Annotated in this window: 47 protein-coding genes (2 of these 47 running past the window's edge); 25 read left to right on the forward strand and 22 right to left on the reverse strand. The window is 42.0% G+C overall.

Going from position 1 to position 57,671, the window contains the following annotated elements; all coding sequences use genetic code 11:
• Positions 1 to 1,565, reverse strand: partial view of a winged helix-turn-helix domain-containing protein gene (locus PASHI_RS17050; RefSeq protein ID WP_062566456.1) — the 5' portion only. It extends 565 nt beyond the left edge of the window; 1,565 of the gene's 2,130 nt are visible here — the first part of the coding sequence; the start codon lies at positions 1,563 to 1,565; its stop codon lies beyond the left edge, outside the window.
• 329 nt (positions 1,566 to 1,894) lie between these two features.
• On the opposite strand from PASHI_RS17050, the gene PASHI_RS17055 reads away from it, so the two are divergent.
• Positions 1,895 to 4,915, forward strand: coding sequence for a TonB-dependent receptor domain-containing protein (locus PASHI_RS17055; RefSeq protein ID WP_062566457.1), 3,021 nt, complete (start codon positions 1,895 to 1,897; stop codon positions 4,913 to 4,915).
• A gap of 60 nt (positions 4,916 to 4,975) precedes the next feature.
• Here PASHI_RS17055 and zapE read toward each other — a convergent pair whose 3' ends face one another.
• Complete coding sequence (gene zapE / locus PASHI_RS17060; protein ID WP_062566458.1) at positions 4,976 to 6,088, reverse strand: cell division protein ZapE; 1,113 nt, start codon at positions 6,086 to 6,088, stop codon at positions 4,976 to 4,978.
• Between the two features lie 58 nt (positions 6,089 to 6,146).
• On the opposite strand from zapE, the gene rsuA reads away from it, so the two are divergent.
• Both rsuA and PASHI_RS17070 read left to right on the forward strand, forming a co-directional pair.
• Positions 6,147 to 6,845, forward strand: coding sequence for a 16S rRNA pseudouridine(516) synthase RsuA (rsuA, locus tag PASHI_RS17065; RefSeq protein ID WP_062566459.1), 699 nt, complete (start codon positions 6,147 to 6,149; stop codon positions 6,843 to 6,845).
• A 154-nt stretch (positions 6,846 to 6,999) separates the two neighbouring features.
• Positions 7,000 to 8,574, forward strand: a complete 1,575-nt coding sequence (locus tag PASHI_RS17070) for a methyl-accepting chemotaxis protein (RefSeq protein WP_062566597.1) — start codon at positions 7,000 to 7,002, stop codon at positions 8,572 to 8,574.
• 61 nt (positions 8,575 to 8,635) lie between these two features.
• Here the strand turns inward: PASHI_RS17070 and PASHI_RS17075 are convergent, their stop codons facing one another.
• Together PASHI_RS17075 and PASHI_RS17080 are read right to left on the reverse strand one after the other, a co-directional pair.
• On the reverse strand, positions 8,636 to 9,418 hold the full coding sequence (locus tag PASHI_RS17075) for a YggN family protein (protein ID WP_054551020.1): 783 nt from the start codon (positions 9,416 to 9,418) through the stop codon (positions 8,636 to 8,638).
• Between the two features lie 105 nt (positions 9,419 to 9,523).
• On the reverse strand, positions 9,524 to 11,953 hold the full coding sequence (locus PASHI_RS17080) for a zinc-dependent metalloprotease (protein ID WP_062566460.1): 2,430 nt from the start codon (positions 11,951 to 11,953) through the stop codon (positions 9,524 to 9,526).
• A 160-nt stretch (positions 11,954 to 12,113) separates the two neighbouring features.
• Between PASHI_RS17080 and PASHI_RS17085 the strand changes: the two genes are divergently transcribed.
• Positions 12,114 to 13,082, forward strand: coding sequence for a class 1 fructose-bisphosphatase (locus PASHI_RS17085; RefSeq protein WP_062566461.1), 969 nt, complete (start codon positions 12,114 to 12,116; stop codon positions 13,080 to 13,082).
• A 40-nt stretch (positions 13,083 to 13,122) separates the two neighbouring features.
• On the opposite strand, the gene PASHI_RS17090 is transcribed toward PASHI_RS17085, so the two are convergent.
• Positions 13,123 to 13,446 carry a hypothetical protein gene (locus PASHI_RS17090; RefSeq protein ID WP_062566462.1) on the reverse strand — a complete coding sequence of 108 codons (324 nt, stop codon included), beginning with the start codon at positions 13,444 to 13,446 and terminating at the stop codon, positions 13,123 to 13,125.
• Positions 13,447 to 13,489: 43 nt separating this feature from the next.
• Between PASHI_RS17090 and PASHI_RS17095 the strand changes: the two genes are divergently transcribed.
• The 3 genes from PASHI_RS17095 to PASHI_RS17105 all read left to right on the forward strand — a co-directional run bounded on the left by PASHI_RS17095 (position 13,490) and on the right by PASHI_RS17105 (position 18,081).
• The gene (locus tag PASHI_RS17095) at positions 13,490 to 13,846 is read left to right on the forward strand and encodes a DUF5522 domain-containing protein (protein ID WP_062566463.1); all 357 of its coding nucleotides are present in this window, start codon (positions 13,490 to 13,492) and stop codon (positions 13,844 to 13,846) included.
• Between the two features lie 180 nt (positions 13,847 to 14,026).
• Positions 14,027 to 16,459 (forward strand): TonB-dependent receptor, encoded by a 2,433-nt coding sequence (locus PASHI_RS17100; RefSeq protein ID WP_062566464.1) that lies wholly within the window; start codon positions 14,027 to 14,029, stop codon positions 16,457 to 16,459.
• Between the two features lie 83 nt (positions 16,460 to 16,542).
• Positions 16,543 to 18,081: a tetratricopeptide repeat-containing sulfotransferase family protein gene (locus PASHI_RS17105; protein ID WP_062566598.1), complete on the forward strand. Its 1,539-nt coding sequence runs from the start codon at positions 16,543 to 16,545 to the stop codon at positions 18,079 to 18,081.
• On the opposite strand, the gene PASHI_RS17110 is transcribed toward PASHI_RS17105, so the two are convergent.
• The 7 genes from PASHI_RS17110 to PASHI_RS17140 form a co-directional block, all read right to left on the reverse strand.
• Positions 18,056 to 18,895: a sulfurtransferase gene (locus tag PASHI_RS17110; RefSeq protein WP_062566465.1), complete on the reverse strand. Its 840-nt coding sequence runs from the start codon at positions 18,893 to 18,895 to the stop codon at positions 18,056 to 18,058. The genes PASHI_RS17105 and PASHI_RS17110 overlap by 26 nt on opposite strands.
• Positions 18,895 to 19,770, reverse strand: coding sequence for a capsular polysaccharide export protein, LipB/KpsS family (locus tag PASHI_RS17115; protein WP_240701459.1), 876 nt, complete (start codon positions 19,768 to 19,770; stop codon positions 18,895 to 18,897). Before PASHI_RS17115 ends, PASHI_RS17110 begins: the two co-directional genes overlap by 1 nt.
• A 377-nt stretch (positions 19,771 to 20,147) precedes the next feature.
• A complete protein-coding gene (locus PASHI_RS17120) occupies positions 20,148 to 20,567 on the reverse strand; it encodes a group I truncated hemoglobin (protein WP_062566467.1) in 420 nt (139 codons plus the stop codon).
• On the reverse strand, positions 20,567 to 21,400 hold the full coding sequence (locus tag PASHI_RS17125; RefSeq protein ID WP_058585872.1) for a DUF3034 family protein: 834 nt from the start codon (positions 21,398 to 21,400) through the stop codon (positions 20,567 to 20,569). The genes PASHI_RS17120 and PASHI_RS17125 overlap by 1 nt, the downstream gene beginning before the upstream one ends.
• Complete coding sequence (locus PASHI_RS17130) at positions 21,387 to 23,702, reverse strand: bifunctional diguanylate cyclase/phosphodiesterase (RefSeq protein ID WP_062566468.1); 2,316 nt, start codon at positions 23,700 to 23,702, stop codon at positions 21,387 to 21,389. The genes PASHI_RS17125 and PASHI_RS17130 overlap by 14 nt, the downstream gene beginning before the upstream one ends.
• Positions 23,692 to 24,342 carry a methylamine utilization protein gene (locus PASHI_RS17135; protein WP_062566469.1) on the reverse strand — a complete coding sequence of 217 codons (651 nt, stop codon included), beginning with the start codon at positions 24,340 to 24,342 and terminating at the stop codon, positions 23,692 to 23,694. Before PASHI_RS17135 ends, PASHI_RS17130 begins: the two co-directional genes overlap by 11 nt.
• A 167-nt stretch (positions 24,343 to 24,509) precedes the next feature.
• On the reverse strand, positions 24,510 to 25,616 hold the full coding sequence (locus PASHI_RS17140; protein ID WP_062566470.1) for a phosphoribosylaminoimidazolesuccinocarboxamide synthase: 1,107 nt from the start codon (positions 25,614 to 25,616) through the stop codon (positions 24,510 to 24,512).
• Positions 25,617 to 25,833: 217 nt separating this feature from the next.
• Between PASHI_RS17140 and PASHI_RS17145 the strand changes: the two genes are divergently transcribed.
• Genes PASHI_RS17145 through PASHI_RS17160 form a run of 4 tightly spaced genes read left to right on the forward strand, consistent with a single transcriptional unit; the run spans position 25,834 to position 29,410 of the window.
• Complete coding sequence (locus PASHI_RS17145; protein WP_244269411.1) at positions 25,834 to 26,907, forward strand: CDP-glycerol glycerophosphotransferase family protein; 1,074 nt, start codon at positions 25,834 to 25,836, stop codon at positions 26,905 to 26,907.
• A gap of 16 nt (positions 26,908 to 26,923) precedes the next feature.
• Positions 26,924 to 27,622 carry an ABC transporter ATP-binding protein gene (locus tag PASHI_RS17150; protein ID WP_054561016.1) on the forward strand — a complete coding sequence of 233 codons (699 nt, stop codon included), beginning with the start codon at positions 26,924 to 26,926 and terminating at the stop codon, positions 27,620 to 27,622.
• Positions 27,609 to 28,913 carry an ABC transporter permease gene (locus PASHI_RS17155; RefSeq protein WP_062566471.1) on the forward strand — a complete coding sequence of 435 codons (1,305 nt, stop codon included), beginning with the start codon at positions 27,609 to 27,611 and terminating at the stop codon, positions 28,911 to 28,913. The genes PASHI_RS17150 and PASHI_RS17155 overlap by 14 nt, the downstream gene beginning before the upstream one ends.
• Positions 28,914 to 28,921: 8 nt before the next feature.
• A complete protein-coding gene (locus tag PASHI_RS17160) occupies positions 28,922 to 29,410 on the forward strand; it encodes a DUF3299 domain-containing protein (RefSeq protein ID WP_054552700.1) in 489 nt (162 codons plus the stop codon).
• A 35-nt stretch (positions 29,411 to 29,445) separates the two neighbouring features.
• Here PASHI_RS17160 and PASHI_RS17165 read toward each other — a convergent pair whose 3' ends face one another.
• The 5 genes from PASHI_RS17165 to PASHI_RS17185 form a co-directional block, all read right to left on the reverse strand.
• The gene (locus PASHI_RS17165) at positions 29,446 to 30,843 is read right to left on the reverse strand and encodes an efflux transporter outer membrane subunit (RefSeq protein ID WP_062566472.1); all 1,398 of its coding nucleotides are present in this window, start codon (positions 30,841 to 30,843) and stop codon (positions 29,446 to 29,448) included.
• On the reverse strand, positions 30,836 to 33,970 hold the full coding sequence (locus PASHI_RS17170) for an efflux RND transporter permease subunit (protein ID WP_062566473.1): 3,135 nt from the start codon (positions 33,968 to 33,970) through the stop codon (positions 30,836 to 30,838). The genes PASHI_RS17165 and PASHI_RS17170 overlap by 8 nt, the downstream gene beginning before the upstream one ends.
• Before the next feature lie 2 nt (positions 33,971 to 33,972).
• Positions 33,973 to 35,199, reverse strand: coding sequence for an efflux RND transporter periplasmic adaptor subunit (locus PASHI_RS17175; protein ID WP_062566474.1), 1,227 nt, complete (start codon positions 35,197 to 35,199; stop codon positions 33,973 to 33,975).
• 74 nt (positions 35,200 to 35,273) lie between these two features.
• A complete protein-coding gene (gene mutM / locus PASHI_RS17180; protein ID WP_054552701.1) occupies positions 35,274 to 36,083 on the reverse strand; it encodes a bifunctional DNA-formamidopyrimidine glycosylase/DNA-(apurinic or apyrimidinic site) lyase in 810 nt (269 codons plus the stop codon).
• An 11-nt stretch (positions 36,084 to 36,094) separates the two neighbouring features.
• The gene (locus PASHI_RS17185) at positions 36,095 to 36,586 is read right to left on the reverse strand and encodes a hypothetical protein (RefSeq protein WP_054552702.1); all 492 of its coding nucleotides are present in this window, start codon (positions 36,584 to 36,586) and stop codon (positions 36,095 to 36,097) included.
• Between the two features lie 151 nt (positions 36,587 to 36,737).
• Here PASHI_RS17185 and PASHI_RS17190 point away from each other — a divergent pair, with 151 nt between their 5' ends.
• Positions 36,738 to 37,664, forward strand: a complete 927-nt coding sequence (locus PASHI_RS17190; protein WP_062566475.1) for a manganese-dependent inorganic pyrophosphatase — start codon at positions 36,738 to 36,740, stop codon at positions 37,662 to 37,664.
• A gap of 69 nt (positions 37,665 to 37,733) precedes the next feature.
• On the opposite strand, the gene rlmB is transcribed toward PASHI_RS17190, so the two are convergent.
• On the reverse strand, positions 37,734 to 38,480 hold the full coding sequence (gene rlmB / locus PASHI_RS17195) for a 23S rRNA (guanosine(2251)-2'-O)-methyltransferase RlmB (protein WP_054561023.1): 747 nt from the start codon (positions 38,478 to 38,480) through the stop codon (positions 37,734 to 37,736).
• Positions 38,477 to 40,960, reverse strand: a complete 2,484-nt coding sequence (gene rnr, locus PASHI_RS17200; RefSeq protein WP_062566476.1) for a ribonuclease R — start codon at positions 40,958 to 40,960, stop codon at positions 38,477 to 38,479. Before rnr ends, rlmB begins: the two co-directional genes overlap by 4 nt.
• A gap of 181 nt (positions 40,961 to 41,141) precedes the next feature.
• Between rnr and PASHI_RS17205 the strand changes: the two genes are divergently transcribed.
• The 7 genes from PASHI_RS17205 (at position 41,142) to queG (ending at position 48,502) form a co-directional block, all read left to right on the forward strand.
• A complete protein-coding gene (locus PASHI_RS17205) occupies positions 41,142 to 41,990 on the forward strand; it encodes a DUF350 domain-containing protein (protein WP_062566477.1) in 849 nt (282 codons plus the stop codon).
• 20 nt (positions 41,991 to 42,010) lie between these two features.
• A complete protein-coding gene (locus tag PASHI_RS17210) occupies positions 42,011 to 42,829 on the forward strand; it encodes a hypothetical protein (protein WP_062566478.1) in 819 nt (272 codons plus the stop codon).
• Positions 42,819 to 44,345 (forward strand): polyamine aminopropyltransferase, encoded by a 1,527-nt coding sequence (locus tag PASHI_RS17215; RefSeq protein WP_082710970.1) that lies wholly within the window; start codon positions 42,819 to 42,821, stop codon positions 44,343 to 44,345. The genes PASHI_RS17210 and PASHI_RS17215 overlap by 11 nt, the downstream gene beginning before the upstream one ends.
• Before the next feature lie 87 nt (positions 44,346 to 44,432).
• The gene (locus PASHI_RS17220; protein WP_058585886.1) at positions 44,433 to 45,299 is read left to right on the forward strand and encodes a DMT family transporter; all 867 of its coding nucleotides are present in this window, start codon (positions 44,433 to 44,435) and stop codon (positions 45,297 to 45,299) included.
• Positions 45,296 to 45,994: a glycerophosphodiester phosphodiesterase gene (locus tag PASHI_RS17225; protein WP_054561032.1), complete on the forward strand. Its 699-nt coding sequence runs from the start codon at positions 45,296 to 45,298 to the stop codon at positions 45,992 to 45,994. Before PASHI_RS17220 ends, PASHI_RS17225 begins: the two co-directional genes overlap by 4 nt.
• 85 nt (positions 45,995 to 46,079) lie before the next feature.
• Positions 46,080 to 47,297, forward strand: coding sequence for a methyl-accepting chemotaxis protein (locus tag PASHI_RS17230; RefSeq protein ID WP_062566480.1), 1,218 nt, complete (start codon positions 46,080 to 46,082; stop codon positions 47,295 to 47,297).
• A 71-nt stretch (positions 47,298 to 47,368) separates the two neighbouring features.
• Positions 47,369 to 48,502, forward strand: a complete 1,134-nt coding sequence (gene queG / locus PASHI_RS17235) for a tRNA epoxyqueuosine(34) reductase QueG (RefSeq protein ID WP_062566600.1) — start codon at positions 47,369 to 47,371, stop codon at positions 48,500 to 48,502.
• Positions 48,503 to 48,522: 20 nt separating this feature from the next.
• Here queG and PASHI_RS17240 read toward each other — a convergent pair whose 3' ends face one another.
• From PASHI_RS17240 to PASHI_RS17250, 3 genes are all read right to left on the reverse strand, one after another.
• On the reverse strand, positions 48,523 to 49,650 hold the full coding sequence (locus tag PASHI_RS17240; RefSeq protein WP_062566481.1) for a response regulator: 1,128 nt from the start codon (positions 49,648 to 49,650) through the stop codon (positions 48,523 to 48,525).
• Between the two features lie 19 nt (positions 49,651 to 49,669).
• Positions 49,670 to 51,619 carry a hybrid sensor histidine kinase/response regulator gene (locus tag PASHI_RS17245; protein WP_062566601.1) on the reverse strand — a complete coding sequence of 650 codons (1,950 nt, stop codon included), beginning with the start codon at positions 51,617 to 51,619 and terminating at the stop codon, positions 49,670 to 49,672.
• A 143-nt stretch (positions 51,620 to 51,762) separates the two neighbouring features.
• Positions 51,763 to 52,254, reverse strand: coding sequence for a GNAT family N-acetyltransferase (locus tag PASHI_RS17250; RefSeq protein WP_062566482.1), 492 nt, complete (start codon positions 52,252 to 52,254; stop codon positions 51,763 to 51,765).
• A 75-nt stretch (positions 52,255 to 52,329) separates the two neighbouring features.
• On the opposite strand from PASHI_RS17250, the gene PASHI_RS17255 reads away from it, so the two are divergent.
• From PASHI_RS17255 to PASHI_RS17280, 6 genes are all read left to right on the forward strand, one after another.
• Entirely contained in the window at positions 52,330 to 52,905 is a 576-nt protein-coding gene (locus PASHI_RS17255; protein WP_062566483.1) for a glutathione peroxidase, read from the forward strand.
• 72 nt (positions 52,906 to 52,977) lie between these two features.
• A complete protein-coding gene (locus PASHI_RS17260; protein ID WP_054552716.1) occupies positions 52,978 to 53,259 on the forward strand; it encodes a peptidylprolyl isomerase in 282 nt (93 codons plus the stop codon).
• Between the two features lie 60 nt (positions 53,260 to 53,319).
• Positions 53,320 to 53,898 (forward strand): glutathione S-transferase family protein, encoded by a 579-nt coding sequence (locus PASHI_RS17265; RefSeq protein WP_062566484.1) that lies wholly within the window; start codon positions 53,320 to 53,322, stop codon positions 53,896 to 53,898.
• A gap of 17 nt (positions 53,899 to 53,915) precedes the next feature.
• Positions 53,916 to 54,266, forward strand: a complete 351-nt coding sequence (locus tag PASHI_RS17270) for a DUF2750 domain-containing protein (protein WP_054552718.1) — start codon at positions 53,916 to 53,918, stop codon at positions 54,264 to 54,266.
• A gap of 217 nt (positions 54,267 to 54,483) precedes the next feature.
• On the forward strand, positions 54,484 to 55,161 hold the full coding sequence (locus PASHI_RS17275; RefSeq protein ID WP_062566485.1) for a site-specific integrase: 678 nt from the start codon (positions 54,484 to 54,486) through the stop codon (positions 55,159 to 55,161).
• Between the two features lie 112 nt (positions 55,162 to 55,273).
• Positions 55,274 to 57,671 carry the 5' portion of a M1 family metallopeptidase gene (locus PASHI_RS17280; protein WP_062566486.1) on the forward strand. Its footprint extends 173 nt past the window's final position, so the window shows 2,398 of its 2,571 coding nt (coding positions 1–2,398); its start codon is at positions 55,274 to 55,276; its stop codon lies off the right edge, out of view.

The following is a 57,671-nucleotide window of genomic DNA, read 5'->3' on the forward strand; positions in this document are numbered from 1 at the left end:
CGGGTACTGCCATTGTCATACAATGAAAACAAAATATAGCGTCCATCGGCTGACCAGGTTGGATCACGAACTTCCCCCGTGTTATGTGCAAAGTCAGTAAGCTGCTTTCGCGAGCTGCTATCAGGGTTAACAATCCAAAGCTGTGAACTGCCAGATTCATTGGACACATACAGTAGTTTATTTTGCTGCTGATTATATTCAGGGAATAGCGAGCTAAAATTGGTCGACAACATAGAAAACGGCGAGTTGGCCACTTGTTCGTCTATTTTCAGACGCGTGATCACCTTATCTAAATCCCACTGATGGTAATAAACACTACCATCACTACTGTAATTAGGTGAACTCATGCCCGCAATTTGCGTGTTGATTAGGGTTTGATTCTTAATGTCAAAGAAGTAGCCATAACGTTTACCGCCCTCAACTGCACTAAACGCCAATTGCTCTTTAGACGGATGCCAATCTACACCATGAATATCAACAAAATCATGAGTTAGCCGTTGGCTTTGCCCTGTTTTTACATCTATTAAAAACAGCGCTTTTTGGTTGTTTTTAACATTACGCGTAACCACAACTCGCTGTGCATCTGGCGAAAACGACACTGACTCATACACAGTTTCGCAGTCATCATTACAAGGAATAACTGTTTCTTTTGTTTGTTTTGCCTGTAAACCGAGCAGTTTGATACGAGTGACATAATCACCTGTCTTGCTTGTATGATCAACAATGTAGGCCAAGGTTTTACCATCACTACTGATATCAAGATCAGGCGCATAGTTATTACTGCACTCCCCTAGCACGACACTGGTGGCATTTACCAAAGAGAGTTTTACAATTTCACAAACATCTGACGCCATACGGTAATAATATAATGTGTTTGCATCTGGGCTAAACACAGAGCGCCCTTCTGTAAAAGGTGAGTCCGTTAATTGCTTTGCTGGGTGCTCTGGAAAATGTAAATCACGTAAATATAGGTTATTTGGTTTACCAAGCTGTCGCCATGAATACACCAAATAGTGCTGATCATCAGAAATTGAAGGATAAATCTCACGACCAGGGCTTGCCGTCACGCTTTCGATACTATTAAGCGGTAGCACAAAGCTTGAGTTAGTTTGCTTTACAGGCGAAGAGAACAACCAATACATCACAACCAAGCTAATGACACACAAAGCCACAAACAGCTGGCGTATTTGTGCAGTAGTGATACTAAAACCCACTGGGTTTTCTTTATCGGCTGTATCTATTGGCTCGGGCTTTAATAAAACGCGATAACCCGTTTTACGCAGTGTCTCTATGTAAGTTTGTTCTGGATCGAGTTCCTTAAATGCTTTTCGTAAATGCCAAATTGCATTTGTTAAGGCTTTTTCACCCACGTAAAAATTGCCCTCCCAAACACTATTGATGAGCTCTTCACGGGTGATGGGTTCGGGGTAACGCGCAACTAAGCAAGCTAACAACTCAATAAACTTAGGCTGCAAAAGCTGTTCACTACCATTGCAGATCAGTTTATTTTCGAGTGGGTTAACAATACATGAGCCCAGCTGATAAACGCGATTAGATGTTTCCATTTACTCTAAATAAAACCCCATTTTAGAAGTACAGCAGTATAAAGCCCTATCAATTTATCGTAAAAGCAGCCCTTTCACCAGCTTTAACGTTGCAAAACAGTTAACAATGAACATTTCTTAACTCGCTGATTTTAAATAAATAGATATTCAATAGATATAAAATAGAGACATAAACGAGCCACCTAAGATTGTAGTTAGGTTCACATTTCTATAAAAATTTTTACGTCAATACCGACCAACCAGAGTGTTGCTCACTGTAAATTTTAACTGCCCTTAAAAGAGCATCACTCTGGTTCTAAAAACTAAAAATAAAACAACTAGGAACGCCTGTGAGAAATCTACTAACCAAACCTTGTGCTATTGCACTTGCTGTTGCCAGTGGTTTTAGCCAACATGCATTTGCCAATGAGGCTGAGATTGCCCGCCCTGCCAACACCACTCCAGCAGCTAATGAACAAACTGAAGAGCCGGAAAAAATCGTTGTTACGGGTTCTCGTATTAAACGCGATAGCTTTTCAATTCCAACACCGCTGGTCACAATGGACCGCGAAGCCATTGCCGATACAGGTTTAACCAACTTATCAGACATTTTGGTTGATAACATGCCAGCTCTTAGCGAGAGCATAGGTAATACCACCAGCCAATCAAGTGTTTCAGCGACCGGTTTATCGACAGTACAGCTTCGAGATTTAGGCGCTAACCGTACCCTAACATTGATTGATGGTCGTCGTGTTGTTTCAAACAGCTACAGTGGCAACTATGTCAGTTTAAATACCATTCCGAGCGGTATGGTTGAGCGCGTTGAAATAATCAGTGGTGGTGCATCTGCAACCTATGGTGCCGATGCTGTAGCAGGTGTGGTGAATATTATCACCCAATCCAAAAAAGAAGGCTTTGATTTTAAAGCGAACACAGGTGAAACCACCGATGGCGGCGGTAAAGAATTTACCCTTGATTTAAACTACGGTACCTCGTTTGCTGAAGATCGCGGTTACGCCTATTTCAGTGCCAACTGGGACCGTGATTTCGGTATGACTTTTTACGATCGTAAACGCGCACAAATCGAAGATTCTTACCGCTACGACGATGAGCAAATGTGTAATCAGATGCTCACAAAAGACGGTTATCAATGTATGCGTGACATCACACAAGCTGATTGGGTTAGCAAAAGTGATGGTATTCCTGGCGGTGTGTTCTTAGAAAACAGCCGTAACGACACGCAATTTTGGTATGACGGCCAAACTCTACGTGATGACTGGAAAGGCAACGAAGAAATTTACGGTGTGAATTCTAGGCAATACGTGATGCTTGATGTACCAAGCGATAACGTATCTGCTGCAGTTAAAATTGATTACGATTTAACTGACGATGTAATGTTCTACGCGCAAGTTCAATACAGTGAAAGTGGTTCTTTTAACAATAAGTCGCCTGAAGATGAATACGAAGGTGCGTATGTACCGCGTTATGACCCGACCACTGGCGAGCCCCTTGCAGATGTAGCACCGGGTTATATCCCTATCGACAACCCATATGTTCCGCAAGAAATCCTCGATGCCAACCCATACAAAGATCGTATTTATTGGGATCGCCGCTTCAGTGAAGTGGGGAATATTAGCACTGATAATACCCGTAAAACGATTCGTAGTTGGGCAGGTCTCCAAGGCACATTATTTAACGACGAGTGGGACTGGGATGTATCTGCAAGTTATGGTCGTTTTACCCAACACCAAATTCGTAGCAATGAATTAAATACTGTAAAACTTAATCAAGCTTTGCAAGCAGAAGAATTAGCGGATGGCACCATTCAATGTATTGATGAAGCAGCTCGCGCTGAAGGCTGTGTGCCAATTAACTTATTTGGTGAGGGCTCTATCACCGAAGAAATGGCTGCTTGGATCCGTACCAACCCAATTATTGATACCGAAATAGAACAATACGGTGTAGTTGGCTACGTTGCGGGTGATTTATTTGAATTACCAGCAGGCTCAGTATCCGCAGTATTTGGTGGTGAATACCGTAAAGACAGCCAAGACCTATCAACCAGCGACGACATGAAGGCAGGCGGTATTACCTTCAACTATGTACCAAATTTTTATGGTGAAGTTGAGGTCTATGAAGCCTTTGCAGAGCTTGCGATCCCACTTTTAAAAGATGCTCCTTTAGCAAAAAATTTAAGCGCAGAAACTTCATTACGTTTAGCTAACTACAGCATGGAAAACGTCAACACTGTTGCCAGCTACAAGCTAGGTGTATTTTGGGAACCAATCGAAGGCTATGCATTTAGAGCAAACTACGCTCGCGCTCAACGTGCTCCCACAATCACTGAGCTTATGTCACCACCGCGTGGCGATTACGACAGCTATGATGATATTTGTGACGGTTTAACAGCAACATCAACTAAAGCAGGTCACGATAACTGCCGCAAAGAACCTACGTTAGCTGCGCAACTTGCTGCTGATCCTAACTTTGAATTTAGCGATGAGAACAACAGTTACTCTCCAGGGGCAGGTAACGAAAATCTAAAAGAAGAAACCGCTGATACTTATACCTTTGGTGTGACAGTGGCTCCTGCCTTTTTAGAAAACTTTAATCTTGCTGTTGATTACTACGATATTGCTATTGTTGATGCGATTTCGCAGATCAGCAATGAAAACATCATGCGTGAATGTTACGACTCAGAAGCAGCATGGGGTGAAGACAACGTATTTTGTAATGATATTACCCGTAATAGCGAAGGTAACATTATCAAAATTCTTCAGCGTCAATATAACCTCGATGAGCTAACTGCACGTGGTTATGATGTGGTTGCACAGTACAAATTAGACTTAGATAACCTAGGTCAGTTATCGTTTAAACTAGATTACAACCATGTAATCGAAAACTCGCAAACTTATGAAGGCCTTGATGGCAGCTTAGTAACCAGTCACTACGCAGGTTACGGCAGCAGCAAAGATAAAGCCTCAATGTCACTTACATGGCGTAACGATAACTTGCGTATTCGCTGGCGTACAAATTACTTAGGCTCGTTTAAAGCAAGCCAGAGTCTTGAAGAAGATTATCAAGAGTATGTTGCCGAAAATGATGCCCGCTGTGAGGCTGGTGAAGATACTTGTATCAGTAATCCAGAAAAACTTGCCTACCAAGATTATGGTTCGTTCTTAAAGCACAGCCTTTCAGCGTCTTACACCATGTCACTTGGTGAACAGAGCCAATTGCGCGTATTCGGTGGTGTGAATAACGTGTTTGATAATAAAGGTGACTTTTATCCATATGGCCGTGGTAATTACTACAGCGCATACGGCGGTGGTGCTGGTCGCTACGTGTATGTAGGTGCTCAATATAGCTTTTAACCGTTTCATATGAAGATCCCCAGCTAGGCTGACATCAAAGGCGCATTTTTATTGCGCCTTTTATCTTTTCCAGCTTTGCATCCCAACTAACCGAGACTCGGTACGCGCATATTCAAATGCCAGTTTTTGGCCTTGATATAAATCGCTAATACCCACATCGGCCGAAATCACCAGTAATCGGCTGCGATCATAAAACTCATCAACTAAAGCAATAAAGCGCCGCGCTTCATCATCTAAAAAATGTTCTTGTAAATCCTGCTTTTCTCGCTGATAACTATCTTCAATGCCATGCACAATTTGTTTACCTGTTGCTCCGCGCCCCATCACCGGCACATTGAGTAAATAAACGCGCTGAAAACGCTCTGCCAAATAAATATAATCCGCGGTGCTTCTAGGTCCTGAGCAAAGCGTCATAAAATCAAACATAATGGCGTCTTGAGCTTGCATTACACAGCTAAGCTCGCGGTGGCAAACCGCTATCGTTGTTTGCCTTTGTATAGCTTGCTCGTGCTTTAAAAAGCGCTCTGTTAGCGCCTTTTTGTTACCAATAAAATAATGTGCGGTTTGTTTGCCAAAGCGAAAGCGATGATCGGTATCGCCTTCAACACTTAAAACATGGCAATGCTCATTTAATAAATCGATAGTGGGTAAAAATCGTGCTCGCTGTAAACCATTACGATATAACTGCTCCGGTTGGCAGTTTGACGTTGCCACTAACACTACTTGCTGCTCAAACAAGGCTTTAAATAAGCCACCTAAGATCATGGCATCACCAATATCAGATACAAAAAACTCATCAAAACAAATCAAGCGAATGTGCTCTGCCCACTCTTTAGCAATCACCGTCAGCGGATTTTTCTGCCCTTGCAGCTGAGTTAAGCGCTCATGCACTTGCTTCATAAAATGATGAAAGTGCAAACGCTGTTTAGCTTCAGTGTTAACAAGCTTGAAAAACACGTCCATTAACATAGATTTACCACGCCCTACTGGGCCATATAAATAAACCCCTTTTATTGGCTTAGCGCCTTGCCACCAATGGCTTGGTGCAGCTAATTCTGTGGCTAGATTATCGAGAGCATTAATCGCTGTGCGCTGGGCACGGTCTTCTTGCAAATCACCTTTGGCTATTTGCGCTTGGTAATGCTGTAATATTTGTCCTTGCTGTACTGTCATAGGTAACTAGTATCCGCTATACTCGCCGCCATTGTAGCCGACTAAAAATGTGATCCCAATGAAATTTCCATGCCGTTTAGATAAATTTATTAGCCATATTGCCGAGTTACCTCGCAGCAAAACCAAAGCAGGTATCAAACGTAAATACGCCACTGTGAATGGCGAGGTGATCACCTCATTTGATTATTCAATCAGCCAAGATGATGACGTGCGCTGGCAAGGCGAGCCACTGGTATTTTTAGGTAAGCGCTACTTCATGCTCCATAAGCCTGCTGGCTATGTATGTGCCAATAAAGATGACCTTCACCCGACTGTATTCGATTTACTTGATGAACCAAATATGAGCGACTTTCATGTTGCAGGCCGTTTAGATATCGATACTACAGGGTTAGTAATCATCACCAATGATGGCGACTGGTCACACAAAATTACTGCACCAAAGCATAACAAATTCAAAACGTATTTAGTTGAAACTCAAGAACCTATTGATGAAGAAGCCATTGCAGCGTTAGAGCAAGGGGTGCAATTGCACAACGAAAAAGAGCTAACTCGCCCTGCGGTTGTTGAAAAACTTGCAAGCTACAGCTTACGCCTTTCAATTTGCGAAGGTAAATACCACCAAGTTAAGCGAATGCTTGCGGCTGTAGGTAATAAAGTTGTTGAATTACATCGTGAAAAAATAGCTGACATCACCCTCGACGAAAGCCTTGCAAGCGGTGAATATCGTGCCCTTACAGAAGCCGAACTGAAGCTCTAAATAGGTACTTGAGCAAAAGTCATGATAACGCTGTCATTTTTCCTTAATAAAACCAGACAAACGTGGTAAAAGTTAACAGGGGAAATAATAAAGGAGGCTGACTGTGTTATCAGGATTAGCTTTAAAAACAAAAATCACCTTATTTGCTATCGCTATGTTTATTGCGTTATCTGCGATAGCGTTACTTGGCTTACAATCTTTACGCCATGCCAGCGAAAGCGACAACATCGCGCGTATCAACCAGCTCATGAAGAGCACCACCAATATTGTTGAGCAATTTGAGTTGATGGTTAAAAGCAATCAACTCGAAGAAGCACAAGCAAAGAAGCTTGCTATTCAGGTACTTCGAGAAAATAAATACCACGACTCAGAATATGTGTATGTCGTCGACAACAACTTAGATTTTGTCGCCACTCCGCACGACCCAGAGCTACACGGCACCAGCTTTAACGATTTTAAAGATGCCAGCGGCAACAGTATCGGCCGTATGGTCGAAAATCTCGTGGGTAACACGACCAATAAAATCATCACCTATCACTGGGATTCAGTGCGAGATGGTGAAACCGTTGATTTAACCTCTGTAGTACAAAAAACACCGCTGTTTGGCTGGTATGTTGGTACAGGCATTAGCGCCAAAGAAGTTGATGAACGTTATTGGAATACTGCAAAGTGGTTGCTGGGCTTATCTATGCTTATTGCCATTGCACTGACCTTTGCTATTGCTCGCTTTGGCTCATCGCTCACTAATGCCTTAGGCGGCGAAATTGATGAAGTAATCGGTATTGTAAAAAACGTCTCTCGCGGCAACTTAAACTCATATATTCGCCAAGATGCTCCACCTGAGAGCATTATTGCTGCCATGCATTACATGCAGCAAGGTTTACGTGGCGTTGTTGGCGGCATTAAAGGCGTTACAGATAGCTTAAAAAATCAAAGTGTTGATAACGAGTCTCGCTCTGTTGAGCTCGATAAACTCACTCGTAGCCTAAACGAAGAAACTCAAATGGTAGCTTCAGCAATTACCGAGTTAACAGCCTCAGCGCAAACCGTTGTTGAACATGCTGAACAAGCCGCTTACTCAGTGCAAGAAGCTGAGCAACAAGGTCAAAGCGCCAGCCACTTAACCAGCGAGGCTGCTGATACCATCGCGCTTTTAGAGCAGCAAATTGACAGCGCTGGTAATAATATTCAAGTGCTAGATGATGAGGTAAATAACATCGCAAATGTGCTCAGTGTTATTCAAGGTATTGCCGAACAAACTAACTTACTTGCGCTTAACGCAGCGATAGAAGCTGCCCGTGCAGGTGAGCAAGGACGAGGCTTTGCTGTTGTTGCTGATGAAGTTCGCGGGCTTGCTCAGCGCACACAAACCAGTACTGAAGAAATCCGCAATATGATTGGCAAACTACAAGCTGCAACCCAAGATGCCAAATCATCTGTTTCGCTTAGTATTAGTACCAGTGAACAAACCGTTGAAAAGTCGACTAAAGCCAATGAAGAGCTAAAACGCGTTGCCAGTTCACTCAGCGCCATCGCGCAAATGAGCCATCAGATAGCCATTGCTGCAAAAGAGCAGCTTGATGCCGGTGAAGACACTGCCAAACGTATCGTAACTATCTCAGACACGGCTTCACAAACGGCTGATGTATCAAATCAGGCCCATACAGCAACCGATTTGATCAAAGGTCTTACTAGCAATTTAGAAACTGAAACCGCTAAATTCAGTTAATTTAAATCAACTAAAACGAAAAAGCCCAGCAACTGCTGGGCTTTTTCGTTTTAAATTCGCATTAAGACTTTATTTGTACCAAATCAAAATCGGCCATACCAGGCACCATTTGTTGTAATCGTGATTCGGTGACATCTAATGAGTTCAAACACTCACAATACTCAGAGGCTTTCATCTCTAATTGCTCTGCTTTCTTTTGTAGTGATTTATCAATTTCTTTTGAGATGATATCCATACGCTGCCCCATATCATTGATACGGTCTTCGATGTTACCTTCGCGCGATTTAAAAGCATCGCCTAACGAGACTAAAATAGCGCCAAGTGAGCCATGCACTGCAGAGTGAATTTTTTGGCTGATTTCTTTGGTAAAAAAGTCATCTATTTTCGACAGCGACTGCGGAGCAATAAAGAAGAAGTCATCACCACGCTTAAATTTATCCATCAGCGCACGCTCAACATATTGCAGCTGAGTTTTTAGTACTTCGGGCTCTTTGTCTGACATGCCCTCAACAACTTGCTCGATGGCACTTAAGCCAAGGTTTACACCATCGGTCGCCAAGTCAACAAGTTCAGGGACTGTTTGCCTGATACCGCGGCTGAACTGCTCTACAACTTTGCTTTCATCTGGGCTTAAATCAACCCAATAACCTCTTATAAACAATTGGTTATCGTTATTGATCTGTACGCGAGTTTGACCTTTATCAACAATACGAATGACATCATCAGTGATTATTAAGCCATGGCTTAGCTCTACATCGCATTGTTTTTTTTCTAGGGTTGCGTAGCTGGAAAAGCTAGAGAATGTAATGGCCGCTGCTAACAACGAGCGAGAAAAGAACGCCATATACACCTCAAAAAGACAAAAAAGGAAGGCCGCTAGATTAGCAAATATCCAATTTTATGCAAGTAAAACGCCTAGCTATGCTAGGCGTCTTAAAAGAAAGGTGGATTAAATTGGTGAACCCGGTGGCATTGGCAACACTTTAAAGTTTGCAGGCCATTCACCGCTTTCTAAAAACAAGCTGATTTGCTCGCTTAAGTATTGCTTAAATGCACTGTTACCAACGGATGCACTGCCTAGCATTGATTCTTGTTGGTAACTCTTTGCAAGTTTAGCTAAGTAGTAACGAAGCTGTGCTTGTACTTCGGGTGCCACCTCATTGCTTGCCACTAAGTCAGCAAACTGTTTCGCCGTTAAAAGCTGCACACGTTGGCTAATTTTACCTGCCATCCCTGAAGCAATTTTTTGCTCAAAAACTTGCTGATAAGTTTGTGCTAATAGCGCATCTAAACCATAAAATGCATCGCTTCGTGCTTGCTGCTGCGCCAAACGGTTAATGCGTTGGCTATTGAAAAGTAGGCTCAAGCTATGTGCTGCAGCAACCTCAGGCAGCGCCATAGCATCAAGCGTTAGTCCTGTGCGACCAACAATACTTTCGCGTGATTTAGATTCTCCATATGCTTTTGGTGGAATAAGCGCTAATATTGACTCAGGTAAAACAAGGTTTTCGGCTTTTAGCGTTGCAAGTAAGGCATCCACTGCTGCTTGTTGCGTTTGCTTTGCCACAACCTGTGCCCCTTTTGGTTGTGAGCCATCACGTACTTCGTACTCATAATTCACACCAGCAATTAGTTTAACCGCAGCTTCTACTTGATAGCGATGGAACAAATAAAGTGGCACCAGTATTTCTTCTAGTTGTGATAAAGCAGTGCCTGTTTTGATGTTTTCGATACCAAAGCTCGTCAGCGCTTGTTTGCGAACATCAAGTACACGCATTAGCTCATCACTTGGTGAACTGCCGTTATCCCATAAATGCCCTGTTGGGTGAGCACCACCTTGAGCGCGGGCATCACTGTCTGAAATAAATTCCAGCCCTTTGCTTTTGTTTTCAGCTAAAATTGCGGCCAATTGCTGTGCTTCATTTTGATTGGTGAAGTCGCTATAACCGTATTTGACCACTTGGGTATCCCACACGCCCATGCCAGTAGCATAGCCTCGACTTACATCTAATTTACCTTGCTCATTAAAGCTCAGTAGTGGGTGTGGATAATCCATCACAGAGGCTCTGTCTGCCACTGACGCTGCAAAGTTATGCGAAATACCTAAAGTATGCCCGACTTCATGGGCACTTAATTGACGAATACGATCAAGTGCCATGGCTTGTAAACGCTTAGCCACTTCATTGCCTTCAAAATAGGGAGCTGCTAATGCTTCCGCAATTAGGATGTCTTGACGAACACGCAGTGAACCCAGTGTCACATGACCTTTGATGATTTCACCTGTTCGAGGGTCAATCACTGAGCTGCCATACGACCAACCACGGGTTGCACGGTGCACCCATTGAATTACGTTGTAGCGGATATCCATAGGGTCTGCATCATCAGGGAGCACTTTAACAATAAATGCGTTCTTATAACCTGCTGCATTAAAGGCATCATTCCACCATTTAGCACCATCAAGTAACGCTGTTTTAACTGGCTCTGGGACACCCGGATCTAAGTAATAAACAATCGGCTCAACGGGCTCGCTGATTGGCAGGCTCGGATCTTTTTTCGCTAAACGATGACGCGGGATGTAACGCACATACATAGACTCACCCAGCGCTGCCGCATAATCTTTGTGCTCAATGCTCCAAAAACCTGCTTGGGGGTGGAATTTGCGAGGGGTGTAGTTATCGTCCGGTAACTCAATTAATGAGTGATGCATATGCACTGTCAGTGCATAAGGGTCTGCACTCACTTGGCGTACATACTTACCTGGGTTATTACCTTGAAAAGTAAGCACGGCTTCTAATTCAGTATTTTTTTCAAACGCTTTTGAGCGTGCTAAATATACCGCACTGCGGTTGCTATCTAAGTTAAAACTTCCCTGCCCGGTTGCTGATAAACGACGGCTTACACCATGAACATCGCTTAATAAATAAGGGGTGTAATCCACAAGTACCGCAGTGTCTGACTGAGCTACAACACTAAAGCCCGCTAAAATACTTGATGCGAACGCCTCTTTAATACTTTGTTGTTCCGCAAGGTTATTAGTATTAGCACGGTAATAAGTATTAATAGCTCTTAACATCACTTTATCGCCAAAACGCTCAAATTGAACTAAGTGAGTATCGCCTAACTGACCGCGATCTAAGCCAATATCATTTGAACCAACACCGTAAGGTAAGCTTTGTTGTAATAAAAATTGTTGCTCGAGTTTATCCACCTCAAGATACAATTTGCCGTTTTCTGTGTCGTAGTAAAATGAAAAATAGCCTGAAAAATGAGTCATTTTTTCAGTAAAATCATTTATAGACTTAATTGCTGCGTGTGCTTGAGTTATCATAGTAAGTAGCACAGCTAAGAGCAGATATCGTAGTAATGGTATTTTTTGCATAATCTTATCTTTGTTATTCGCGTTTTAAATACTGTATAGGTATTAAGCAGTATAAAGTACCGCCAAGAAAAATCAGCTATTTAAGACGAAATTCAGCGCTTGCTAAGACATTCTCTCTCACACTAAAAATGTCTGGCTACAACGTTATCAGGAAAATAGAATGCGTAGACTCCCACCGGTATTGTTAGAAGATGGTTGCCCTCGTGAACTGATCTCATTGATCAGAACGGTACTTGCGGCATGTAAAGAAATTTCATTTCGTGTTGGTCAAGGCGCCCTATCTGGCGTATTAGGCTCAACCCTAGACGAAAACATTCAGGGTGAAACACAGAAAAAACTCGACGTTCTAACTAACCAACTTTTAAAAGATATTTTATTAGAATCGGGCTACGTAAAAGCCATTGCCTCTGAAGAAGAAGATTTCACCGTTGCGGGTAATCCAGATGCCAACTACATTGTTGCATTCGACCCACTTGATGGCTCATCAAATACTGATATCAACTCACTCGTTGGTACGATTTTCTCAATTATGGCGGCGCCTGAAGGGGCTGTTCCGGCTGATCCTAGTATTTTTATGCAACCGGGTAAAAACCAAGTTGCAGCGGGTTATGTATTATATGGCCCATCAACCGTGCTGGCGTTAACAACCGGCAAAGGCACACGCTTTTTCACCTTAGATAAAACGCACGGTACCTTCTTATTAACGCAAGATTTTGCAACCGTACCTGAAGAGACTAGCGAATTTGCAATCAATGCTTCAAACCAACGCCATTGGCAACCAGCAATGCAAAATTACATCAATGACTTAATTGCTGGTGATACTGGACCGCGTGGTCGTAACTTTAACATGCGCTGGATTGCTGCAATGGTAGGTGATGTGCACCGTGTATTATGCCGTGGTGGTATTTTTACTTACCCAACCGACACGAAAGATCCAAATAAACCTAACAAATTACGTTTATTATACGAAGCAAACCCAATGGCAATGTTAATCGAACAAGCTGGCGGTATTGCCTCAACAGGCACTGAGCGCATCATGGACATTCAACCTGATGCTATTCACCAACGTGTGGCGGTGATCTTAGGTTCGAAGAACGAAGTGGAAACCTGCTTAAGCTACCATAAATAGCAAGCAGTAAATGCCTTAGGCTGAAAGGTATAAAATTCTTTCAGCCTAAAGTCACTGCTAATAACTTCTTTAGCGTACTTGTACTCAACTCACCCATTTGCTCGTTATTACTTAGCGCATAAATAGCCCCTTCAACGGCACTTTCGTCGATGTCTTGCCTAGACTCTACTACGTTTGCCCAAAGTTCTAATTCATCGATATCTATTTCGCCGTCTATAACACGCTGTAAAACCTGGCAGAAAACATCTTGCGTCAGAGTATAGATACCACCTTGCGTGTCTGGAGTACTGGTAATTACTGAGATTGCCTCAAATCGGTTATCACCAAAGCGGGCAAACTCATCTAATGCGTCTAATTTATCCATTTGCTATGCTTACCTTTTCAATCTCAAAGCATCTTTTTATTTAATGACAACCCTTACTTGCTCACAATGCAAAGCAACGCTTAACTGCCAAGCCGACAATATTAATGCCTGTTGGTGTAATGAGCTGCCCAACATTTTACCACTCGATGAGGCTGCAACAGAATGTTTATGCCGAGACTGTACTATAAAAAAGATCAATTCATTTTTATCTAAACTTTACCAACAACCTCTTGAACAGCAGCTTGCCTTTGCTAAGCCTTATTTTACTCAAGGTAATTTAATAGAAAATCTCGATTACACCATGCAAAACAACTACATGGTATTTAGCCGCTGGTTCTTTTTAAAACGCGGCCATTGCTGTAGTAATGGCTGTACTCATTGCCCTTATTCCGACAGCTAATCCCTTACAGAGTATTTATTCAATTATTTTGCATTTAATTGCAAATAACGCATGGACGATAAGAATAAAAATACATTATAATTGGATATAAATTCACTAAATCATCAATTTTTAAGCTTAAATCACTAGTAATGTCTATTTTTTAAGCATAAATTTACTGTAACTAAGTCGGAATCAATCATGAACACTTTTAAGCCTGCTCTACTTGCAAGTGCAATTTCTGCAGTTTTAATCAATAGCAATATGGCGTTTGCTGCAGAAGATGCTATCGAAGTTGATAAATCAATTGAAACTATTCAAATTACTGCAACACGACGTGCAGGCTCTGTGCAAGATGCACCGCTTAATATCACAGCGCTCAATGGCGATGTAATTAGCGACCAAAACATTGGCGATCTAGAAGATGTCGCACGCTGGGTACCTGGCTTAACAATTTCTGATCAAGGTGGTCGTGAAGGTTCTCCGATTATCGTTCGTGGTTTGAATACAAATACCTCTGACCGTATTTCTGATAGTGGCACAGTGGCAACCTATGTTGGTGAAATTCCACTGAGCATCGACTTACGTTTAACTGATGTTGACCGTGTTGAAGTGCTAATTGGCCCACAAGGTACACTGTATGGTGCAGGTACTTTAGGTGGTGCAATTCGTTACTTACTAAAGCAACCTGAGCTTGATATCACCGAAGGTAAGATTACAGGCGATGTATTTAGCATTAACGAAAGTGACGGCACTGGCGGTGAGTTTGGTGCTGTATTCAATACCCCGCTAATTGAAGAAAAACTAGCGCTTCGTGCTAGCTTAAATTATTACGATAACCCTGGTTACATTGACTACACTCACGTGGTTCAAGAACCGGGTGTATCAAACCCAAACCCTGACTTTTCAGACAGCAGCGATGTAAATGCCAACTTAAAAAGCGTAAGCGATGTTAACGATGAGCAAATCACCACAGCACGTTTATCACTGCGTTGGCTTGCAACCGAAGATGTTGATGCAACGCTAAACTACTTTTATCAAAAGCAAGAAAATGGCGGTAACTCGACATCGCAATACGGCTCACTTGCTGATAGTAGTGCACTACAAGGTGTCCCAGGAAAGTACGAAAACGTAGCTCGTGTACTTGAGCCTGGTGAAGAAGAAAACGATTTATTAAGTTTAGAAGTAAAAGCAGATCTTGGTTTTGCTGAGCTGGTATCTGCATCTGGTTGGTCTAGCTATGAGCAGTCTGGTCAGCGCGATCAAACTGATCTACTTTACGATATTTGGTCAGGTTATGCCGACTTCCCTTCTTTTGTTGGCTACACGCACGATACCTCAGATCGCGATACATTTACGCAAGAACTTCGTTTAGTTTCAAATAGTAATAGTGCTTTTAGCTGGATTGTAGGCGGCTTCTACAACAAAGTAGAAAGTTACTCTGATGATCGTGAGTACACGCCGGGTCTGACTGAGTACTGGGGTGGTGGTATTCCAAATGTTGAACAAGACCTTGAGTACATTCTAATTTCAGATAGCGAAACCACTGAAAAAGCACTTTTTGGTGAAATCGGCTACAGCATCACAGATCAGTTTGATGTAACTTTAGGTGCTCGTTTTTACGAATACGATGTATCAACAACATCAGGCTCTGCAACGCCGCTTTATTCTGGTGATTTTGATTCACTAGATAACCTTGTTATGGAAAATGTGAGCGCTAGTGATAACGGTAACTTATTTAAGTTTAATGCTAACTATACATTCGATAATGGTGTACTTGCTTACTTTACTGTGAGTGAAGGTTTCCGTATTGGTGGTGGTAACGGTATTGCTCCTTGCCCTGATGTATTACCTGAGCAACAAATAGTTTGTGCCCTGCCAAACGAAGAAGATTACAAACCAGATACAACAGTCAACTACGAGCTAGGCTTTAAGTCATCATGGTTACGTAACCGCCTACACTTCAATGCTGCACTATTTAATGTTGATTGGAAAGATGCGCAAGTAGGTAGTAGCACTGTAAATGGCCAAGAGCTAATTACCTCAAATGCAGGCTCTGCTAATTCGAAAGGTGTTGAACTTTCTACTCGCGCAATGATTGGTGATAATTGGGCTGCATATGCGACATACGCGTATGCAAAGGCTGAATTGACCGAAGATGCACCTTACTTATTTGGTGTGTTAGGCGATGACTTAGCACAGTACCAAAGCTACTATGATGGTGCTAAAGGCGACCGTTTACCGGGCGCTCCTGAGCATCAATTCTCGTTTGGTCTTCGTTACGAGCAAGATGTCTTAGGTGATAAGTTATTAAGTGTAAACTACGGTATCACAGCGCAAAGCAATGTGATCACCAAAGTAGGCCTAAAAGCAGACGGCGAAGTATTACCTGGTTATGCACTAAGTAACTTATCTGCCAAAATTACTGGTGATATGTGGTCTGCAACGCTTTACGTAGACAATTTATTCGATAAATATGCATTCACTTCTGTACGTCGTGATAAGTCTTGGGCAGGTATGTCACAATATACTGAGCTAAACAAAGAACTACCTGAGCTACAGCGTGTTTATGGTCACTACACCACAGCGCCTCGTACTATCGGTATGAAGTTTAGCTACAACTTTGAGCTGTAATTAAACATACCCATAAAAGCCTTGCCACCTTTAGGCAGGGCTTTTTAATACCTGAAAATAATTAATTGGTATACTATGCGCTTATGCTAAATGATACCCAACAAGCGCTTCGCGCTCATATCCAACAGTTGTTAAACAACAAACAACTAACCGATGCACATCACTTACTTGTGCAGCGCCTAAAACAAAATCCTGAAGACCATGTTTGTTACTTTTTACTCAGCGAAGTCAACACCGCAGCTGGCGATATCACCAAAGCGATTAAGCTCCTTGAAAAAGCCCTAAGCCTAGCCCCTTTTGCAGTTTATCATTTAGCACTTGCCAGGTTATACGTACTGTTAGGCAAAGTAAGTAATGCAGCTGTACATTATCAAAGCGCATTACAAACAGCTGACTTTAGTGGCGCAGACTTTGATACATTAGCCAACATTGCGACCCGTTTAGGGCATTATGACGACGCTCTTAGCTTCCAACAAGCAGCCTACCAGCGCAATAAAGATAACCCACAAATTAGCTATAATTTGGCAGTGTGTTATAAAATTCACGGACTGTTCGATGAAGCTAAAAGCTTGCTTCAGCAACTAACCACAAAGCAACCTAGCTTTTATCAAGCCCACTATTCGCAGGCTGAACTCAATACTGTTATAGATGCAGAGCAACATATCCAAAAACTACAAGCCTTGGCGGATAAAGAAAAAAGCATTGTTGAACAGCAAGTGTATTTTCATAGTCTTGCTCTTAATTATGAGCACCTAAATGACTACAAAAATGCATTTAAATACTTTGCACAAAGTAAGCAAGCGATAGCCAGTAAACTTAACTATCAAGCAAGCCAACACCACCACTTTTGTCAAAAGCTCATTACGCAAAGCAAACAACAAGCACCTGCAAGTAGTGACTCTGAGTTCTTACCCGTTTTTGTTGTTGGCATGCCCCGCTCTGGCACAACCTTAGTTGAAAAAATCCTTAATCAAAGTACACAACTGCAAGGGGTTGGGGAGTTAAATGATATTGCACAACTCATACAATTCGCCACGCAATCAGCGCGTGTAATAGACAGCGAAATGCTCGATAAGGCATATGAATCTGAGGCAATAAAAACAGCACTGGCTAGCTATCAACAAAGAGCTGAGCTACTAAGTGGCGGCCTAAGAAGTTGTGACAAACAGCCATTTAACTTTTACTATATTGATTTTATTTTAGCGGCTTTTCCTAATGCTAAAATCGTTTGTATGCAGCGGGGCTGGCAAGATTGCAGCATTGCCAATTTTAGACAGATGTATAGCCCGCAAAGTGTGTTTCATCACTACAGTTTTACACTTGAAGATATTGCCTCGTTCTATCAAGATTACTCGGCATTAGTCAGTCATTTTGCCAACAAGTATCCTGAAAATGTTTTTTTGCAAAGCTATGAGCAATTGGTGGCAGAGCCTACTCAACAAACTCAGAAGCTCTATGCGTTTTGTGATTTAAGCTGGCAGGAAAACTGCCTGACTTTTTATAAAAGTAATGCAGCATCAGCCACGGCGAGTAAAAAGCAAATCCGCCAGCCACTGAATAAAAACAGTATCGGCAGCTGGCAAAATTACGCTGAGTTTATTGGTGCGGACCTGTTTCAATAGGTAGGTCGTGACGAGCGCCCCACTCACTCCATGAGCCATCGTAAACACGTAAGTTAGCGTAACCGCATTCATCGGCACACAATGCAATTGCACAAGCGGTTACACCTGAACCACAACTAAACTGCAACTGGGTGTGATGCGGCGCTATGTGTTGTTCAAATAATGCCTGCAATTCGCTAAGGGGTTTAAGCTCACCGTTATTTAGCACTGTTGCTAGAGATAAACTGCGACTATTTGGAATATGGCCACTGCGCATACCTTCGCGCGGCTCAGCGTGTTCACCGGTAAAGCGCTCATAAGGGCGAGCGTCGAGTGTTAGTGTGCTTTGTTCGTCAAGTGAGTTAAGTACTTGCTCAGCATTGATAAAGTAATCAGCGCGCGGGCTGGCAACAAAGTTGCCTTGACCAGTAGCGGCTGAATAGCTTGCTTGTGTAGCAAAACCAAGTGCCAGCCACTTAGCTAAACCGCCACTTAAAACTTTTACGTTATCAAAGCCCATGGCTTTAAACATCCACCACGCACGCGCTGAACTGAATAAGCCTTGGTCTTCATAAATCACAACTAGAGAGTCTTGGTTAACACCAGCAAGCTGCATATGTTCTGTGAACTGCTCGCTACTGCACATCATGCTTGGTACAGGGTTACTGTTATCTGCCAGCGTCTTTTTGAAATCAAAACGCTGTGCATTAGGAAGCATAGCCTTAGGCGCATACTCACCCGGTAAACCAGGACGTACCATTCCTGCATCGAAGATAACCAAGTTATCCTGGCTTAAATGCTCGTTTAACCATTCTGGCGAGACAATGTTCTTCATTAGCTTTCCTTTTGCGATAACTGTGCAAATGTATCTTGTTGAGTTAAGCGCTTTTCGACCGCTTCAACATGCTCAGTTGTACATTCTTTCCAAACACCAGGCAAGCAATACACATGCTTTAAGTAGGTAAAAAACTTATCTCTCAGAATACTGTTAGACTGCCAGCCATTTTGTAGTTTTTCTAAGCACTTAATCAAAGTCGCTTGATCACTCGCGTGTAGTACAAGCTCATCAATGTTGTAACAAGCAAGCCCTAAGGTAATCACTTTTTTATCAAGTAATAAAGATTCTAAGCCAACGGTCGAGTTAATAGTGATCACGGCTTCAGCGCCATTGATAAGCTCTCGAGTACAATTTCCGTTAGCAAAAACGGCAACATCATTTCTATCGTACAAGTGCTCATAGTGCTTATGCCATGAAGGATGTTCTTTAAAAACGACTTTAAGTTCTGGATCATTTAACTGTTTTACAGCTGAAACAACAGCATAGTAATACTCTTCCATTGACTTAAGCCATGGAGAGTAGCAAGCTATTTGAGTATCGTGTGGAACTTGAAATGGCACAAATAAGTATTTTTTGGGTAACTCGATTGCGTCAAACTTACAGCGCTTTTTATGATTCGCTCTTGGAATTAAATCAGGCGCAGAAAATGGCAACTTCCCCTGCGGATCAAAGTTTAAATAGAATTGACTATCTCGCGGTACAGAAGCCGCAAAATTAATACCTTTTGGATCTAAGCTTGTTGTTCCGGGCAGTAACCCATTTTCATAGTAATAGGTGGTCACTCCTAAAGCCTTAGCAGCCATACAAACAGTAACATTCGGTAATTTATTACCATTCCAAATGACTAAAGCTTGTGGCGATTCTGACTTCAATAAATCATAATACTTAGCGAACCGACACCGCTCCACAAGCAGCATCAAAGCAGAGTAACTTTTAATTATTAGCGGGTTATTCCATAAACTATTACGCGCTTGTTTCCGTAATAGTTGCTCCGCAATTATTTTACTAAAATCATACTTAGTCGTATTTTTGATGTATTTCAGAGCACCAAATCTTGGTACCCCCATCGTGTGCACTTTGCAATTTAAGGGTAACTTCTCAATTAGTTCTTTGTAATAGCGGGCGTGTACATTATTGCGAGAGATAAATAGAAAAGACATGCTTTAAGCCATACATTAAATAATTCTGTTGAAGTTTAAGGACTACAGTCAAAGAATGCAATAAAGTAAAAATTTAATATAAACAATAGCTAAATATCAATTACCTCAGGGCGAAGTGGTGCTAAGCGACTAAGGATTTTATTTTGTACCGTTTGCGGGATCTGTTGTTCGTCCATAGCATTAATCAAAAGCTCTACCACACGGTTAAAGTCTTTTTCAGGGATATTCATTCCTGTGTGGATATCAACCATATTGTCGCCTTTGTATTCACAAGGACCGTTGGTGACGCTACACAAATGAGTAATAAAACCTTGTCGAAAATGGGCGACATTCGTTTGTTTAAAATAAGCTAAAATTTGTTCGTCACGGCCTATTTGATTAATAAAACTATCAACCAGTTTTTCAACTCCTTGTTCGCCATTAATTTGCTGATACAAGGTGCTATTGTTGCTACTTGCACAACCAACTAACATAACGGCAAATACAAATGTAAAAAGTGTTTTCATCATTACCAATACCCTGTTACAGAAAGATACCAACCTGTTTGATCCTTAGCCCCAGCAATACTTCCTAAGTCTAACCAAGCAGCAGTCACGCTAACATACTTATTAGGAAACCAAGCAACAAACACATCCTGCCAATCTTGCTCCCCTAAGCCTAGGTTATTGGACTTTTCACGATACTCAACACCAACGGCTATTTGGTGGGTTAAAAACACAGCTGTCGATGCTTCAAATAACAATTCTTTATCGCTATCAGGGCCGCCAAAGCCTAACAAGCCAAGCTGATTAGCATCGCTATAACGAAAGGTGGTGTTCCAAAACCAGTTATACCCAGCAAGCGCGCCCAAATGTAATTTACTAGCAGCAAGGTATACATCGGTACCGCTGGTATCTTTGGCGCCGAGTAAGTTTGCGATACTGCCGTCATCAAGTGATTTATGTTGTACACCCAAGCTCAACTGCGGCCATTTACTGTAAACGATATCGCCGTATAAGCGTACTTTTGCCCCTGTAATTGATTGCTCAATATCGGTATTTAATGCGGGAACTTCGAAGCGTTGCTCTGCGTAACTAAATTCAACGCGATCATAAATATTTAGCTGCGCGCCACAAACATCTAAGCGGTAATCACTCACATCAGCGCGGCTGCAAAAACCATTTATTGCTATTTCATCATCACTTGCATAGCCTGCAAGCTGCGCCCAAGGGACAATACCACCACCCGCACTACCTTCAACTTGTGAGACACCAGGCGTTGCTAGTAATTTACCCGATGCAGCTAATCCTGAACTTGCAAAACCGAGGCAAGCCAGACAAAACAACCAATTAAGACGCTTCATTGTACACCTCTAACCACTGCAAAAACTGCTCTGATTTTAGTGGCCTACTTAAATAATACCCTTGTGCATAATCGCATTTATTTTGCACTAAAATATCCAGTGAATTTTTGTTCTCAACCCCTTCAGCAACAACCGAAAAGCCCAGCTGATGACCTAGAGTCACCGTCGATTGCACTATGTATTGATCTTGACGTGACTGATCTAATTGCAAAATAAAACACTTATCAAGTTTTAGCTCATCAATCGGTAATGACTTTAAACGCCCAAGCGATGTTTGCCCTACACCATAGTCATCCAACGAGATTTTAACCCCCAAGGTTTTGAGGTTTTCTAGCGCCTTAATACCTTGCTCTTCGTTCTCAATCATATCGCGTTCTGTAAGCTCAATTGTGATCAAGCGCCCATTAACAGCATGTTTTTCTAACTGTTTAGCAAGGTGCGAGTAAAAGCTTGGGTATGCAATATCTTGCGCAGAGACATTAATTGCAGCCTGCATAGTAATACCTTGCTGTTGCCATGCTGCAACTTGCGACACTACGGTTTTAACAACCCAAGAAGTTAACTCAACAATCACCCCCGATTGCTCTGCTAAATCAATAAACAGTTCTGGTGAAACCCACTGACCGTCTTTGCGCTGCCAGCGGATTAACGACTCAACTTTATCAATGCTATTAGTTTTAATATTTAGTTTTGGCTGATAGGTCATGAACAGCTGACCGTCATCATCAACAAGGGCTTGCTTAAGTTCATCAATTATTGCAAGGCGCTCAAGATGCTCTTCGTCTTCACCTTCTTGATAATAATGAATAGTTTTATGCTCGCAAGATGCGGTATCAACAGCAATTAACGAACGACGCATTAAGTCCTCAGGGCTGACATTTTGCGAAAGGCAATGCACCACCCCAACACTAAAGCGTAACGTAATATTTAAGCCTTGAATTAAGTAGCCAGCCTGTAACTGAGCAACTAACTTCATTACCGCATCTTTAAACTGTTTCGTTTCATCTGCTGGCAATAAAGTTAAAAACTCATCACCGCCAATCCGAGCATTAACACCATTATGATGAGCTGAGTATTCACCAATACGCTCAGCAACCGCTTTTAAACAATCATCACCAATACGCGGACCTAATTTATCATTGATATGACGAAGGCCGCGGATATCTATAGCAACCAGTGTGTACTCAGCTCCTTCGGCAAACAAGTTTTCCATATTTTCCAACATAGCAGAACGGGTATAAAAACCGGTTAATGAGTCATGGCTAGCTTGAAAACTTATTTGCTGTTCACGCTCTTTGATGTCGTTACCCATGTTGTTAAAGGCATCAATTAAAGTGGTGATCTCGCTACTTTGCTTTTTACCTACAAATTCAGCTTTATAATTGCCACGGGCAAATTGCTGTGCAAGTAAAGTAAGCTTTGAAAGCGGTGTTGTGAGATTTTTAGCTAAGATACCACTGGTCAATACGCCTATCACAACAGTAATAGCAGCAAGCACAATAATGGTGAAAAACAGCTGTTCAAACTCACGATAACTCTGGGTTAAATCAGCACTTAATAGCACAGAAACTAGGTGTCCGGGCAAAGATGGAAGTTCAACCAGGCGGTTTCTATAGACCGGCTTTTCACCAAATATGCGCTGCGTTGTCTCGTTATTAAAATGCGCTAATACAGAGGTGCTTTGTGGTTGCTTGGTCAGCGATGTTTCTACAACACCATCATCTTCACCAATAAAACTCACATCCATTGTGGTGAGGTTTTTAAGCTCTGCAGCAACAAGGTCGTTAATCTCGAATCCCACTAAACTGTAGGCAACAGTTCGAGGTGCGCGCACCGGCAGTAAAATAACTTGGTAAAGGGTTTGATCAAGTACAATGAAATTTGATTGCTCAGCATCAATGAGTAATTCATTCATCAATGCAGAAAACTCATCTGGCCTATGATTAAATTCAGTATTTGCTGAAACCAATTGCCCTGATAAATCCACAAGCAACATCAAATCAGCATTTATTCGACGACTGTGGTTATTCAATACACTACTAATGGTATCGGCGTCTTGAGTTGCGACCGCTTGTTTAAAGCCAAAATCTGCGGTGAGGACCTTTGCAGCCGTTAATAGCAGGCTCTCTTTAGCGCTTAAATATTGCTTAAAAACATTTTCAGCAACATTAATATCTTCACGTAGCTTTTGATCGTTAAAGCGATTTGTCGACCACCAAGAGCTCGCTAAACTTACTAAACTAGTTAATAAAACCAGGCTTACGCATAAGGCTATGATCCGCCCTCTTAAACTATGAATCATTATCTGCCTTAAACATCTCACCAAACGTATTACGCGGTGCAGGTTCATTCGTATTAATTGTAATATCAGCGACTTGCTCAGTTACAGTGACTGATAATTTTTTATTGATTTCACTTGCTTGGTTTGGGTGCCAAATCGTTATGCTAGTTGGAACAGTAATACCTTTTAATTGTACTTTGCCATCCTCTGCTGTTTTTAGTGTATTAGCGCTATTTGCGACATAGATATAACCCACCATAGAGTCGTGAATATTACAGCCTAAGACTACAACTCCGCTGTTATCAAACAACTCTGGTTTTTCTGGACGGTCAGCGTAAAGCTTAATATTAAATGGTTTAGCACTTGAAAAAGAATAAACATGATGGCGGATATTATCGCTATTAGGAAAATCAACAGACTGCCCTTGTTGTATCACCAATACATTAGGTGAAAATTGTTTATCAACCTGGTCCATTATCGCTATGGGTAATTGCGTGCTCGGTGAGTTCGCATTATTTTCTAATTCGATGACAGCATCAGCCAAAGGCTTACCAAATTGATCACGAACGGTAAATGAAATATCAGCAGCGAATGCAGTTGCTGCGCTGCACAGAACTACAAAAGAACATACCGTGCGAGCACAGTGCGCAAAAAACGTCATAATTGAACCTTGCTTAGCCTAGTTTGCTAATAAGTATAGATTAATCTTAGCTTAAGTTAATGAGAGAGGGTATGAAAAGCAAGAAAAAAGCCAAGCAGTTTTACTAGAAAACCAACTTGGCTTTAATAATATTGACTTAGAGCATATCTAAGTTAAAAAAATAGCAATTAATTGTGCTTAATTAAGCCGTATTCTTTATCTAAAATAGCGATTACTTCACTACGTGGGTCGCTTGGAATAGTAATTTCTTGACCAATGATTTTACTCGCAATGCCAACGTAAGTATCAGACACTTCAAGCATCACTGATTCTGGCAAGGTATAGTCTTTAGCAAGCTGCTCACGCTCGTCCATGCGGTCTTTATTTAATAACACATCGCTGTCTGGCACGTTATTAATTAATAGCTGGCGGAAACCCTCTTTTGAGTTTTCAATGATTTTACCGTCACGGTAAGCTGGGCCATCCCAGATACGTGACGAATCAGGCGTACCCACTTCATCAATGTAGATAAGCTTATCTGAACCATCAATGTCTTCAACATAACCAAATTCAAATTTAGTATCGACAAAGATTTGGTCTAGCTGTGCAAGTTCATCACTGATCAGCTTAAAACCTTCAACAAGTAGTTGCTCATATTTAGCGACATCGTCTTCAGATTTGAAGTTGAAAACAGCTAAGTTATTGGTGATGTTTTCACGGGTAATGTTCACATCATCTACTTCAGGAATATCAGCAACACCTGTGATAATGCCTTTCGTTGATGGCGTAATTAACACTTCATCTAGCTTTTGGTTCGCAGCAAGTCCCTCTGGTAAATCAATACCACAGAAATTACGCGTGCCTTTCGCATAATCACGCCACATACTGCCAGTAATATATTGGCGAGCAATGGCTTCAACTTTCACAGTGCTTGCTTTACGCACAATCCATACATAAGGGTGTGGAATATCAACAATATGGTTACCAGCAAGGCCTGCTTTATCAAATAACTTAAACCAATGAGATGCCACAGAGTTTAGCGCGATGCCTTTACCAGGCACACCATTTAAACCGTTTTCACCTTGCCAAATACAATCAAACGCAGAAATACGGTCAGAAATAACCATAATAGCTAGCTCAGTTCCTTTTGGAACTTGATAACCTTTTTCATTAATTAAACGAGCGCTGTCTTCATCAGTTAACCAATAAACTGAACGCACTTTACCACTGTGTACCGCACCTTTAGTACGGATCGGTAAATCATCGTTTACGTCTAAAACTTTATAGCTAGTCATGCTATCTCCGATAGTATTTGGCATGCTCTTGTGAGCACATGTATGGGATTGGGGTTATGGCCGCCTATAATAATCTAGACGCTTTGAAAGCTCAATCATTGCACTATCATCAGCAGCCTGCGGATGTAATAAAAACCATAAAAATTTAAACTTTCAGTAATTTTGCTGTCATAAACATTATTTCGCTATACTAGTGCCCTCGAAATAGGAGGTTTTCTTGGATTACTTAGCAGCTACCGCAGAAAAAAAATATTTAATGTTTATTTCGCAGAACTATTCGTACGCGATCTTACGCCCATTGCAACGGGAGATTTTAGCTCGTGGTGGTGAAGTTAAATGGTTTTTCTATGGTGATGAAGTTAATCAGAACTTCCTTCGTTCAGATGAATCGTGTTTAGAAACTATAGATGATGTAATCCAGTGGCAGCCAGACATTTCATACATTCCCGGGAATGTAATTCCAAACTTTATCCCAGGAAAAAAAGTAGCTGTTTTTCACGGCTTTAATTCTGGAAAACTAAATCGAAAAGGATACGAAGATCATTTTAACATCCGAGGCTGCTTTGACCTGTATTGTACCCAAGGCCCTAATACAACTTCTAAGTTTGAGAAACTAGCTAAAAAGCATGGTTTCTTTTTAACTAAAGAAACAGGTTGGCCTACTCTAGATCCATTATTTTCAAAAATAGAAAACAATCCATACGTAGATGAAGGCGATAAAAGGCAAACTCTTTTAATTTGTTCGACTTTTTCAAAACGCCTGTCTCTTGCACCTAAATTATACGAACAAATAAAAGCGTACAGTGAGCAAGGTAAATGGCGAATTTTGGTGCAATTTCACCCGAAAATGCCAAGTGAGCTTGTTGAACGATACAAGGCTCTACAAAACGACAATCTAACTTTTGTCGAGACAGATAATGTACTACCACTCTTACAAGCTGCTGATGTCATGCTGTGTGATACCTCATCTATTTTGCTTATGTTTATCTTACAAAGAAAACCCGTCGTGACGTTCTGCAACCAAGCACCTGGCGAACACCTTATTGATGTCACAGATGTCAATAAACTAACTGAAGCGATTGATTATGCCTTCACACGACCTGCTGAATTAATGGCGAAAATTGAGCACTTCTGCCAGCAACTGCATCCATATCAAGACGGCTTATCGAGTCAACGTGTACTTGCTGCTAGCAATGAATTACTATTGAGCAACCCTGCACTTAAGCCGAAACCACGTAATTTTATTCGTAATTTTAAAATGCGTAGAAAATTAAATTACTGGCGATGGTAACAATTCATAGGTCGTTATGATCACGCTTGAAAATGTGCTTTTTAAATGGCACGCAAAACAACCCGAGCCGACGATCAATATTACTAAGCTAGATATTGATCAAGGCGAACATGTTTTTCTTCACGGTCCGAGTGGTTGTGGTAAATCAACGTTATTATCATTGCTTGCTGGCGTCACAGTACCAACACAGGGCAATATCGAGCTGCTTGGTAAAGCGATTAACCAACTTAGTAATAGTAAACGGGACCGTTTTCGTGCCGACCATATTGGCTATATTTTTCAAAACTTTAATTTACTACCTTATTTATCGCCTATTGAAAATGTGACTTTGGGTTGCCAATTTTCAAAGCAAAGGCAAAAAAACGCATTAAAAAATAGTGCAACAATAGCCGCTGAAGCAAGCCGCTTACTGAGCGCTTTAGGGCTAAATGATAACTTGCAGCATCAAGCAGTTGCACAGCTGAGTATTGGCCAGCAACAAAGAGTTGCCGCAGCGCGAGCCTTTATTGGCAGCCCTGAAATTATTATTGCAGATGAACCTACCTCAGCACTCGACACACAAAATCGCCAAGCATTCGTAAAATTGTTATTTGAGCAGGCAAGCGCAGCAAATAGCACGCTAATTTTTGTTAGCCATGATGAAACATTACAAACGCTATTTACCCGCAGTATCAGCCTTGTTGAGTTACAAGGAGGCACAGATGCTACTCATTAAACTCGCCACAAAAAGTTTATTAAACCGAAAGGCCAGCGCCCTACTCACCCTATTTACCATTGCTATCAGCGTAATGTTATTGATGTCGATTGAGCGGGTTCGAGTTGATGCTAAAAGTAGCTTTAGCAATACAATTTCTGGCACTGATTTAATTGTCGGTGCGCGTACCGGTGATATCCAGTTGCTGCTGTCTTCGGTATTTCGCATTGGTCATGCTAATAATGGCGTGAGTTGGAAAAGTTACCAATACATATCAGGGCAACGGGGAGTGAAATGGGCTATTCCTATGTCACTTGGCGACAGCCATAAAGGTTTAGCTGTACTTGGTACAAATAAAGACTATTTTGAGCACTATCGCTTTGCTAAAAAGCAGTCGTTGAGCTTTTCACAAGGCCATGAATTTAATCACTTATTTGAGGTTGTATTAGGTGCTGAGGTTGCCAATACTCTTGGCTATCAGCTTGGTGACGAAGTGGTGATTGCGCACGGCATGGGCAATACCAGCTTTCATAATCATGACGATAACCCATTTAAAGTGGTCGGTATTTTAAATCCAACGGGCACACCTGTTGATAAAACCCTGCATATTCCACTTGCAGCAATTGAAGCGATTCATGGTGGTCATGCTCATCAGCATGAAGCCGCTCAGGCTGATGCAAATGACCACGACCACGACCACGACCACGACCACGACCACGACCACGACCAGCATGATGATGTTGATTTAGTTGGCACACCAAAACAAATAACCGCTTTTTTACTTGGTTTCGATTCACCACTTTATACCTTACAAGTGCGTCGTAATATTAACCAATACAAAGATGAGGCACTGCTAGCCATCATGCCGGGAGTTACTTTGCGTGAACTATGGGAAATGCTCTCTATCGTTGAAAAAATCTTGCTGTTATTTTCTATCGTCGTGGTGCTGATCAGTTTGCTTGGCATGTTAACGAGCCTGCTTTCAAGCTTAAATCAACGCCGCAGAGAACTTGCTATTTTGCGCTCTGTTGGCGCAAGACCTTGGCATATTTTCACCTTGATCAGTGTAGAATCATTACTCATTACAGGGCTTGGCTGCATTGTTGGTATCGCATTATTCTATGCTTTAATGCTACTCGGCGCAGATTACTTGCAAAGCCATGCCGGAATAAGCCTAAATATAGCCTTATTGTCATCCTATGAACTCATGCTTTTAGCTGCGATAATGGTTGCAGGCTTTATTGTTGGGTTAATTCCCGCAACTCGCGCGTATTTCTACTCTCTTGCTGATGGTATGAGTATTAAAATTTAAGGAATGTTATGCCGTTTTTTCGAAAATTCGTCGCTTTAGTCGCATTAGTTGTGTGTGCTGGAGCTAATGCTGGCGCACCTAAAGAAATCTTCTGGGAAGATTTAATTCCAAAAGGTCATGTGCAAATCGATACCCAAGCGCAAGCAAACCATGAAGGCTCAGAACAAAACTGGGTGCAACCAGACCTTGATGCTCCCGTGGTAAAAGAACTTAATGGTCAATCAGTAAGTTTGCCTGGTTTTGTTGTTCCCCTTGAAGGCGACAGCGAAGTGATCACCGAGTTTTTATTGGTACCTTACTTTGGTGCTTGTATTCACGTACCACCACCACCGCCAAATCAAATTGTGCATGTCACGATTAAAGACGGCGTACCAATCGAAAGCCTATACGATGCGATTGTCGTGACTGGCGTTATCAGCACCGAAACCTGGTCTGGTGAAATTGCTCAAGTCGGCTATAAAATGAAAGCCGTTGGTGTAGCACCATTTGAGTTATAAGTTTTTAAAGAGCATGCTTTTGCATGCTCTTTTAATTAATCTACCACTTTTTCTTTTTCCAGTTCCTGTTCGCTTAATTCATACCATCCGCCACCAAGTGCTTTATAAAGCGTTGCTAGGCTTTGCAGACGATCATTCTTTGCCTGCGATAAAGCTATTTCTGCCGAAAATAACTGGCGCTGTGCATCCATTAAATCAAGGGAGCTGGCAACACCATTGCTATACCTAAGGCGTGCTAAGCGATAGTAATCTTGGCTACTGAGCACCAAGCTCCTTTGCGCATCATAGCTTTGCTCTGCCGACTGATAGTTCGAAAGCTGATTGCTTACTTCTTGCAGTGCCACCAGCACTGTTTTTTGGTATTGAATACTTGCCTGATAAGCTCGTTGTTCCGCCACCGTTAAATTTGCCTGATTGCGTCCCATATTAAATATTGGCATTAACAGCTCTGAGCCCAGCAACCAAACCTGCGAATTACTGGCGAGCAAATCACTAAAATCAGTGCTTTCACTGCCAAGCTCTGCATATAAATTAAGTTTTGGAAATAAAGCCGCTTTTGCGACCCCAATCTCAGCCATGGCCGCTTGCCATTGATACATTGCTTGCTGCACATCTGGTCTACGCTTTAACAGTTCACTAGGTAGTCCTGTAGGTAATTGCTTAGGAAGGGTTTGTACAGATAACTCATTCCCCCCTTGCACATCAGCATTGGCATCACCAATCAAAAACTTTAACTGATTAATAATCCGCCTTTCACTGTGCTGTAAAGGCGGGATCTTCACTTTCGCTGATTCTAATTCAACCTCGGCTTGGCGCTGTTCTAGCCCTGAAATAATACCGCCTTTTTTACGAATACGCGCAATTTCAAGCTCCTTCTCGCGAAGCTTAATCGTACTCAGGCTAATATTTAATTGCTCTTCAACTTCTTTAAGGGCAAAAAACTGCTGCGCAACATCAGCAATCAAGGCGAGCTGCAACGCGTTTCTTGCTTGTTCTTGGCTATAATAATTTGCCAGTGCGGCTTCGCTTGCACGTCGGTTACTACCAAATAAATCTAGCTCCCAACTTAAGTAACCTTTTAAATCAAAGGTATTTTCGGGGCTGCTATTAAGCTCTTCTTCTCGCTCTGAAGTAAGCCCTATGCTTACATCTGGCCATAAAGCGGCATCGGTAATTCGATACCGAGCTCGCGCTTCAATAATTTTCGATTGCGCAATTAACATATCTTGGTTATTAAGAAGCGCTTGGCTAATCAGCTTTTGCAAATGAGGGTCGCTATATATTTGCTTCCATCCCGCTAAAGCTTCAGACTGTGGCGTAGCTGCTGCACCCATAAAATTAGCAACTTCACTATGATCAGGTATTTCAAAATCTGGCCCTACAGCACAGCCTTGAATACAAGCGAAACAAAGCAATGGCAGCAATTTATGCATCGACTTGCTCCTCTACTACTTTAAAGGCCGGTGTTTGCTGTTTTTTTACAAAGCGTGCAGCGGTAATAAAAAACAGCGGAACTAATATAATGCCGATAGAGCTTGCTAGTAACATCCCCCCTAAAATAGGCATAGATACCGACTGCCGACCAACCGCTCCGGGGCCAGAAGCAAGTACTAACGGCAATACACCAAGCACAAAAGAGGCTGCAGTCATTAATATAGGCCGAAAGCGAGAACGGGCGGCTTCTATTGCAGCATCAACGGCATTCATACCTTCTTGATAAAGCTGATTTGCCACCTCAACAATCAATATAGAGTTCTTTGCCGCAAGGCCTATCAATGCAATAAATGCGACTTGGAAGAATAAATTGTTTTCATGCCCCGTCACTAAGGTCAATACAGAGGCTCCCAACATAGCTATCGGGCTTATTAGTAGTACAGCAAACGGCAAGCTCCAACTTTCATAGAGCGCCGCTAAAAATAAAAATACAAACACAATAGCAAGGCTGATAGCGATACTTAGCTGACCCGATGAGCGAATTTCTTGATAGGTTAATCCTGTCCATTCATAGCCAAGGTTAGGCGGTAGTTTTGCCATTTCTTCTTTAATTACGTCAATTACATCTCCCGATGCATAGCCTTCAGCTGGCGATACATTCACCATGGCACTGGTAAACATATTAAAGCGGTTTATTGCAGACGGACCGGTTGTTAAATTTAACTTAGCAAGCACATTTGATGGCACCATAGCGCCATTTTTTGAACGCACATAAAATTCGTTGAGGTTTTCAGGGCGTGCCCTAAATTCATCTTCAGCCTGAACTTTAACCCGATAAACCCGGCCAAATAAATTAAAGTCATTAATTGTTGATGAGCCAGTAAGCACCTTCATTGTGCTGTAAACATCGGCAATCGGCACCTCTAATGCCATGGCTTTTTCTCTATCTAACTCTAAAAATAGCTGAGGTACTGAGCCACGCAGTGAGCTACTTGCTTTAGCAACTTCAGGGCGGTTATTTAAATTTGCCAGCAGTACCTCGAGCGATTCAACCAGACCCGTTAAGTTGCCTCCTGTTTTTTCTTGCAGCGCAAACTCAACACCAGAGCCCGAACCAAGCCCCGCCACAGCCGATGGCTGAAACACATTAAATTCAGCATCGGGAATGGCGTACAGCTGCTTACGAATATCATTCATCACACTCGTGACCGTAAAACCTTGCTCTGCACGCACTTGCCAAGGCTTTAAAATCACCTCCATTTGACCATGTGATTGCGCACTACCAGCACGGCGGTTTTCACCTGCTAGCGTGAATGAATAAGCCACCCCAGCATGGCTCATAACAAATTGGTTAGCTTTACTTATCACCTCGTTGGTACGTGAGACCGTTGCCGCATCTGGCAAGGTAATATCAACAAAAAAGCGTCCTTGATCTTCTTGCGGCATAAAGCTACTTGGTAATTGGCTGAACACAAAGTAACAGCCACCTAGCATTATAAAAAAGCCAATATAACTACGTTTTGCTTTTTCAGAGCATGCCTTTACAAGCCAGGTGTATTTTTTGCCAACACCTTCAAGCCAATTATTAAATTTAACAAAAATCTTATTGTTTGATGGGAGGCTAGGTTTTAAGAAAATCGCACATAAAGCAGGGCTTAAGGTTAACGCAACTAGGGTCGAAATGAGTACCGCAACGGTAATTGAAATCGCAAATTCTCGGTACATAATGCCCGTAATACCGGCTAAAAATGACACCGGCACAAACACCGCTGCCAGTACTAAAGAGGTTGCCACTATGGCGCCAGAAAGCTCTGTCATCGCTTGCTTAGTAGCAGCAACTACCTCCATATTTTGCTCATTGATCAATCGCTCAACACTTTCGACTACAACAATCGCATCATCAACGACGATGCCGATTGCCAATACCATAGCCAATAAACTGACATTGTTAATGGTAAATCCAAATGCAGCCAAGGCGATAAAGGTACCCACTATTGACACCGGCACAGCTAAAGCGGGTATTAAAGTTGTTCGCCAGTTTTGCAAAAATAAATACACCACTAAAATCACTAAGATCAGCGCTTGAATAAGGGTATTGATCACCTCATTAATCGACAGCTTGATAAACTCAGATGCATCATAAAATAACTGCCATTTCACTCCCTTTGGAAAAGCCGCGCTCAGGCGTTCCATCTCAGCCTTAACACGTTCAGTAACCGCTAATGCATTAGAGCCTGGTAACATATAAACCTGCAAAATAGTGGCGGGCTGTTCATTTAGTTTTGAATTTAAAGTGTACGCAGACGATGCCAGCTCAACCCTTGCAACATCTCGCAAACGGATCATCGAGCCATCACTGTTAACTCGCAACATAATGTTATTAAACTCATCAACCTTATTAAGCCGTCCTTGTGCCCGCACCGGAAAATTAAGCTTAATTGCATCGCTCATTGGCTGAGCCCCGATCTCCCCAGCAGCGGCCTCTTTATTTTGTGCTTTGATTGCTGCGGTCACATCATTCACGGTTAATTCGTAACCCGCTAAAATATCGGGCTTTAACCAGACCCGCATAGCATAAGAACGCGAGCCGGTGTTACGCACTTTACCAACCCCCGGAACACGCTTTAAAGCCGCCTCAACATTGATGCTGGCGTAGTTACTCAAATAGATTTCGTCATAGCGAGGATCATCAGAGGTCAGTGCCAGTTTCAACAGCTCAACGGAACTTTCATTAGAGACATTCACCCCTTCAGTTTGCACATCAACAGGTAAATTACTACCTGCTTGGCTTGCGGTGTTTTGCACATCAACAAGGGCGAGATCTGGGTCGGTGCCAACATCAAAGGTGAGTGTGATCCCAACACTGCCAGAGTTAGTTGCCTTTGACTCCATATACAACATATTCGGTGTGCCATTTAATTCTTGCTCAAGAGGAATGGCTACCGACTCCGATGCGGTCTCAGCCGTTGCGCCAGGGAATGAAGCAGACACTTTAACCGACGGCGGAGCAATATCAGGGTATTGATCAATCGGTAGAGTAAAGAGCGAGACCAAGCCTGTGAGTAAAATAACTAACGAAATAACGATAGCAAACACTGGACGCTTGATAAAAAAATGCGAAAACATAGTTAAGCTCCCTGCTGATTTTTTTCATCATCTTGTTTGCTTGGTTTATCTGGCGCCAGTGGAATAGTGCCCGTGTTTGGCGTTAATTGGCGTTTTTCAAACTCGGCTAACGAAATCGCTTTTACTTGCTGACCATGACGAATACGATGCAAACCTTTCACCACCACTTGCTCACCGGCACTCAAGCCAGCGCTGGCAACAATCCCTTGTTCACCGTAATGCTCAACAACAATAAAGCGACGCTCTATCTCACCTGAGTCAAGTACCACCATCACATAAATACCGCCCTGCTCAACTTGTGTAGCTTCCTCAGGGACGACAATGGCATCTTTCAATTCGGATAATTTAATCCGTGCTTTTGTATATTGCCCAGGTAATAGCTCACTATTAGGGTTAGGCAGCTTTGCTCTTACTTTAAAGGTGCCCGTTTTCGGGCTAATTTTAGGATCGGTAAAACTCACATCACCCCAATATCGATACTCACTGCCATCAGGCAAAGAAATACGTACAAAGCCCTCAAGTGCCTTGCCTTGTTGTTCGGCTTGTAGCTGCTCCATCATGCTGGTCATACGCCGCTTGGCATTCAAGTAATCAAGTGCCGACATATTAAAATTAACGAAAATAGGGTCTATTTGCTGAATGGTAGTAAGGAGTGAAATACCGTTACTGCCGACCAAAGCACCGAGATCGGCTTCAGAGCTACCAACCATGCCGCTAATTGGCGCCGTAATACGGGTATATTCTAAATCAAGCTTGGTTTCTTCAAGTTCTGCTTGGGTTGCTGATAATGACGCTTGCGCTTGCTCTTGAATAGAAATTGCATTGTCGTAGTCGAGCTGACTTGCTGCATCTTGCTCGTAGAGGGGTTTTAAACGAGTAACATCGCGCTTTGCTTTTGCCAGCGCTGCTTGGTCTTTTTGCAGCGCCGCTTTAACGCGATTAAGTTTTGCTCGGTAGGGTCTATCATCAATGGTGTAGAGTAAATCTCCCTCATTTACCCAACTACCTTCAACAAATTCTACGCTTTGTACAAAGCCGGTGATCCTTGCGCGTATTTCAACATCAAGTGATGCGTCTGTACGCGCCACGTAATTCCCATACAGCGGCACATCAAACTGCTTAACCTCAGCGGTAACCACTTCTTCAACGATAACTTGAGGTTGCTCTTTAGAACAACCCACCAGTGCCGCTAAGCACACGCACCCTATGACGTATTTGTTTAATAGCATACAACCTTCTCATTCCTTAAGCCTGTCTCTATCTTGCTATCTGTTGCAATACTACATAGATGAGGGATTCTTTGTTATTTTTGACAATTAGAGCAGTACACAGTGCTTCTTTGCCCTAATCTAATTTCTTTTAATGGCTCTTTACACGTTACACATGGCTCACCTTTGCGACCATAAACTAGTAATTGTTGGGCAAAATAACCGGGCTTACCATCACTTTGAGCAAAATCTTTTAATGTTGTGCCGCCTTGCGTGATAGCCGCAGCAAGTGTTTCTTTAATAATAGGCACTAATTGCTGATAACGCTTTAAAGACACCTTGCCGGCTTCTCGTTTCGGGTGAATTCCGGCCTTAAATAACGACTCATTGGCATAGATATTACCTACACCAACGACCACAGCGTTATCCATAATAAACTGTTTAATTGGTACTTTTTTATTTCTAGACTGTTCGTAAACACGCTTTGCAGCAAACTCATCGGTAAGAGGCTCCGGTCCAAGCTTGGTTAGCAAGGTATGACATTCGCCTGGTGCTTGCCATAAGCAGGCACCAAAGCGACGCGCGTCGTTGAGTCTTAGCGCTTTACCTGAGGCTAAAATAAATTCGATATGGTCGTGCTTTTTTAATGGCTCATCTGCGCTCACAACTCGTAAGTTGCCCGACATTCCTAAGTGCAAAATAACACTACCCAGCTCACAACCGAGTAATAAATATTTTGCTCTACGCTCCACTGAAGTAACTTTAAGTCCTTGTAATTGATATACATCATCAGGCACAGGCCAACGCATACTGGCGTTATGAATATTTACTTTGGTCACTGTTTGGTTAAGCACATGCGGCGTTATTCCCAAACGGCTAACTTCAACTTCTGGTAATTCAGGCATCTGTGACTCTCTTAAAACGGGTATAACGGAAACAACTTAGCCGCATCAGCTTGTTCAAGCTCAAATACTCGTTGTAACCGTTTATCTAATAAATAGTATTGCTGATCTATGTTGTACAACTGATACACCGCTGGCAACTGCTCCCCGGCTAGCCACACGGAGGCAACATAATCAGCCGATGTCTGTGAAATTTTACTAACAGGGAGACTGGCAATAGTCAGTTTTTGATGTTGCCAAAGTTCAACAAGTTGTTCGAGCTGCTGCTCATCGCCTTGCCATGTGGTTTCTTGTAGTGATTGGCTACGCCAAGAGGTGCCGATACGCTCGATTTTTAATTCTGGAAATGCCATTGCTAAAATGAAGCTTTGCTCTGGGAGTAATGCTTGTACTCCTTCTTCAACGGGCTGTGTATTGAGCTTTTTATGTAGGCCATTGAAGAAAAAAATCATCAATAGCATCGAAATAATCACTACATTATTCCATGCTTTTCGGCTCAAGCGCATCAGTATCTTCCTCAGTTTTCAATATCTTAAAGTGTAACCAAAAAGGACATTAATTGGCAGTTGTAATTGATCAACAAAATTTCATGTCTGTTATGTATCAATCTGTCGATACTTTGCTAAAATATCCGCCAAATTTAAAGGAGTTCCGTCAATGTCAATGTATGTAGTGGGTCATAAGATCCCTGATTCAGATTCAATTTGCGGTGCAATTGCGCTTGCTTACTTAAAAAACCAGATCAATGAACCTGCGATCCCGACGCGTTTAGGTGAAGTATCACCTGAAACACAATTTATCCTAGATAAATTCGGTTTCGAAGCACCTGAGCTAAAACTTAGCTACGCAGGCGAAGACGTTTATATCGTTGACCACACAGAAAAAACACAAGCACCTGATGACATCGATGAAGCACGTGTTGTAGGTGTTGTTGATCACCACAAACTAGGCGATTTAACATCATCAACACCACTTGAGTGTTGGATCCGTCCAGTTGGTTGTTCAAACACTATCATCAAAATGATGTATGACTTCTACAACGTAGAGATTCCAAAAGATATCGCAGGCATCATGTTATGCGCTATCTTAAGCGACACTGTAATCTTTAAATCACCAACGTGTACAACAGCTGACATCAAGTGTGTTGAAGCACTTGCTGAAATCGCTGGTATTGAAGATTTCAAAGAACTTGGCATGGAAATGTTCAAGGTTAAATCAGCAGTTGAAGGCACGCCTGCACGCGATTTAGTAATGCGTGATTTCAAAGACTTCAACATGAACGGTAAGCTAGTAGGTATTGGCCAGCTAGAAGTTATCGACCTTGCTGTATTTGATGAGATCAAAGCAGATCTTGAAGCTGACATCGCAAAGCTTAAAGAAGAAGGCGGTCGCCACTCAGTATTACTCCTGTTAACTGATATCATGAAAGAAGGCTCTGAAATGCTAATTGCGTCTGATGACATATCAGTAATCGAAGCTGCCTATGATGTTAAATCAGAAGACGGTCGCGTTTGGTTAGATCGCGTATTAAGCCGTAAGAAGCAAGTAGTACCACCACTACAAGACGCTTTTGCAAAAATCTAATCAGAACTGTTAGATACAAAAAAGCCGATGTAACATCGGCTTTTTTTGTGTCTGAAATTTTCGCGGCAGTTAGATTTGCGTTGCATTACGCTGGCGTAACACTTCAAATAAACAAATACCGGTCGCAACTGACACATTTAAACTAGATACCGAACCAGCCATTGGGATTTTAACTAATAAATCACAATGCTCACGAGTAAGGCGGCGCATACCATCCCCTTCAGCACCCATAACAACAGCCATTGGCCCTGTTAGATTTGCATCAAATAACTCTGTATCTGTTTCACCGGCAGTGCCGACAACCCAAACGCCAGCATCTTTAATTTCACGTAACGTACGCGCAAGATTGGTTACTTGCACCAATGGCACTGTTTCTGCCGCACCGCATGCTACTTTACGCGCTGTGCCATTCAGTTTTGCAGACTTATCTTTAGGAACGATGATCGCGTGCACGCCCGCAGCATCTGCACTACGTAAACAGGCACCTAAGTTATGCGGATCTGTTATACCATCAAGCACCAATAAGAAAGGCGTTTCTTCACGGGCTATGATCTCATCTAGATCTTTTTCGTTATACATGCGCGCCGCTTTCACATTAGCGATAATGCCTTGGTGCTGCTCACCATTTGCTTTATTATCAAGCGCTTTACGCTGCATAAATTGTACAGAAATACCGAATTTACGTGCTTGGTCAATAACCGGGTTTAAACGTTTATCTTCACGCCCTTTTAAAGCGTATATTTCTAAAAAGCGCTCAGGCTCTTTTGCTAATATTGCTTCAACTGAGTGAAAACCAAAAATTAATTCATTACTCACGTATTATTTGCTCCTCGGCCATTACGTTTACGGGCATTCTTACCCGGTCTTTTTGCCTTTTTGGTGGCTTTTTTCTTACTCTTCTTTTTGCCGGCTTTTACAGCATCAGCTTGTTTACTATTAGGCTTTTTGCGCCCTTTAGAAGGTGAAGACTTGCCACGTTTTTCATTCTCTTTGTCGCCTGATTTTGCCTCAAAGCTGCCTGACTGCGGTTTTTTACCAGGAATTTTACCTGCTTTAAGCTGGGCTCGAACACTTGGTTTTGCAGGGGCACTACGGCCACGACGACGCGCATAACGGTCTTGTTGCGCCTCACCTGCTAACACTAAGTTTATACGTCGCTCATCAAGACTGACAGATGACACCTGAACCGTTAATTTATCGCCTAGACGATAAACGGTGTGAGTTTGTTCACCAATCAAGCAATGCTTAGCACCATCGTAATGGAAGTACTCATTGCCCAGGTTAGTTACATGGATCATGCCGTCGATTTGTAAATCGTCTAAGCGTACAAATAAACCAAAGTTAGTTACCGATGAGATCACCCCACCAAATTCGTCACCAACATGGTCTTGCATAAATTCACATTTAAGCCAATCTGCCACTTCGCGAGTCGCATCATCAGCACGGCGTTCAGTGGTTGAACACTGCTCACCTAAAATATCAACTTCGTCATCAGTGTAGGCATACTCACCCGATGTTTGCTGACCTTGCGCTTTAAGTACCGCTTTAATTGCACGGTGCACCACTAAATCAGGGTAACGACGAATTGGCGATGTAAAGTGGGCATAGGCAGGTAAAGCTAAACCAAAGTGGCCAATGTTATCTGGCTGATAAACCGCTTGCTTCATTGAACGGAGCAACATGGTTTGAATAAGCTCAGCTTCTGGGCGGTCGCCTAATTTAGCTAACACTTGGGTTATTTCTTTTGGTGTTGGCTCATCAGAAATCGCAGTTTCGATACCAAGCTCTGATAAAAAGTTTCTGAAGAAACCAAGCTTTTCAGCATCAGGCTCATCATGCACACGATAAAGCGCACTCGCCTCGTGCTTTTCTAATAATCGGGCTGCCGATACGTTCGCTAAAATCATGCACTCTTCGATAAGTTTGTGTGCATCATTACGAACCACAGGCACGATTGATTCAATCTTACGATGTGCATTAAACACAAAGCGCGTTTCTAAGGTTTCAAACTCAATCGCACCACGCTCTTGGCGAGCAGCTTTAAGTGCCATGTACATTTGCTGTAAGTCAGTTAAATGTGGCACCATCTTGGCGTATTCTTCACGCAGCTTTTCATCGCCTTGTAAAATCGCATTCACTTTAGTGTAGGTAAAACGAGCGTGTGAATTCATCACCGCTTCGTAAAATTTATACCCAGACAACTTACCCGCTTCTGACACCGTCATCTCAGCAACCATACATAAACGGTCAACTTCTGGGTTCAATGAGCACAAGCCATTCGATAACACTTTTGGCAGCATCGGAATAACTTGCTCAGGGAAGTATACTGAGTTACCACGTTCAATCGCTTCTTTATTCAGAGGCGTGTTCATTCCTACGTAGTGCGACACATCGGCAATGGCCACCCATAAACGCCAACCACCTGATGGTTTGCGCTCACAATAAACGGCATCGTCAAAGTCTCGGGCATCTTCACCGTCGATTGTCACCAGCGGTAAGTCACGTAAATCAACGCGACCTTGCTTTGCCTGTTCATCAACAAACTCACCTAAATGAGCAACTTGCTTTTCAACCGCTTCAGGCCAAACGTGAGGAATATCGTGATTGCGTAGTGCAACTTCAATTTCCATACCCGGTGCTAAGTGCTCACCCAGTACCTCAGTGACTTTACCTACCGCATTCATATGTCGGCTTGGGTTTTGGGTAATTTGCACCTGCACCATTTGGTTGTGGCGCGCGCCATTTTCACTACCCGGTAGAATCATAATATCTTGCGTTATGCGTGGGTCTTCAGCCACAACAACTGCAATACCATGCTCAACAAAATAGCGGCCAACAATCGGGGCTCGCTCATTGGTCAAAACCTTAATGATGCGTGCATCGCATTTGCCACTTGAGCCTTTGCGATTGCCTTTAGCAAGCACAATGTCACCGTGCAACACCATATTCATTTGGTGCTTCGCGATAAACCAATCTTTACTCTCACCTTCAACTTCTAAAAAGCCGAATCCGTCACGATGACCAATGACTTTGCCTTTAACTAGGCCAGATTCATCGATCAATGCGTAGCATTTAAACTTATTGAAATACAGTTGACCATCGCGCTCCATAGCACGTAAACGACGTTTGAACGCAACTTGACGCTCTGTATCATTCACATGTAATTCGTCACAAAGTTGTGTGAAGTTTGCTGGTTTGGCGCGAGATTCTAAGTGAGTAAGTATAAACTCACGGCTAGGGACGGGGTTTTCGTACTTTTCTTGTTCTCGACTGAGATTTGGATCCTGTTTTGACATTCACTATCTTGTTAGTTGGTTATGTTGTTATTTTAACCCATAACCTAACAATGAGACAGGCAAAAGCTATGAAACTTTTAAGAAATTGATTAATTCTGCCAAAAATGAAGCTTTGATATTCTTTGCAACAAACACTCTGTGTTAATATTTTCGGAAAATAACAACAAGCTAACATAATTATATGGATATTAACTTAACCCACTACCTCGCAACGATGGCCTACAACAGCGCCTATATTGGTCTATTCATTGCAATCATAGCCGTTGCAAAACTGTCGTATAACTTAGCAACCCCTTATAACACCACCAACCAGTTAACCGACAATGCCAACAGTGCCTTGGGTTTATCTATTGGCGGCTACTTAGGGGCAATTACCATTATTTATGGCTTTGTTTTAGCTGGGCCTAGTCAAGGTTTACTAAGCGATTTGATGAATGTATCACTGTACAGTGTATTAGGTATGGTGCTGCTAACTTGCTCACGTATTTTAAATGACAAATTACTGCTGCGTTTGTTCTGTAACCAAGAGCAATTAATTAACCAACAAAATGAGGCTGTGGGCTTAGTACAAGCAGCAAACTATATGGCCGCAGCACTTATCATTGGTGGCGCATTAACCGGTGAAGGCAGCTGGTTATCAGCCATAGTGTTTTATTTTTTAGGGCAACTAATGCTGATCATTTTTGCCAAAGGCTATGATCACCTCACTGCTTTTAATCTTCACGAACAGCTCGAAAAAGGCAACAAAGCCGTTGCGCTTAGCTTTTCTGGCACCATGTTGGCGTTAGCTATTATCTTGTGTCATGCGCTTATTGGTGGCTTTCATACTTGGCAACAAAGCTTAAGCTTATTCTTTATTGACGCATTATTTGGCTTTTTAATTTTACCAATTGTGCGTTACCTCGTTGATAAAATTATCTTTAGCAAAATTTCACTCGACCAAGCAATGCACGACAAAAACACCGCCGTTGCGGTTATTGAAAGCAGCATTGCAATCTGTGTTGCTGTTATCATCACTATCGCTATTTAAGCTTATTTATGGAGTAATGGATGAACATCTATAAGCTTTTTATTATTGCCGCTATCACATTTGTTGTTTGCTTAGTGATACGTGCAGATCTACAAGCGCCACTTATTAGTGGCCAATATGGCAACTTTAAAGACTACGACGGACAAGACAAACCTTACCTATTTACAGTGCCAGAAGATGGCCAAATGATGCGCTTAGAAATTAAAGGCAGACTGCCTTTAAACTCATGGAAAGCCATTGATATCGAAATTTTTGACCCTGATGGTAACTACTTATTTAGTTACTCTGATGAACTTTGGGCCGAAACCGGACACGATTCAGATGGTAAATGGACTGAGTACCGTGATTATACTCATCACGATGTCCACTTCCCTAAGAAGGGGCAATATAGCGCCTACGTCAGTAGTACGTTTGGCCCAAATAAGCGTGCCGAACATTTTAGTTATACGTTTCGTATAATCCCAATCAAAGGTAACAGTAATTTCATGCTACCGCTGTTATGGATTTCTGGCTTCATCGGCGGTGTAGCGCTATTTGTAATGCTGCATCGTTTAGAAGCTGAGCGTGAAGGCTCCGATATTACTTATAAACCAATCAATAAGTTAAACCCTGAGGCTATAAAAGCAATGGAATCGCGTATCTCAGTTTGGCCTATTGCGTTACTGTTTTTAGCACCCGTGCTCTTCTTTTCCTTCTTGGCATATAGCAAAGGTGACAAAGAGCAAGATTGGCAAGTTTACTCCTATCACCACCTCACGATAAGCGTTGATAAACAATTGCGTGAACAAAGTATTGGCAGTGCAGGTTTCCGTTCACGAGGCGGCCCAGGTGGAAAATAACTCAATTCGCGAAAGCCACATTTTACTGTTTAGTATTTTTGTTGCTGGCCTTTGCTCAATTATCTATGAGCTACTGATCGCAACCACTGGTGCCTACTTTTTGGGTGATAGCATCACCCAATTTTCTCTGACAATTGGCGTCTATATGGCGGCAATGGGAGTTGGCTCTTATTTTTCGCGTTTTGTGCCTGATAAGCCATTGCTGGTGTATTTCATCGGTTTTGAGCTACTGCTTGCACTACTTGGTGGCTTAAGTGTGCCCTTATTGTATTTCTGTTATGCGTTTGGCTTACCACTGCAAGCAATTAGTATTTTACTCACCAGCTTAATTGGTATTTTGATTGGTTTAGAAATTCCGCTGTTAAGTCGCCTAATGGAAAAACATTATGCGCTAAAAGCAAACCTCGCCAATGTGTTATCTATTGACTACTTTGGCGCCCTGCTTGCGACTTTACTGTTTCCTTTTCTATTTTTACCTTGGCTTGGGGTTTTTAAAACAGCCTTAAGCTTTGGCTTAATGAATCTAAGTATTGCGCTGTTATTGCTGTGGTACTTTATCGACCATATCAGCCCAAATCGTCGAAAAGTGCTTAGACTCACATTAGTTTTAGTCTGCTCAGTATTAGTGCTTTGCTTATTTGCTAGTAAACAGCTCACCCATCTTTGGCAAAGCCAAATCTACGATGACCGTGTTGTACACTCAGAGCAAACACCCTATCAGCAAATCGTACTGACTCGTCATAAAGATGATATTCGGCTTTATTTAAACGGTGGCTTACAGTTTTCATCGATTGATGAGTATCGCTATCACGAAGCGCTTATCCATCCCGCTATGGTGCGCCATGGTAATGCCAAACGTATTCTAATTTTAGGCGGTGGCGATGGCTTAGCAGCTAGAGAGCTTTTGAAGTACCCGCAAATAGAATCTATTACCCTAGTCGATTTAGATCCAGCAGTCGCTAAGCTTGCGCAAACTAATCACAACCTGACAACACTTAACAAGCACTCACTCAGTGACCCTAAAGTGACGGTTATTCATCAAGATGCTTATGTGTTTATTGAGCAAAACGAACAGCTGTTCGATATTATTTTTATTGATTTACCGGATCCAAAAGCAATCAATTTAGCTCGCCTTTACAGTCAGCAGTTTTATCAACTAGTAAAAACACGACTACCAAATAACGGTATTGTAGTGACCCAGGCCACCAGCCCATTTTTTGCGAAGCAAGCATTTTGGTCTATCAATAACACGCTCAGTGCAGCAGGCTTTACGCACACCTTGCCTTATCATTTGAATGTGCCCTCTTTTGGCGAATGGGGCTTTGTTATGGCTTGCAACTTGATGTGCAGTAACCAACAAGTATTGCATGTTAAAACCCGCTTTTACCGCCCTGAAAATGACGCACAATTGTTTATTTTTACCCCGGATATTAGCGCTAACAATGAAAAAGTATCGACGCTTGATGAGCCTAATGTGCTGCACTATTACTTGCAGGGATGGAAATATTGGAACTAAACGAATGGATTAGCCCATTTGGGGAGTTTACAAAGTAAAGGATTACCGTTACAAAGAGAGTTAATAACAACAATAACAAGGTTTGTAATGCAGGCGCACAAACAGAGCCTAATATATCTACATATTGCAGTACTCCTATTTGGTGGTACTGCATTATTCGCAAAGCTAGTCAGCTTAAGTGCATTAGATATTACCGTTTACAGAACAGCAATTGCAGGCTGTGCCTTACTGATCTTACTTACAATTCAACACAAAGCGATTAAGCTTCACTCGCGTCGCGACTACCTTATAGCCTTGTTACTTGGCGTCACTGTTGGAATACATTGGCTCACCTACTTCGCAGGTATGCAACTAGCAGGTATTGCAGTCGGTATGATTGCCTTTTTTACTTACCCTGTTATCACGGTATTTTTAGAGCCTTTATTTCATGGCAGTAAACCACAGCTCAAAGATATTTTTAGCGCCTTGGTGGTGATGCTTGGTATTTATTTACTTATTCCTGATGCCAGCTTAGGCAATGATGTCACCCTAGGTATTGCTATTGGCATTTTGTCAGCGTTCTTTTTTGCGTTTCGAAATATCGTTCACAAGCGTTACTTTAGCCAATATGGCGGCCCACAAACCATGCTTTATCAAACTTGGATCGCCTGCATTATGCTGTGCGCCTTTGTCGAAGTACCGCCATTACAAGTTGATACAATAAATTGGCTGCTATTAATTACCGTAGGAGTTATTTTTACAGCAGCACCGCACTCACTGTTTGCAGCAAGCCTAAAAAACTTATCAGCTTCAACCGCTGGTTTGATATCGTGTTTGCAGCCTTTATACGGTACGTTTTTCGCTTTTTTAATTTTGCATGAGCAACCTTCAATTAGCACTCTTATTGGTGGCGCACTGGTGATTAGTGCCGCTTTTTATGAAACATGGTCAGTGACTCGTAGGTATAAGCAATGATGAAAGTATTCGCTCACAGAGGTGCCAGTGGTACCTACCCAGAAAATACTCAAAGCGCCATTATCGCAGCTGTTGATTTAGCAGTAGATGGCATCGAAATTGATGTGCAAAGCTGCCTTGATGATTACATGATTATTCACGACACTTGGCTTGATCGTACAACCTCTGGTCGCGGTAAAGTAAACGCCTGCTCAAAAGAGCAAATTCAACAATACGATGCAGGCAATGGCGAGTGTGTGCCCACTTTACAACAAGCAATCGATTGGGTTGCTGATAAAACTTTACTTAATTTAGAGCTTAAACATACTTTTTCGTTAGATAAATTTGTAGAGCTTATAGAATCAAACGTTAGCGCTGGGAAAATTTCTCGGGATAACCTGCTAGTCTCTTCATTCGATCACCACCAACTGATGTGGCTAAAGCAAAAATTGCCGTGGGTAAAGATTGGTGCACTTACCGCTTCTATTCCAATTAATTACAGCGAGTTTGCGCAAAAACTCCATGCCTATAGCATTCATGTAGATAAAAACTTTATAAACCATGAGTTTGTTGCTGACGCAAAACAACGCGGCCTTCAAGTTTATGCTTACACGGTCGATAAAGTGGAAGATATCGAATTAATGCTAGAGTATGGCGTAGATGGTATTTTTACTAATTTTCCGTGTCATACACAAATGACACTGCAGTCACTGTAACTCAACAAAACTAAGCTATACTGTTGAATTATGTGACATTGAATAATAAAAAAATTACGCCAAAATGAATCAACACAACACCTTAATGAGTAGCTATATGCGCATTTACAATTTTATCGAACAAACTTTCTTTTACACCCTCACACGTAAGATTGTCGGTAATTTAGGTTTTGTGTTTGCGTTTCAAGCCATTACTTTGATCTGGCTTTATAGCAGCCTTTCAGAGCAACAAGCTGGTATGGGACTATTTTGGTTAATGACCTTTGTTATCGTCGCCAGCTTTATTTTTACTGTTTTCTACATGCGCTTTTTAATTGTGCGCCCAGTGCAAGCAATGCGCGATACACTTGAGCAAATCAACCGCCATGATGCTGATTTATCTGCCAAGCTACCGCATTTTACCTATGATGAGTTTCGTGATTTAAGTGAGCAGTACAATACCTTTACTGTTCATTTAGCAAACCTATTAGCCACCACTTACCAAAGTGCACAAGCCAGTGCAGATAGTAGTTCAAAGATGACTCATTCAATGCAGCAAACTGCAGAAATGAGCCACCAGCAAATAAAATTCAGCCAAACCATTACTGATTCAAGCAACCAAATTACTTCAAGCCTTGAGAATATCTCAGCAAATACTGACAGCGTGCATCATGTTAATAGTGAACACTTAAACTTTGTTAAGCACTCAGCCACTGAGTTATCGGCATTAGTTAAAAAGGTCGCGATGATTAGCCAAATTTTGGGTAACTTCTCAGCAACGGTGTCTGGCCTTAAAGAAAACAGCGAGAACATTCGCGCCATTTTAAAAATGGTTGAAGAGTTTTCTGACCAAACCAATTTGCTTGCCCTAAATGCTGCAATTGAAGCGGCACGTGCAGGTGAAGCAGGCCGAGGTTTTGCGGTGGTTGCCGATGAAGTTAGATCGCTCTCAGTTAAAGTAAACGATGCAACTCGCCAGATCAGCGATTTTATTAATCAGATGAACACCCTCGTTAGCGAAACCAATAAAGAGTCTGAGCAGTTAATTAGCCACTCGAGTGAAGCTGAAACTGCCATTAGCAACACCTCAACAGGCTTTAGCAATATGCTTGGCGAATTTGAGCAAAACCAACAACAACTACAACAGATTGTCAGCGCGGTGCATTTACTAGAGCAAACCCAAACCCAGACCCATCAAACGGTTGAGCAAATTGTGGCTTTGGGTGAGCAAGCTAAGCAGCAAATTGATGAATCACTCGCTGATTGCCAACAGTCCCATAAACTGAGCCAACAAACCCAAGAGCAGTTAAAACGCTTTGTGTGATCGGCTTTTAACTGCTGCTCTGAGTCAAACTATGTTAAAGTAGCCGCTTCTTGGCTACTTTTTTATTGACCGTGACAACTCCTTCTATTGATTATGAACAACTCGCACTGCAAATAAAGCAATGGGGTAAAGACCTTGGCTTTGCAGAAGTCGGGATCACTGATATTGACCTAACGAAGCATGAAGCGCAGCTACAGCGCTGGTTAGATTTAGGCTATCACGGTGAGATGGAATACATGGCAGCCCATGGTATGAAGCGAGCGCGCCCAGCAGAGCTGGTACCTGGCACGCAGCGAGTCATCTCAGTAAAAATGAACTACCTGCCGCCTGATGCAAGCTTTGCTAAAAACCTCAAACAGACTGATAAAGCGTACATTAGTCGCTATGCATTGGGTCGTGACTATCATAAGTTAATTCGCAACCGTCTGAAAAAGTTAGGCCAAAAAATAGAGCAGCAAGTTGGCCAGCTCGGCTTTCGTCCCTTTGTTGACTCAGCTCCAGTGCTTGAAAGGCAACTAGCCGAAAAGGCAGGCTTGGGCTGGCGTGGAAAACATAGTTTATTAATCAATAAAGAAGCGGGCTCTTGGTTTTTCTTAGGGGAGCTGTTTGTTGATATACCACTACCTATTGATGATGAGAATAGCTTTGAAGGCTGTGGGAAATGCGTTGCCTGTATGACACTGTGCCCAACCGGTGCGATTGTCGAGCCTTATGTAGTCGATGCCCGTAAATGTATCTCTTACCTTACTATTGAATTACAAGGCGCAATTCCTGAAGAGTATCGCCCACTGTTAGGGAATCGCATTTATGGCTGTGATGACTGTCAGTTAGTATGCCCATGGAATCGCTACGGTCAACTCACCGATGAAGCTGACTTTCACCCAAGAAAGCAACTTAAAGATCAAGAATTACTGACTTTATTTGCATGGGATGAAGCAACCTTTCTTAAAAATACCGAAGGCAGCCCTATACGCCGTATTGGTCACGAGCGCTGGTTAAGAAACCTTGCTGTCGGATTAGGTAACGCTGATTACAACGAGCAAATAATCGAGGCTTTAGAGCAAAGGTTAACAACCGCTACAGCTTTGGTCGCTGAGCATATCGAGTGGGCGCTTGATCAGCAAAAAAATAAGCGCCAGTTAAAGCTTCGTAAAACGGCGCGCTTAATTCGCATTGTTGAAAAAGGCCTACCCAGAGATGCTTGATGACTAGTTCAAGCTTTGCCCTATCGCGTTAATAATAGTGATAAGTCATTTTCAATTTCTTTAAAGGCTGCTTTAACCCCTTTTACTGACTCCTCTCGAGCCACTGAGTTTTGAATGGTTTCATCGACCTTTTGATAGATGAACACCTCTTGGTCTTCATCTAAGCCCATGGTCGGTATGCGACTTTCTAAGTCTTCTTGAAGCCGCTTAAATACAGCTTCGTTATTGATACGGTTTTCATTTAAAAGCTCAATCAAACCTGTAAATTTGCTGTGCACCTTACTTACAGCATCATTTAACTGTTGCTGCTGCTGAAGTAGCTCTTTTTTAGTGAGAATCGCTTTAAGCTGCTGCTCTGTAACACTGACTAAAAAGCAAATATGATCTCGAATTCGACCATGCTTATCGGGGTCTTGCCCAGGCATATTTAAGATAAGCAAACTGATCATTTCATAGTTTACTAAAATCCGATTTGAGAACTCGTGCAATCGACCTTTGCTTTTCAGCATTTCAAACAGCTCGATCACAATCGGCGAGCACACACCCGACACAGAGAAATGTAATACTTCGTTATCTAATCTAAACTCCACATTGCTTTGTAAATCAAATGCACCTAAACAGTTTAAAAAGGCTTTGCCGAGTTCATGTTCGTTATCTATTGAACCTATATGCTCAATATAATTAACAATTTGTCCCATTTCACTGCTGTTTGCCATCGCATTAAATGCCGTTGACGTAGCATCTTCAACTTGTTGTTCTAGCGATTCCTTTTCAATTAGCACTTGATTCAAATGTTGTAACTTAAGCTTGAGCTCATTATGGCTAAATGGTTTAACAATGTAGTCTTCTGCACCAACAGAATAACCTTCCATGCGCTCCTCAACGGTGCCTCTGGCTGAGACAAACATCACAATAATTTTTTGCGTATTGGGGTTTTCTTTGAGCTTACGACAGACATCGTAACCACTCATTTGTGGCATGCTCACATCGAGTAAAATCACTTGAGGGTCGAACTCTTCAACGACTTCTAAGCATTCTGGGCCGCTATTAACCATTTTCAGCTCAAAATCGAGATCCTCAAGGATCTCTTCAATAATTTCTAAATTAAATGGTTCATCATCAACCGCTAAAATACGTTTCAAGGCCATGATTATCTCTTCCGTTTTATTAATTCATCGATATAGACTGTTGTTCATTTGCCAAGTGTTGCGGCAAGTCTATTTCTAAGGGCAGCCGTACCAAAATAGTGGCCCCCCCGTACTCATTATTACTTGCCGAAATAGTGCCTTGATGTAAGGCTACAAATTCCCGACAAATAGCTAATCCAAGCCCAGTGCCTCCCGCACCACTGTTGGTTTTACTGCTTTGCTCAAACTTAGCAAAAATCTTTTCAAGCTCTTGTTCAGGGATCCCTATTCCGCGGTCAATAACAGCGATTTCGGCCATCTGCTCATTCACCGCTAAACTAATATCAATTTCGCTATTCGGCTCACTAAACTTCAGTGCATTACCGATCAAGTTACGCATAATTTGATTAATTTGTTCTTCGTCGCACTCAAGCACAATGCCTTGTTCAAAACCTATAGGCCGAATAGCAATACTTTTTTCAAGGGCTGTGCCCGACACATCATCAATGCTGGTTTTTATAATATTGCTTAAGTTATGCTTTTGCGGATTGAACGGGAATTTCCCGACATCGAGCTTTGATAGATCGAGTAAGTTATTTAGCAGCGATAATAATCGCTCACCACTTTGCTCAATTCTAGATAGATACTTGTTTAACTTGTCTTTACTTAAATCGTCATTAGCAACCTTATCAAGCCCAAAGCGAGCAAAGCTTAAAATAGAATGCATAGGTGTTCTAAGTTCATGAGACATGTTCGCTAAAAACTCAGATTTACTATGATTTGCCGCTTCTGCCACATTTTTAGCATGCTCTAACTGAGCAGTACGGGCTTTGACCTCTTCTTCAAGCAAATCTTTAGCTTCAACGAGTAAATCTTCTTTCTCTTTAAGATGTGTAACGTTCTTAAAGATCACCGCTAGCGCAATTTCTCCGTGGTGGTCGATTTCGTTAAACGAGCCAACTAAAGGCACCTCACTGCCATTTTTCTTGAGTAGTCGTAAGTCACAACTAAATTGTCGGTTTTTACTTAAAGTCGCAATCTTATCTTTGATGCGCTCAGTTGATGCCACATCAAAAAATTCAAAAACAGAGCAATTCTCAAATTCTTTCAGCGGCTTTTCAAACAGCTGCTCGCAGGCGTCGTTAGTTTCTATAACCTTACCACCACGCTCAAATAGAATAATGGCATCGGGTGTATGCTTAAAAATGACCCGTAATAAGCTGTCTTTTTCAATGAGTGCATCAACTGTATTTTGCAAACGCTCTACTAATTCAGTGTTATGACGCCTTAATAGTTCTGTCTGCCAAAGTTTATGTACTGATTGCAGCAGACTATTATCATCAATCGGCTTGATGAGCACATCTTCTACCCCTTGACGAATAGCTGCTACCATCGAGACTTGATCTGGCTTAGAGGTATAAAGTAAACAACGACTATTAGGCTGACATGTTTTGAGCTTATTAAAGAGCTCAAGCCCTGTGCCATCAGTAAAAGTAAAATCACTAATGAGTAAATCAATGCTCTGTTCTTTAATAACATCCACAGCAGATGCAGTATTATCAGCTGTGAAGGTTTTAATATGTGCCCCTTTGAGGTTTAGGGCTATTTGCGCCAAACGTTCAGCACAGTGATCGACAAGTAACACGGTAGGAAGTTGAAGAATATTATCGCTGTCGAGCTCAAGTACCCCTTCTAATAAAGAGCTAATCTCTTTATTTGCAAAGAAGGGGTAAATCACCACAGCATTAGGTAATAGGCGATTTACTTCACTAAAATGCTCTAGTAAATCACTACGCTGCGCTTTAGGCGCTAACAGCAAGAAATGCTCTTGTGAGAACACTCCCATTAGCGTTTTAATAACAGTGGTTGGCACACCATGAGAAGCTGCAACAAGATCAAAGTCTTGCTCTAAAACAGCATCATCAACCATTGCAAAATGTAATAGCTCAACTCGACAGCCAATAAGCTCTAGCAGCACCTTGACCCGCATTGCTAAAACACTATTGCTATCAACAATCAATATTCTTCGCACAGTAGACTAGACTCGCTTAATAATAAATACCTATTTTAGCGTAGCCTAAAATCGCAATGGGTCACAATTTGTACCGCATTTTTTATTAGCTTTTTAGCTAATTAACTGTCTAAACGCTTACCTAAAATAGTAAGGCTATAGGCTTTATCATCCATGATCGCAATCTCAGGAAGCTCTCCCCAGACCTTGTAATCAAAGCGATTAAACAGTTTTATGCTCGGTAGGTTATGGCTAAAGATAAAAGCTAATAACACCTTGATATCAAGTGTTTTTGCATGCTGTTCTGAAAATGTAAGCAATTGTTTACCTAGCCCCTTCCCTTGAGCTTGCTGGGTGATGTAAATACTAATTTCAACGGTACCATCATAGGCAGGTCGGCCATAAAATGACTTATAACTCAGCCAAGCAAGCACTTTACCTTGTTGCTCAAAAACAAAGATAGGTCTTTTCTCTGTATGGCTATCAAACCAAGCTTGTTTGTCTGCAACCGATACCTCTTCTGTATCTGCAGTTACCATACGACCAGGGATGGTCTCGTTATAAATAGCGACTATGTCAGTTAAATCGGTTTGTGTTGCTTTGCGAATCGTCATAAATAGCTGAAATTAAATGATCACTTTGCTGCATATTAGCGTATATTCATCACAAATAACTAGCGGGAAATAACTATGTATAAATATGCTTTGTTACTTGCAGCAGGCCTAATAACAACCAACCTTGCAGCACAAACTACTGAGGCTACGCCAGCTGCTAAAGCAAGCAGCCAATGTGATGATTTTACCAATGTCACTATGAGAAAGTTACGCTCAAAAGAGTCAATTAACTTCTGCGAATTCAAAGACAAACCACTCCTAATAGTCAATACAGCTAGTAATTGTGGTTTTACCGGCCAGTTTGAAGGCTTAGAGGCTATTCATAAAGAATATAAAGACCAAGGCTTGGTCGTATTAGGATTTCCATCAGATGACTTTTTCCAAGAAGAAGACGATGAAAAAGACACTGCAAAAGTATGTTTCATCAATTATGGCGTAACCTTTAATATGCTTGCTACCAGTGCCGTTCGCGGTAGCGATGCAAACCCGATATTCAAACACCTAAACGAAGCAACTAGCTCACCTAACTGGAACTTTTACAAATATTTAGTGTCTGCTGACCGTAAGACAGTGCAGCGCTTTAATAGTAAAACTAAGCCACAATCGCAAACTTTACGCGATGCAATTGAAGCTGAGCTAACTGCAAAATAAATTTAATTTTTCGTTCGGTAAATATTGAACTAAACTAGTAATTTAATACTAAAACACACATTAGGAGATGTTATGGCAGTAGCCAGTGCAAGACACATTCTCGTAGACAGTGAAGCTCACTGTTTAGATTTAAAACAGCAAATTGAGCAAGGAGCTGACTTTGCAGAGCTTGCTCGTGCTCATTCTAATTGCCCATCAGGTCAAGATGGTGGTGCATTAGGTGAGTTTGGCCCTGGCATGATGGTTCCAGAATTCGACAAAGTCGTATTCTCTGCACCAATTAACCAAGTACAAGGCCCAGTGCAAACCCAGTTTGGTTATCATCTTCTAGAAGTAACAAGCCGTACTGACTAATTAACAAATTGATTTCAAAAAGCCGCTTCACAGCGGCTTTTTTTTGCAAAGGATACCATCATGCAATTACTAGGCTCTACTACCTCACCTTTTGTGCGCCGTATTCGGATTTGGGCGGAACTTAATAACCTACCTATTGATTTTATTAATTTGGATATTTTCTCTGAGCAAGACAGACAAACCATGATTGCTCATAACCCTGCCAGAAAAATTCCTGTATTAATCGACCATGATTTTACCTTATGTGATTCCAACTCCATTATTCGCTACCTGCTCGAGAAAGCTGATCAGCCGTTACTTAGCTGGCAGCAAGAGAACTACTTAACCATTATCAATGCCTGCAATGATTCACTGGTAGAAATTTTACTTTGTCAGCGTTCAGGGTTTGATACCAACAGCGACAAACTATTTTTTAATTTACAGAATGAACGAATTGTTGAAACATTAGCCTATTTGAATACTCATTTATCGGAGCCAGTATTTAAAAGCTGTGAATACCTCAACATCAGTTTATACTGCTTGCTAGATTGGATCCGCTTCCGCGAATTAACTGATTTTAGCCAACTAGAAAACTTAGTTGATTTTTATCATAAATTCGCCGATAAAGCGGCGGTACAACAAACAGATCCACGAATATAAAGATAAGGGTTACGCAAATGAGCGATATCGAAATTGAATCAGAATTAGTTAGCTTTGTAGAAAAAGTTCGTTTGAACGAATCTATGTGGGCACTGGGTGCCGAAGATGGTGGTTTTGTTGTCTGTGAATCAAACCAATTTAGCGACACAGATGTGCTATTACTTTGGGGTACTGAAGACGCTGCAAAAGCACAATGTAAAGATGAGTGGCAAGACTATACCCCTGTTGAAATTGGCCTAGACGAATTTCTTGATGAGTGGGTTGAAGACCTTAACGAAGATGATGCGCTTGTTGGTTTAAACTGGAACGATGATCAAGTATGCGTTGAAATCGAACCGGTTGGTTTAGCTAAAGCTCTTTGCGATTAATCGCAACCCTTAAGCTTATAACGACACGGCCGTATTTATGGCAGTGTCGTTTAGCTGGAAACTTGATACTTATATTGATTTTAACAATAGAACCACTATTACTTGCAATCAATGCCTTGCCTAAATCGCTTTTAATTCCAACTGAAGCTCGCATCTTGAGGTGGTTTGGGTATATCAGTTATACTCTTCGACACATCTTTATTATCAAGGTATTAGGTTGAAGTCCCATCTTGGTCGTAGGCCCTTTTCGGCCATGGAATTACATACCCTGTATAATGGTTACATTTATGGTGATCAGCGTTTAGCACGTGAACAAGCTAAGCATTGGCACTTTTGGCTGCCTTTATTTGCTTATTACACCGGTGCCTACAGCGATGAAATTGGCCATTTAACCCTTGATAATATTGTCACCCTTGATGGAATTCGCTGCTTTGATTTTCATACACATGGCAAGATAAAACCCCGCTATGTGCCTATCCACAATGCATTACTCGATGCAGGACTTGACCAATACTTAGGCTATTTAAATGAGCAAAATCAGCAACGACTGATGTTTGATTTACCCGCTAAATCTGGTCGCTACAGCGAAAAAGTACGTATTTGGTTTTCGGGTGAAGGTGAACGCGCTGGTTATTTACAAAAGTGCGCTATTCCTACTGTTGATCAGCAAGGTATGAAAACCGCGATAAGCAGCTTACGGCTCAACTTTGAACAACAAGTGCGAATTCATGCACTGCAAGCCAACTGCAAAGACGCCTTTAACTACTTGCTTGGTTTTAAAGATTTCAACGAGCAACGCTTTGCTGATATGCAGTTATTAAATACCGTGCTGCAAAACATACGACAAATAAACCCGCAACTGCATTGGCAGCGTTTCATTGACCGCCATAATTAACTGACAAACTTTGTTACTAACTATTTATTACTGTTCAAATTAAAACCTGATAGCATGGTGATTCGCCCCTCATAGCAGGTGCCTTTCTAACAACAAAAAATCAGGGATACTTATGTTCTTAAAAAGCCTATTAACGGTGAGTGTTGCACTTGCAGTTAGCTCTGCCCATGCCAATGAATATGTTATCGAAAAGCTTGCCAAGCCTAGCTCACAACAAGTAGAACTTACGCTTGATCCTGCAAAAGACAATTTTTCTGGTCATACCGAAATTGCTTTAGAGGTTCTAAAAGCAACGAATTATATCGAATTAAACGGTATTGATTATGCGGTTAGCATGGCGAAAATTTTAGGTGCAGAAAACTGTGACCTAAGTGCTGAAATGCTAAAAACAGGCAAAGTTAAATTCGCTTGTGAAGAAAAAATCCAACCAGGAAAATACACTTTAAAAGTTGATTTTACAGCCCCTTATAATCGTCAAAGTGTTGGTTTATATAAAACTTTAGATCAAGGCACACCTTATCTTTTCACGCAATTTGAAATGAGCGATGCGCGTCGTGCATTCCCGGTTTTTGACGAGCCAAGTTATAAAATTCCATTTCAGCTGACTATCACAGCGCCAACATCACAAAAAGTGTATGCCAATACACCGGTTTTAAAAACCAAAGTTGATGGCGATATGACAACGCACTTTTTCGACAAAACGCCACCGATTCCTTCGTACTTAGTCGCTATGGCTGTGGGCCCGTTTGAAGAGCTTGAAATTAAAGGCATGCCAATCCCTGGCCGTGTACTGACTCCGCAAGGTAAAATTCACCTTGCTGATTACGCAAAAGAAAATATGCCGCGAGTGTTAAAAGCCCTAGAAGATTATTTTGGCATTCCTTACGTATACAAAAAGCTAGACTCAGTGGCAGTACCAGAGTTCCCATTTGGCGCAATGGAAAACGCAGGCCTAGTGACTTACCGTGAAGACATTTTACTAGTAGACCTAGCAACAGCAACGCGCAGCAAAAAAGAGCGTAATGTATCAATCATTGCCCATGAGTTAGCGCACCAGTGGTACGGTAACCTAGTGACTATGAAGTGGTGGAATGACTTATGGTTAAACGAAGCATTCGCAAGCTGGATGGCAGCAAAAATCACTGCACAAATTAACCCTGAGTTTGAGTCGCACTTAGACTTACCACAAAACCATGTGATGGCACTGGATGCGCGTCTAAGTACTAAACCTATTCGTAAGCCAATCAAAACTGAAGCTGATATCATGGATGGCCTTGGCCTTGCCTACAGTAAAGGGAGTGCGGTTTTATCTATGGTTGAAAACTGGATTGGCGAAGAGGCATTCCAGCAAGGTATTCGTGCTTACTTGAAAAAATTCTCGTATAAAAATGCAGAAGCCGCGGATCTATGGCAAGCACTAGGCGAAGCGTCTAATAAAGATGTAGCAAGTGTTCTTAAATCATTTATCGAACAATCATCTTTCCCACTTATTAAAGTAACGCAAGACGGTAAGAAAATTAATATCAGCCAAAGCCGCTTTGTAAATGCTGGCGTTGATGCGCCTGCACAACTGTGGAATGTTCCGGTTGCAATCAAGTATGGTGCGGGCGACAAAGTTAAAACCGCAAGTGTACTGCTGAATAAAGAAACACAGCAACTAACTCTCGACTTTGAACCTGAGTGGATCTACCCAGATCAAGGTGCCATGGGTTATTACCGCTGGGTATTAGATGATGCTCAGTTTAATGCCCTACTAGAGAACGCTGCTGACAAGCTAACGGTACGTGAGCGCTTAGCGCTACTTTCTGCGGTTGATTCATTACTTGATGCAGGTGTTATCTCTGCGGCTCACTTAATGCAAACTTTAGAAGCCTTTGTGAGTGATGCTCACCCATTAGTGGCAAACACAGCATTAGGTTACCTTGCTTCTCAAAAACGCGTATTCGAAGACGACAGCAACCGTGACCTATGGCCTAAGTTTATCCGTAACAGCATTGCACCAGCTGCTAAGCAATATGGATTAACGGCAAAAACAGGTGAAGACGCGGCGGTATCACAGTTACGTGCGCAAGTTATTGCCCGTCTAGGTTTTGATGGCCAAGATCAAAAAGTCATTGATACCGCAAAAGCACAAGCGGCACTGTACTTAAACAACCCTGAAAATGTTGACCCATATTTAGCCTCAACTTACTTAAACCTTGCAGCTTACCATGGCGATGCGAAGTTACTTGAAAAGTACAAACAAACCTTTAAAACCACCAAAGATCCACAAGTTCGTACTAAGATGCTGGCAGCGATGGGTTACTTTGGTAAACCTGAGTTACAAAAAGCGGTTCTAGAATACAGCTTAACAGATAACGTAACAGCCTCTGATATGCGTACCTTACTAGGTGGGTTAGGCTATGGTAAAGAGCGTGAAGCACTGTTTATTGAGTGGATTTACAACAATTACGATGCCATCACTAAGAACTTACCGCCGTTCTTTGTTCCAAACTTACCGTTCTTCACGA

The organism is Pseudoalteromonas shioyasakiensis (assembly GCF_001550135.1).
GTDB classification, from domain to species: domain Bacteria; phylum Pseudomonadota; class Gammaproteobacteria; order Enterobacterales; family Alteromonadaceae; genus Pseudoalteromonas; species Pseudoalteromonas shioyasakiensis.

Coding starts and splice junctions, on each gene's coding strand:
- zapE (WP_062566458.1), bottom strand. CDS start 6,088: ATGACAGTACAGCAAGGACAAATATTACAGCATTACCAAGCGCAAATA.
- rsuA (WP_062566459.1), top strand. CDS start 6,147: ATGAAATTTCCATGCCGTTTAGATAAATTTATTAGCCATATTGCCGAG.
- PASHI_RS17070 (WP_062566597.1), top strand. CDS start 7,000: ATGTTTATTGCGTTATCTGCGATAGCGTTACTTGGCTTACAATCTTTA.
- PASHI_RS17075 (WP_054551020.1), bottom strand. CDS start 9,418: ATGGCGTTCTTTTCTCGCTCGTTGTTAGCAGCGGCCATTACATTCTCT.
- PASHI_RS17080 (WP_062566460.1), bottom strand. CDS start 11,953: ATGCAAAAAATACCATTACTACGATATCTGCTCTTAGCTGTGCTACTT.
- PASHI_RS17085 (WP_062566461.1), top strand. CDS start 12,114: ATGCGTAGACTCCCACCGGTATTGTTAGAAGATGGTTGCCCTCGTGAA.
- PASHI_RS17090 (WP_062566462.1), bottom strand. CDS start 13,446: ATGGATAAATTAGACGCATTAGATGAGTTTGCCCGCTTTGGTGATAAC.
- PASHI_RS17095 (WP_062566463.1), top strand. CDS start 13,490: ATGACAACCCTTACTTGCTCACAATGCAAAGCAACGCTTAACTGCCAA.
- PASHI_RS17100 (WP_062566464.1), top strand. CDS start 14,027: ATGAACACTTTTAAGCCTGCTCTACTTGCAAGTGCAATTTCTGCAGTT.
- PASHI_RS17105 (WP_062566598.1), top strand. CDS start 16,543: ATGCTAAATGATACCCAACAAGCGCTTCGCGCTCATATCCAACAGTTG.
- PASHI_RS17110 (WP_062566465.1), bottom strand. CDS start 18,895: ATGAAGAACATTGTCTCGCCAGAATGGTTAAACGAGCATTTAAGCCAG.
- PASHI_RS17120 (WP_062566467.1), bottom strand. CDS start 20,567: ATGATGAAAACACTTTTTACATTTGTATTTGCCGTTATGTTAGTTGGT.
- PASHI_RS17125 (WP_058585872.1), bottom strand. CDS start 21,400: ATGAAGCGTCTTAATTGGTTGTTTTGTCTGGCTTGCCTCGGTTTTGCA.
- PASHI_RS17130 (WP_062566468.1), bottom strand. CDS start 23,702: ATGATTCATAGTTTAAGAGGGCGGATCATAGCCTTATGCGTAAGCCTG.
- PASHI_RS17135 (WP_062566469.1), bottom strand. CDS start 24,342: ATGACGTTTTTTGCGCACTGTGCTCGCACGGTATGTTCTTTTGTAGTT.
- PASHI_RS17140 (WP_062566470.1), bottom strand. CDS start 25,616: ATGACTAGCTATAAAGTTTTAGACGTAAACGATGATTTACCGATCCGT.
- PASHI_RS17150 (WP_054561016.1), top strand. CDS start 26,924: ATGATCACGCTTGAAAATGTGCTTTTTAAATGGCACGCAAAACAACCC.
- PASHI_RS17155 (WP_062566471.1), top strand. CDS start 27,609: ATGCTACTCATTAAACTCGCCACAAAAAGTTTATTAAACCGAAAGGCC.
- PASHI_RS17160 (WP_054552700.1), top strand. CDS start 28,922: ATGCCGTTTTTTCGAAAATTCGTCGCTTTAGTCGCATTAGTTGTGTGT.
- PASHI_RS17165 (WP_062566472.1), bottom strand. CDS start 30,843: ATGCATAAATTGCTGCCATTGCTTTGTTTCGCTTGTATTCAAGGCTGT.
- PASHI_RS17170 (WP_062566473.1), bottom strand. CDS start 33,970: ATGTTTTCGCATTTTTTTATCAAGCGTCCAGTGTTTGCTATCGTTATT.
- PASHI_RS17175 (WP_062566474.1), bottom strand. CDS start 35,199: ATGCTATTAAACAAATACGTCATAGGGTGCGTGTGCTTAGCGGCACTG.
- mutM (WP_054552701.1), bottom strand. CDS start 36,083: ATGCCTGAATTACCAGAAGTTGAAGTTAGCCGTTTGGGAATAACGCCG.
- PASHI_RS17185 (WP_054552702.1), bottom strand. CDS start 36,586: ATGCGCTTGAGCCGAAAAGCATGGAATAATGTAGTGATTATTTCGATG.
- PASHI_RS17190 (WP_062566475.1), top strand. CDS start 36,738: ATGTCAATGTATGTAGTGGGTCATAAGATCCCTGATTCAGATTCAATT.
- rnr (WP_062566476.1), bottom strand. CDS start 40,960: ATGTCAAAACAGGATCCAAATCTCAGTCGAGAACAAGAAAAGTACGAA.
- PASHI_RS17205 (WP_062566477.1), top strand. CDS start 41,142: ATGGATATTAACTTAACCCACTACCTCGCAACGATGGCCTACAACAGC.
- PASHI_RS17210 (WP_062566478.1), top strand. CDS start 42,011: ATGAACATCTATAAGCTTTTTATTATTGCCGCTATCACATTTGTTGTT.
- PASHI_RS17220 (WP_058585886.1), top strand. CDS start 44,433: ATGCAGGCGCACAAACAGAGCCTAATATATCTACATATTGCAGTACTC.
- PASHI_RS17225 (WP_054561032.1), top strand. CDS start 45,296: ATGATGAAAGTATTCGCTCACAGAGGTGCCAGTGGTACCTACCCAGAA.
- PASHI_RS17230 (WP_062566480.1), top strand. CDS start 46,080: ATGAGTAGCTATATGCGCATTTACAATTTTATCGAACAAACTTTCTTT.
- PASHI_RS17240 (WP_062566481.1), bottom strand. CDS start 49,650: ATGGCCTTGAAACGTATTTTAGCGGTTGATGATGAACCATTTAATTTA.
- PASHI_RS17245 (WP_062566601.1), bottom strand. CDS start 51,619: ATGCGGGTCAAGGTGCTGCTAGAGCTTATTGGCTGTCGAGTTGAGCTA.
- PASHI_RS17250 (WP_062566482.1), bottom strand. CDS start 52,254: ATGACGATTCGCAAAGCAACACAAACCGATTTAACTGACATAGTCGCT.
- PASHI_RS17255 (WP_062566483.1), top strand. CDS start 52,330: ATGTATAAATATGCTTTGTTACTTGCAGCAGGCCTAATAACAACCAAC.
- PASHI_RS17260 (WP_054552716.1), top strand. CDS start 52,978: ATGGCAGTAGCCAGTGCAAGACACATTCTCGTAGACAGTGAAGCTCAC.
- PASHI_RS17265 (WP_062566484.1), top strand. CDS start 53,320: ATGCAATTACTAGGCTCTACTACCTCACCTTTTGTGCGCCGTATTCGG.
- PASHI_RS17270 (WP_054552718.1), top strand. CDS start 53,916: ATGAGCGATATCGAAATTGAATCAGAATTAGTTAGCTTTGTAGAAAAA.